69 protein-coding genes and 2 pseudogenes (2 of these 71 running past the window's edge) are annotated in these 55,047 nt (G+C 42.1%); 48 read left to right on the top strand and 23 right to left on the bottom strand.

Annotation, left to right across the window (positions count from 1 at the left end; translation table 11 throughout):
* From Q0Z55_RS02070 to Q0Z55_RS02080, 3 genes are all read right to left on the bottom strand, one after another.
* Positions 1–217: the beginning of a superoxide dismutase family protein gene (locus Q0Z55_RS02070; RefSeq protein WP_297423593.1), read on the bottom strand. The gene continues 341 nt to the left of window position 1, outside the view; only the first 217 of its 558 coding nucleotides appear in the window; its start codon is at positions 215–217; its stop codon lies off the left edge, out of view.
* A gap of 85 nt (positions 218–302) precedes the next feature.
* On the bottom strand, positions 303–1,421 hold the full coding sequence (locus Q0Z55_RS02075) for an AI-2E family transporter (RefSeq protein ID WP_297423596.1): 1,119 nt from the start codon (positions 1,419–1,421) through the stop codon (positions 303–305).
* A gap of 83 nt (positions 1,422–1,504) precedes the next feature.
* Positions 1,505–2,149 carry a ParA family protein gene (locus Q0Z55_RS02080; protein WP_297423599.1) on the bottom strand — a complete coding sequence of 215 codons (645 nt, stop codon included), beginning with the start codon at positions 2,147–2,149 and terminating at the stop codon, positions 1,505–1,507.
* Positions 2,150–2,471: 322 nt separating this feature from the next.
* Between Q0Z55_RS02080 and Q0Z55_RS02085 the strand changes: the two genes are divergently transcribed.
* A complete protein-coding gene (locus Q0Z55_RS02085; protein ID WP_297423602.1) occupies positions 2,472–3,035 on the top strand; it encodes a hypothetical protein in 564 nt (187 codons plus the stop codon).
* A gap of 15 nt (positions 3,036–3,050) precedes the next feature.
* A complete protein-coding gene (locus Q0Z55_RS02090; protein ID WP_297423605.1) occupies positions 3,051–3,455 on the top strand; it encodes a protease inhibitor I42 family protein in 405 nt (134 codons plus the stop codon).
* Positions 3,456–3,482: 27 nt separating this feature from the next.
* Here the strand turns inward: Q0Z55_RS02090 and Q0Z55_RS02095 are convergent, their stop codons facing one another.
* Complete coding sequence (locus tag Q0Z55_RS02095; RefSeq protein ID WP_297423607.1) at positions 3,483–3,815, bottom strand: HopJ type III effector protein; 333 nt, start codon at positions 3,813–3,815, stop codon at positions 3,483–3,485.
* Between the two features lie 76 nt (positions 3,816–3,891).
* On the opposite strand from Q0Z55_RS02095, the pseudogene crcB reads away from it, so the two are divergent.
* Positions 3,892–4,257: pseudogene (crcB, locus tag Q0Z55_RS02100) on the top strand (fluoride efflux transporter CrcB).
* A 53-nt stretch (positions 4,258–4,310) separates the two neighbouring features.
* On the opposite strand, the gene Q0Z55_RS02105 reads toward crcB, so the two are convergent.
* From Q0Z55_RS02105 to Q0Z55_RS02120, 4 genes are all read right to left on the bottom strand, one after another.
* Entirely contained in the window at positions 4,311–4,571 is a 261-nt protein-coding gene (locus Q0Z55_RS02105; protein ID WP_297423610.1) for a type B 50S ribosomal protein L31, read from the bottom strand.
* 87 nt (positions 4,572–4,658) lie between these two features.
* Positions 4,659–5,957 carry an AarF/ABC1/UbiB kinase family protein gene (locus Q0Z55_RS02110; RefSeq protein ID WP_297423612.1) on the bottom strand — a complete coding sequence of 433 codons (1,299 nt, stop codon included), beginning with the start codon at positions 5,955–5,957 and terminating at the stop codon, positions 4,659–4,661.
* Between the two features lie 190 nt (positions 5,958–6,147).
* On the bottom strand, positions 6,148–7,509 hold the full coding sequence (locus Q0Z55_RS02115) for an MATE family efflux transporter (RefSeq protein ID WP_297423615.1): 1,362 nt from the start codon (positions 7,507–7,509) through the stop codon (positions 6,148–6,150).
* 3 nt (positions 7,510–7,512) lie between these two features.
* On the bottom strand, positions 7,513–7,971 hold the full coding sequence (locus tag Q0Z55_RS02120) for a DMT family transporter (protein WP_297423618.1): 459 nt from the start codon (positions 7,969–7,971) through the stop codon (positions 7,513–7,515).
* A 125-nt stretch (positions 7,972–8,096) separates the two neighbouring features.
* Between Q0Z55_RS02120 and hemW the strand changes: the two genes are divergently transcribed.
* Positions 8,097–9,251: a radical SAM family heme chaperone HemW gene (hemW, locus tag Q0Z55_RS02125; protein WP_297423621.1), complete on the top strand. Its 1,155-nt coding sequence runs from the start codon at positions 8,097–8,099 to the stop codon at positions 9,249–9,251.
* 61 nt (positions 9,252–9,312) lie between these two features.
* On the opposite strand, the gene Q0Z55_RS02130 is transcribed toward hemW, so the two are convergent.
* The 4 genes from Q0Z55_RS02130 to ribA all read right to left on the bottom strand — a co-directional run bounded on the left by Q0Z55_RS02130 (position 9,313) and on the right by ribA (position 14,272).
* Positions 9,313–11,136 carry an acyl-CoA dehydrogenase C-terminal domain-containing protein gene (locus Q0Z55_RS02130; protein WP_297423624.1) on the bottom strand — a complete coding sequence of 608 codons (1,824 nt, stop codon included), beginning with the start codon at positions 11,134–11,136 and terminating at the stop codon, positions 9,313–9,315.
* 326 nt (positions 11,137–11,462) lie between these two features.
* On the bottom strand, positions 11,463–12,251 hold the full coding sequence (gene aroE / locus Q0Z55_RS02135) for a shikimate dehydrogenase (RefSeq protein WP_297423627.1): 789 nt from the start codon (positions 12,249–12,251) through the stop codon (positions 11,463–11,465).
* Positions 12,252–12,629: 378 nt separating this feature from the next.
* A complete protein-coding gene (gene hemF / locus Q0Z55_RS02140) occupies positions 12,630–13,571 on the bottom strand; it encodes an oxygen-dependent coproporphyrinogen oxidase (protein WP_297423630.1) in 942 nt (313 codons plus the stop codon).
* Between the two features lie 98 nt (positions 13,572–13,669).
* Positions 13,670–14,272, bottom strand: a complete 603-nt coding sequence (gene ribA, locus Q0Z55_RS02145) for a GTP cyclohydrolase II (RefSeq protein WP_297423633.1) — start codon at positions 14,270–14,272, stop codon at positions 13,670–13,672.
* A 298-nt stretch (positions 14,273–14,570) separates the two neighbouring features.
* On the opposite strand from ribA, the gene dxs reads away from it, so the two are divergent.
* The 8 genes from dxs (at position 14,571) to Q0Z55_RS02185 (ending at position 23,316) form a co-directional block, all read left to right on the top strand.
* Complete coding sequence (gene dxs, locus Q0Z55_RS02150) at positions 14,571–16,466, top strand: 1-deoxy-D-xylulose-5-phosphate synthase (protein WP_297423638.1); 1,896 nt, start codon at positions 14,571–14,573, stop codon at positions 16,464–16,466.
* A 115-nt stretch (positions 16,467–16,581) separates the two neighbouring features.
* On the top strand, positions 16,582–17,412 hold the full coding sequence (locus tag Q0Z55_RS02155; RefSeq protein ID WP_297423640.1) for an inositol monophosphatase family protein: 831 nt from the start codon (positions 16,582–16,584) through the stop codon (positions 17,410–17,412).
* Positions 17,413–17,861: 449 nt separating this feature from the next.
* Complete coding sequence (locus Q0Z55_RS02160; RefSeq protein WP_297423644.1) at positions 17,862–19,790, top strand: DEAD/DEAH box helicase; 1,929 nt, start codon at positions 17,862–17,864, stop codon at positions 19,788–19,790.
* 355 nt (positions 19,791–20,145) lie between these two features.
* Positions 20,146–20,961 (top strand): ABC transporter ATP-binding protein, encoded by an 816-nt coding sequence (locus Q0Z55_RS02165; protein WP_297423647.1) that lies wholly within the window; start codon positions 20,146–20,148, stop codon positions 20,959–20,961.
* Entirely contained in the window at positions 20,958–21,737 is a 780-nt protein-coding gene (gene mlaE, locus Q0Z55_RS02170; RefSeq protein WP_297423650.1) for a lipid asymmetry maintenance ABC transporter permease subunit MlaE, read from the top strand. The genes Q0Z55_RS02165 and mlaE overlap by 4 nt, the downstream gene beginning before the upstream one ends.
* Entirely contained in the window at positions 21,737–22,390 is a 654-nt protein-coding gene (locus tag Q0Z55_RS02175) for an outer membrane lipid asymmetry maintenance protein MlaD (protein ID WP_297423653.1), read from the top strand. Before mlaE ends, Q0Z55_RS02175 begins: the two co-directional genes overlap by 1 nt.
* A gap of 15 nt (positions 22,391–22,405) precedes the next feature.
* On the top strand, positions 22,406–23,032 hold the full coding sequence (locus tag Q0Z55_RS02180; RefSeq protein ID WP_297423657.1) for a phospholipid-binding protein MlaC: 627 nt from the start codon (positions 22,406–22,408) through the stop codon (positions 23,030–23,032).
* Positions 23,032–23,316, top strand: coding sequence for an STAS domain-containing protein (locus Q0Z55_RS02185; protein WP_297423660.1), 285 nt, complete (start codon positions 23,032–23,034; stop codon positions 23,314–23,316). The genes Q0Z55_RS02180 and Q0Z55_RS02185 overlap by 1 nt, the downstream gene beginning before the upstream one ends.
* Positions 23,317–23,362: 46 nt before the next feature.
* Here Q0Z55_RS02185 and Q0Z55_RS02190 read toward each other — a convergent pair whose 3' ends face one another.
* Positions 23,363–24,376 carry a magnesium and cobalt transport protein CorA gene (locus Q0Z55_RS02190; RefSeq protein ID WP_297423663.1) on the bottom strand — a complete coding sequence of 338 codons (1,014 nt, stop codon included), beginning with the start codon at positions 24,374–24,376 and terminating at the stop codon, positions 23,363–23,365.
* A gap of 152 nt (positions 24,377–24,528) precedes the next feature.
* Between Q0Z55_RS02190 and Q0Z55_RS02195 the strand changes: the two genes are divergently transcribed.
* Both Q0Z55_RS02195 and Q0Z55_RS02200 read left to right on the top strand, forming a co-directional pair.
* Entirely contained in the window at positions 24,529–25,125 is a 597-nt protein-coding gene (locus Q0Z55_RS02195; protein WP_297423792.1) for a TIGR00730 family Rossman fold protein, read from the top strand.
* Positions 25,122–25,520 (top strand): NUDIX domain-containing protein, encoded by a 399-nt coding sequence (locus Q0Z55_RS02200; RefSeq protein WP_297423665.1) that lies wholly within the window; start codon positions 25,122–25,124, stop codon positions 25,518–25,520. Before Q0Z55_RS02195 ends, Q0Z55_RS02200 begins: the two co-directional genes overlap by 4 nt.
* Here the strand turns inward: Q0Z55_RS02200 and Q0Z55_RS02205 are convergent.
* Complete coding sequence (locus tag Q0Z55_RS02205; protein ID WP_297423667.1) at positions 25,503–26,105, bottom strand: phosphoribosyltransferase family protein; 603 nt, start codon at positions 26,103–26,105, stop codon at positions 25,503–25,505. The genes Q0Z55_RS02200 and Q0Z55_RS02205 overlap by 18 nt on opposite strands.
* Positions 26,098–28,143, bottom strand: coding sequence for an ATP-dependent DNA helicase RecG (gene recG, locus Q0Z55_RS02210; protein ID WP_297423672.1), 2,046 nt, complete (start codon positions 28,141–28,143; stop codon positions 26,098–26,100). Before recG ends, Q0Z55_RS02205 begins: the two co-directional genes overlap by 8 nt.
* A 41-nt stretch (positions 28,144–28,184) precedes the next feature.
* Between recG and Q0Z55_RS02215 the strand changes: the two genes are divergently transcribed.
* Positions 28,185–28,994: an NAD-dependent epimerase/dehydratase family protein gene (locus Q0Z55_RS02215; protein ID WP_297423675.1), complete on the top strand. Its 810-nt coding sequence runs from the start codon at positions 28,185–28,187 to the stop codon at positions 28,992–28,994.
* Between the two features lie 11 nt (positions 28,995–29,005).
* Here Q0Z55_RS02215 and plsB read toward each other — a convergent pair whose 3' ends face one another.
* Positions 29,006–31,546, bottom strand: a complete 2,541-nt coding sequence (gene plsB / locus Q0Z55_RS02220) for a glycerol-3-phosphate 1-O-acyltransferase PlsB (RefSeq protein WP_297423678.1) — start codon at positions 31,544–31,546, stop codon at positions 29,006–29,008.
* 217 nt (positions 31,547–31,763) lie between these two features.
* Between plsB and Q0Z55_RS02225 the strand changes: the two genes are divergently transcribed.
* Positions 31,764–32,639, top strand: coding sequence for an acyl-CoA thioesterase II (locus tag Q0Z55_RS02225; protein ID WP_297423681.1), 876 nt, complete (start codon positions 31,764–31,766; stop codon positions 32,637–32,639).
* A gap of 171 nt (positions 32,640–32,810) precedes the next feature.
* On the top strand, positions 32,811–34,049 hold the full coding sequence (locus tag Q0Z55_RS02230; protein WP_297423686.1) for a dicarboxylate/amino acid:cation symporter: 1,239 nt from the start codon (positions 32,811–32,813) through the stop codon (positions 34,047–34,049).
* Positions 34,050–34,051: 2 nt separating this feature from the next.
* On the opposite strand, the gene Q0Z55_RS02235 is transcribed toward Q0Z55_RS02230, so the two are convergent.
* The 5 genes from Q0Z55_RS02235 to Q0Z55_RS02255 all read right to left on the bottom strand — a co-directional run bounded on the left by Q0Z55_RS02235 (position 34,052) and on the right by Q0Z55_RS02255 (position 38,390).
* The gene (locus Q0Z55_RS02235) at positions 34,052–34,597 is read right to left on the bottom strand and encodes a hemerythrin domain-containing protein (RefSeq protein WP_297423689.1); all 546 of its coding nucleotides are present in this window, start codon (positions 34,595–34,597) and stop codon (positions 34,052–34,054) included.
* 291 nt (positions 34,598–34,888) lie between these two features.
* Positions 34,889–35,734, bottom strand: coding sequence for a ribosome biogenesis GTP-binding protein YihA/YsxC (gene yihA, locus Q0Z55_RS02240; RefSeq protein WP_297423692.1), 846 nt, complete (start codon positions 35,732–35,734; stop codon positions 34,889–34,891).
* A gap of 62 nt (positions 35,735–35,796) precedes the next feature.
* The gene (locus tag Q0Z55_RS02245) at positions 35,797–36,237 is read right to left on the bottom strand and encodes an Rrf2 family transcriptional regulator (RefSeq protein WP_297423695.1); all 441 of its coding nucleotides are present in this window, start codon (positions 36,235–36,237) and stop codon (positions 35,797–35,799) included.
* A 67-nt stretch (positions 36,238–36,304) separates the two neighbouring features.
* Complete coding sequence (locus tag Q0Z55_RS02250) at positions 36,305–37,066, bottom strand: globin domain-containing protein (RefSeq protein ID WP_297423699.1); 762 nt, start codon at positions 37,064–37,066, stop codon at positions 36,305–36,307.
* A gap of 136 nt (positions 37,067–37,202) precedes the next feature.
* A complete protein-coding gene (locus Q0Z55_RS02255) occupies positions 37,203–38,390 on the bottom strand; it encodes a PLP-dependent transferase (protein ID WP_297423701.1) in 1,188 nt (395 codons plus the stop codon).
* Between the two features lie 163 nt (positions 38,391–38,553).
* On the opposite strand from Q0Z55_RS02255, the gene Q0Z55_RS02260 reads away from it, so the two are divergent.
* From Q0Z55_RS02260 to Q0Z55_RS02410, 31 genes and pseudogenes are all read left to right on the top strand, one after another.
* Complete coding sequence (locus tag Q0Z55_RS02260) at positions 38,554–39,291, top strand: type 1 glutamine amidotransferase (RefSeq protein WP_297423704.1); 738 nt, start codon at positions 38,554–38,556, stop codon at positions 39,289–39,291.
* A gap of 270 nt (positions 39,292–39,561) precedes the next feature.
* Positions 39,562–39,873: a 30S ribosomal protein S10 gene (gene rpsJ, locus Q0Z55_RS02265; RefSeq protein ID WP_000070912.1), complete on the top strand. Its 312-nt coding sequence runs from the start codon at positions 39,562–39,564 to the stop codon at positions 39,871–39,873.
* A 60-nt stretch (positions 39,874–39,933) separates the two neighbouring features.
* Positions 39,934–40,572, top strand: coding sequence for a 50S ribosomal protein L3 (rplC, locus tag Q0Z55_RS02270; RefSeq protein ID WP_297423710.1), 639 nt, complete (start codon positions 39,934–39,936; stop codon positions 40,570–40,572).
* Between the two features lie 11 nt (positions 40,573–40,583).
* Positions 40,584–41,186 (top strand): 50S ribosomal protein L4, encoded by a 603-nt coding sequence (rplD, locus tag Q0Z55_RS02275; protein ID WP_005094150.1) that lies wholly within the window; start codon positions 40,584–40,586, stop codon positions 41,184–41,186.
* Positions 41,183–41,503 (top strand): 50S ribosomal protein L23, encoded by a 321-nt coding sequence (gene rplW / locus Q0Z55_RS02280; RefSeq protein WP_297423715.1) that lies wholly within the window; start codon positions 41,183–41,185, stop codon positions 41,501–41,503. The genes rplD and rplW overlap by 4 nt, the downstream gene beginning before the upstream one ends.
* A gap of 11 nt (positions 41,504–41,514) precedes the next feature.
* A complete protein-coding gene (rplB, locus tag Q0Z55_RS02285) occupies positions 41,515–42,339 on the top strand; it encodes a 50S ribosomal protein L2 (RefSeq protein WP_122899905.1) in 825 nt (274 codons plus the stop codon).
* A 19-nt stretch (positions 42,340–42,358) separates the two neighbouring features.
* On the top strand, positions 42,359–42,634 hold the full coding sequence (gene rpsS / locus Q0Z55_RS02290; RefSeq protein WP_004281508.1) for a 30S ribosomal protein S19: 276 nt from the start codon (positions 42,359–42,361) through the stop codon (positions 42,632–42,634).
* A 9-nt stretch (positions 42,635–42,643) separates the two neighbouring features.
* Positions 42,644–42,973, top strand: a complete 330-nt coding sequence (gene rplV, locus Q0Z55_RS02295; protein ID WP_067762914.1) for a 50S ribosomal protein L22 — start codon at positions 42,644–42,646, stop codon at positions 42,971–42,973.
* A gap of 1 nt (position 42,974) precedes the next feature.
* Positions 42,975–43,752, top strand: a pseudogene (gene rpsC / locus Q0Z55_RS02300) (30S ribosomal protein S3).
* Positions 43,731–44,144, top strand: coding sequence for a 50S ribosomal protein L16 (rplP, locus tag Q0Z55_RS02305; protein ID WP_297423727.1), 414 nt, complete (start codon positions 43,731–43,733; stop codon positions 44,142–44,144). Before rpsC ends, rplP begins: the two are co-directional and overlap by 22 nt.
* Positions 44,144–44,341 (top strand): 50S ribosomal protein L29, encoded by a 198-nt coding sequence (gene rpmC, locus Q0Z55_RS02310; RefSeq protein ID WP_004650482.1) that lies wholly within the window; start codon positions 44,144–44,146, stop codon positions 44,339–44,341. The genes rplP and rpmC overlap by 1 nt, the downstream gene beginning before the upstream one ends.
* On the top strand, positions 44,338–44,595 hold the full coding sequence (rpsQ, locus tag Q0Z55_RS02315) for a 30S ribosomal protein S17 (protein ID WP_297423732.1): 258 nt from the start codon (positions 44,338–44,340) through the stop codon (positions 44,593–44,595). Before rpmC ends, rpsQ begins: the two co-directional genes overlap by 4 nt.
* 91 nt (positions 44,596–44,686) lie before the next feature.
* Complete coding sequence (gene rplN, locus Q0Z55_RS02320; RefSeq protein ID WP_005012978.1) at positions 44,687–45,055, top strand: 50S ribosomal protein L14; 369 nt, start codon at positions 44,687–44,689, stop codon at positions 45,053–45,055.
* 9 nt (positions 45,056–45,064) lie between these two features.
* Positions 45,065–45,382 (top strand): 50S ribosomal protein L24, encoded by a 318-nt coding sequence (gene rplX, locus Q0Z55_RS02325; protein ID WP_297423736.1) that lies wholly within the window; start codon positions 45,065–45,067, stop codon positions 45,380–45,382.
* A gap of 16 nt (positions 45,383–45,398) precedes the next feature.
* The gene (gene rplE, locus Q0Z55_RS02330; protein ID WP_216934566.1) at positions 45,399–45,935 is read left to right on the top strand and encodes a 50S ribosomal protein L5; all 537 of its coding nucleotides are present in this window, start codon (positions 45,399–45,401) and stop codon (positions 45,933–45,935) included.
* 9 nt (positions 45,936–45,944) lie between these two features.
* On the top strand, positions 45,945–46,250 hold the full coding sequence (gene rpsN / locus Q0Z55_RS02335; protein ID WP_087527386.1) for a 30S ribosomal protein S14: 306 nt from the start codon (positions 45,945–45,947) through the stop codon (positions 46,248–46,250).
* Positions 46,251–46,262: 12 nt separating this feature from the next.
* On the top strand, positions 46,263–46,658 hold the full coding sequence (gene rpsH / locus Q0Z55_RS02340) for a 30S ribosomal protein S8 (protein WP_297423744.1): 396 nt from the start codon (positions 46,263–46,265) through the stop codon (positions 46,656–46,658).
* A 13-nt stretch (positions 46,659–46,671) separates the two neighbouring features.
* On the top strand, positions 46,672–47,205 hold the full coding sequence (rplF, locus tag Q0Z55_RS02345; RefSeq protein WP_297423745.1) for a 50S ribosomal protein L6: 534 nt from the start codon (positions 46,672–46,674) through the stop codon (positions 47,203–47,205).
* Between the two features lie 14 nt (positions 47,206–47,219).
* Positions 47,220–47,570, top strand: coding sequence for a 50S ribosomal protein L18 (rplR, locus tag Q0Z55_RS02350; protein WP_004281497.1), 351 nt, complete (start codon positions 47,220–47,222; stop codon positions 47,568–47,570).
* Positions 47,571–47,572: 2 nt separating this feature from the next.
* Positions 47,573–48,070, top strand: coding sequence for a 30S ribosomal protein S5 (rpsE, locus tag Q0Z55_RS02355; RefSeq protein ID WP_297423748.1), 498 nt, complete (start codon positions 47,573–47,575; stop codon positions 48,068–48,070).
* A 5-nt stretch (positions 48,071–48,075) separates the two neighbouring features.
* Positions 48,076–48,252: a 50S ribosomal protein L30 gene (gene rpmD / locus Q0Z55_RS02360; protein ID WP_005094139.1), complete on the top strand. Its 177-nt coding sequence runs from the start codon at positions 48,076–48,078 to the stop codon at positions 48,250–48,252.
* Positions 48,253–48,255: 3 nt separating this feature from the next.
* Positions 48,256–48,696, top strand: a complete 441-nt coding sequence (gene rplO, locus Q0Z55_RS02365; RefSeq protein ID WP_297423751.1) for a 50S ribosomal protein L15 — start codon at positions 48,256–48,258, stop codon at positions 48,694–48,696.
* Between the two features lie 45 nt (positions 48,697–48,741).
* Positions 48,742–50,061 (top strand): preprotein translocase subunit SecY, encoded by a 1,320-nt coding sequence (gene secY, locus Q0Z55_RS02370; protein WP_297423793.1) that lies wholly within the window; start codon positions 48,742–48,744, stop codon positions 50,059–50,061.
* 20 nt (positions 50,062–50,081) lie between these two features.
* Positions 50,082–50,198, top strand: coding sequence for a 50S ribosomal protein L36 (gene rpmJ / locus Q0Z55_RS02375; protein WP_000867907.1), 117 nt, complete (start codon positions 50,082–50,084; stop codon positions 50,196–50,198).
* Between the two features lie 106 nt (positions 50,199–50,304).
* A complete protein-coding gene (gene rpsM / locus Q0Z55_RS02380; protein ID WP_122899928.1) occupies positions 50,305–50,661 on the top strand; it encodes a 30S ribosomal protein S13 in 357 nt (118 codons plus the stop codon).
* 19 nt (positions 50,662–50,680) lie between these two features.
* A complete protein-coding gene (gene rpsK, locus Q0Z55_RS02385; protein WP_001040166.1) occupies positions 50,681–51,067 on the top strand; it encodes a 30S ribosomal protein S11 in 387 nt (128 codons plus the stop codon).
* Between the two features lie 12 nt (positions 51,068–51,079).
* Positions 51,080–51,706, top strand: a complete 627-nt coding sequence (gene rpsD, locus Q0Z55_RS02390; protein WP_122899930.1) for a 30S ribosomal protein S4 — start codon at positions 51,080–51,082, stop codon at positions 51,704–51,706.
* A 17-nt stretch (positions 51,707–51,723) separates the two neighbouring features.
* Positions 51,724–52,731: a DNA-directed RNA polymerase subunit alpha gene (gene rpoA, locus Q0Z55_RS02395; RefSeq protein WP_034587449.1), complete on the top strand. Its 1,008-nt coding sequence runs from the start codon at positions 51,724–51,726 to the stop codon at positions 52,729–52,731.
* Positions 52,732–52,749: 18 nt separating this feature from the next.
* A complete protein-coding gene (rplQ, locus tag Q0Z55_RS02400; RefSeq protein ID WP_004691290.1) occupies positions 52,750–53,115 on the top strand; it encodes a 50S ribosomal protein L17 in 366 nt (121 codons plus the stop codon).
* Between the two features lie 227 nt (positions 53,116–53,342).
* Positions 53,343–53,597, top strand: a complete 255-nt coding sequence (locus tag Q0Z55_RS02405; RefSeq protein WP_297423759.1) for a succinate dehydrogenase assembly factor 2 — start codon at positions 53,343–53,345, stop codon at positions 53,595–53,597.
* Positions 53,590–53,967 carry a hypothetical protein gene (locus tag Q0Z55_RS02410; RefSeq protein ID WP_297423761.1) on the top strand — a complete coding sequence of 126 codons (378 nt, stop codon included), beginning with the start codon at positions 53,590–53,592 and terminating at the stop codon, positions 53,965–53,967. Before Q0Z55_RS02405 ends, Q0Z55_RS02410 begins: the two co-directional genes overlap by 8 nt.
* Here Q0Z55_RS02410 and Q0Z55_RS02415 read toward each other — a convergent pair.
* Together Q0Z55_RS02415 and Q0Z55_RS02420 are read right to left on the bottom strand one after the other, a co-directional pair.
* Complete coding sequence (locus tag Q0Z55_RS02415; RefSeq protein ID WP_297423763.1) at positions 53,954–54,829, bottom strand: DMT family transporter; 876 nt, start codon at positions 54,827–54,829, stop codon at positions 53,954–53,956. The two genes, Q0Z55_RS02410 and Q0Z55_RS02415, sit on opposite strands and share 14 nt — an antisense overlap.
* A gap of 43 nt (positions 54,830–54,872) precedes the next feature.
* A protein-coding gene (locus Q0Z55_RS02420) for a hypothetical protein (RefSeq protein ID WP_297423765.1) crosses the window boundary here: on the bottom strand, positions 54,873–55,047 show its 3' end. Its footprint extends 257 nt past the window's final position; the window shows 175 of its 432 coding nt (coding positions 258–432); its start codon lies beyond the right edge, outside the window; it ends in the stop codon at positions 54,873–54,875.

The raw sequence follows: 55,047 nt of genomic DNA on the forward strand, positions 1-55,047 counted from the left end.
AGCCAGTTAAATTGGTGCTAATGATTAAACCAGCCACACTGTCTTGAAACGTAATCGTACCGAGTTTTTGTCCAATCCCTTGCGCTGAAACTGCATTTACTTCAACTGTTTTTTGTGCTGTAGGTACAATTTGACCTTGTTCATTGGTGGTGGCACAACCTGTGGCAAAAATAGTGCTTAGTGCCGTGATGCTAAGAAGTTTAACGAATGATGACATAGAAGAATCCCTAAGCTTGTAATTATAAACAAGAATCATTTAAACAAAGTCGTAGTCTGAACTCAATGCCATAACTGTATAAGTTTTATTTTGATACAGATGAATCGACTGGCTCAGGTGCTTTGAGTTGCGGAAATGCAGCATCAGATTCTTGTGCTTCGTGCAACCATTCACGCCAAATAGCAAGCAGTACCGCTAAAATTACCGGACCAATAAATAAACCGACCATGCCAAAGCTGGCTAATCCCCCAAGCACGCCAAACATAATTAAAATAAATGGAATTTGGGTGGCTCCTGAAATCACCAAAGGACGAATCACATTGTCGGCAGTGCTTACCACACAAATGCCCCATGCTAAAACACCAATAGATTCAATGGTTTGTCCTTGGGAAAATAACCACAATGAAATTGCGCCATAGGCTACAGGAGGACCAAAAGGAATTAAAGCAAACACAAAAGTCACAAGGGTCAGTAGCATTGGATTAGGAACACCAGCGACAAAATAACTCAAGCCTGCCAATAAAGCCTGCGCAATTGCAGTGAGCCCCACACCATAAACCACAGCACGCGTGGTTTCTGAAATTGTGTCAAGATAATGATGCACACGCGGACCAATCACCATTTCAAGCGCACGACTGACTTGATTTAAAATGCTTTGACCATCGCGGTAGAAGAAAAATAAAGTTAACACTGCAAAGCACAGTTTGATTAAATTACGGGTAACTTCATTAAAGACCACTTTACCGTAATTTAAATGGCCTTGAATCCACAAAGACACAGATTGAATAATGCTATTGGGATCATGATTAAGTTCACGCAAAGTACGCGCAATCTCACTGCCCACAAAAGGTAAATTGGTAATAAAATCAGGAACTTTTACATGCCCTGAAAAAACTTGTTTTTGTAATTCATAATACAGGTTGCGCCCTTCGTGTTGCAGCATAAATAAAGCAAACAACACCGGTATACCCACCACCAAGACCACCAGTAAAATCATGACGGTAGCACTTAAGGTTGATTTTTCATTGCAAAAGGCTTTAATGCGACGATACAGTGGCCAAGTCATATAGGCAATAATAGCAGCCCACAATACCGGCACAATAAAGTATTTGAGCACGCTAAAGCTCAAAAACAACAAGAAGAAAAATAGCCCAAAGAGTAAGACTCTTTGTATTGTTGGCGCGTATTGATGCACTGATGTCACTGATTAATTAATGTGTCGTGAACCATCTTAACTGAAAAATCTATTGCAGCAAGTTAAAGCGTGTTGAGAAATCATTTTTAAATTTAAAACCAATTACTTGGATCTTCAACAATTGCATTTAATACCGGTTGCCATTGATCTTGCATACTTAAATACGTTTTTTGAGGTTTATCAAATATATTTAAGCCTTGTTGTGCCAGTTGTCCGTAAGCAGCACGCTCTGAAATCCAAGCCAGTGGTTGCTGACCGACTTTTTCAAAGAAGGCTTGAATCTCTTTATTACTGGCACTGTTGGCTTTAACGCGTGTGGCCAGCAAATGAATCTGCACTTTGCCTTTACGAATACGTTTAATATCTTGGATGTGCTTTAAGAAACGGCGTGTGCTATCGATATCAAAAAATGAGGGTTGTAGGGGCGTTAAAATCGCATCAGCTTCAGCAATCAGTTGTTCGGCATTGTCACCTGAGAGTGCGCCGGGTGCATCAACAATAAGATATTCTAGCTGTTTGGGTGCATGACCAAAATTTTTCTCAGATGTCCAGTCTACGCTTTGAATCGGATTGGCCTGCTCGGGACGTTGTTTGAGCCAATGTAAAGCGGATTTTTGCTTATCTGCATCTGCAAGTCCAACTTTATAGCCCTTTTGCGCCAATGCTGAGGCGAGACTAATCGCGGTTATGGTTTTGCCACAGCCACCTTTTTGATTTGCAATTAAAATAGTTTTCATGACCCTAGTGCTTTTATTCTGCTCAGCCCTAGCATAGCATTGTTTTATGACATCGCTATTATTTAGGACAAAAGTATAAATAAATCATTATGTCAGTGAAACATAAAATATTTTTGATGTAACTTGTATGTGCCAAAACAACCAAAAATTGAACAAATGCTAAGTATCTTAGACACTCATTTTTAAAAAGCCATGCTAAGGAGTAGATGAAAAAGCTACAAAAATATAGCAAAGCTAAGCAACTTGTTACCTATTCAAAATTGCAGTTTTGAATCAAAACATTAAGCTTAAATTTAAGTTTATACAGATAAAGAGCATTGCCATGAAAAGAGCCCTGCTTGCGGCAACCTGTGCTGCGTTGAGTATCTTTGGGGTTGTAATCAGCCATGCTTCAGCAGAGTACAATATTGCCAAAGGTTTACCGCCCGTTGTTGCCCATCAATCTATTGAGGTTTTACAGCCATTTGAAGGTGACTTTCGAATTTTAGGTTCAAAAATCTATCATGATGATGCACAAGCGAAATTTTCACCAATTGACTATGCGGTAAGTTGGGGGATGTTTGCTGAACCTGAAATTGCCCGCACCATTTCTGTCAATCAATATGACCGTTACTTAAATTGGAAAATGCCACAAGTTCCAGTACCGGTAGAGCAGGCCATGCAAATGGTGTCCAATATGCACATTGTGCCGGCTAATCCTGAGATTGCGCAAAAAATTAAACAAGTAAAACGAGGGGATCTCGTGCGTTTACAGGGCGAGTTGGTTGAAATCAAAGATCAAGATTTAGTCTGGCGTTCATCTTTAACGCCTACGGATATTGGTGATGGTGCATGTGAGGTTTTTCGTGTAAATTCAATTCAATGGATTGAAAAAGTCCACACTTAAATCTTTGGGGAAAATATGAAAAAAATTGCTTTGTTGTGTATGGCTAGCGCATTACTCACTGCTTGTGTGAGTACACCAAAACCCACAGAACTACCAAAAGGGACCTATAGTTATACAGTAGATACACCATGTGCGGAAAACCTAACTTTAAAAGTAGGCGAGAGCATTAGCGTACAGTTTTATGATAATAGCGGTTCAACTGGTTATTCGTGGAGCGTTGTAGGTGCCAAAAATTTTGATGTAACTAAAGCTTATGTTGCTATGTTACCAACTGACATGCCAGTTCCGGGTTCAGGACAAGACAAAACCTTTACGTTTACTGCTAAAGCAACCGGCACAGACCAAATTGCCATTCATCAGGGGCGTGGTTGGGAAGGTCAATCTCCTGCACGTTGGTCATGTAAGGTGACCATTCACTAAAACAAACCTCCCATTTGGGAGGTTTTTTTATTTAGCTTGTAAAGCTTGTCCTGAAAACTCAATGCCTTGCCAGCCATGCTGCATAAATTGCCGAATATTTTGATGGCTTGAGCCTGTCGGGTCTGCTAAAACTCCTACATAATGTTCAGCAAATAAGCTTAATGTTTGCTCGTGTTCTAATTGATGTAACTGTGCAAAGGAAAAAACTTTAGCACTGCCTTGATTTTCCCCAGCTTGGTTATATTGTGCACCGTTTCTAAAGGCGGTGGGGGTGTAGTGATAATGCTGGTCAATGTAAGCCAATACATCACTAAATTGAAAGGATGCTTGAGTTAAGCTTTGCAGTAAATCCTGTACCATCTGGGTCATCCTTAAAAAATAAACATTAATATAAAGTGCTTGAGTGTGAAGTAAAAGCATTTATGGTGAGAAAAAAATGACGTGGTTCTGGGTGGCATTAGGCGGTGCAATTGGCGCAAGTTTACGCTATGGCGCAGGTTTAGTCTTTTTCAAGTCACACAGCTTATTTCCATGGACAACATGGTGGATTAATATTTTAGGTTGTGGCTTAGCAGGGCTATTTTTTGCATTGAGTCAAAAATATCCAACTCTACAGCAAGAGGCACGCTTATTTTTTATGGTGGGCTGTTTAGGCGGTTTTACCACCTTTTCTAGTTTTGGTTTAGAAACTATTCAGTTGCTGAAATAGGGGCATTTTATGCTTGCCTTAAGCTACGTGGTGTCAAGTGTACTGGTTGGCTTGAGTTTGCTTGCATTGTTAATGTATATGCTACAGCGTTAAAAAAAGGGTCTAATACAAGATTAGACCCATGCCAGCCACAGCATAAAATGATATTAATCTGACTTTTTACGCCCAAAACGCGCAAAGCGTTTATTAAAGCTTGCCACACGACCTTCGTTGCTGGTTTGACGTTGCTCACCGGTATAAAAGGGATGCGAAGCGCTTGAAATATCTAAGCTAATGTAAGGATAACTCTGACCTTGGTATTCACGTGTAGTGGCACTTTTTAATGTACTACCAATCACAAAATACACATCAGCATTGGTGTCATGAAATAAAACTTGTTGATATTCAGGATGGATATTTTCACGCATCTCGCAATTCCTTGTCTTTAGATATGTTATAACATAACATAAAAGTTTAAAAAGTAAACCCAAAGCTTAAGGCTTTGGGTGATAAAGTTAGCTGCGTGGTGGTACTAATTCATCTAAAACATCATTTAAATTATCATGCACTTTTAGATTAATTAAATTCCAATATTGTCCTGAAATCGTCCGATTCACCATTAAGGTTTCAGGTGAAGGCTTAAATAAATCCCAATATTTTAGCGAAGGTTTGACCAGTTCCATCGCATCATGGTGTGAACTATTGGCAGCAAAATCATAATGTGTGAGCAATGGACGGGTAAAAATTTCCACCCATGCGCGGTATAAATCCTGCGGAAATTTCCCTTTTTCTGAGATTGAATTTAAACGCAATAAGTAATCTTCCATACTGGAAAAGTCTTCAGCACGTGCTGCATGAATTAAAGCTTTAAAATTCTCTACCACTTCTGTTGATAAGCTTTTGACACCGCCATAGTCATAAATAAGTACGCTGCCATCTTCACGAAAAGCAAAGTTGCCCGGATGAGGGTCACAATGGAAACGTTTTAAATAGAAAATTTCTTGTCCAATCGCACGTAATAAACGACGCCCCAATTGGTTACGTGTGTCTTGTGACCATGTACGCGCTGTTTCAATGCCGTGCCCTTGCTCAAAACTTAAAGTTAAAACGTGGCGTGACGAATACTCGCTATACACTTGTGGAATCACCACTTTAGGGTCAAGTGCTTGATGGAAGGTACGTGCGACCTGTAGATTTTGTGCTTCAATTTGGTAGTTAAGTTCGTTATCTAGGCTGTCTTGAATTTCTTGAAACAGGCGATCTTGTAATTTACGCTCAATTTTAAGTACACCCATTAGGCGTAAAGCCAAGCGCACTTGTTTTAAATCACTGGCACAGGCTTCTTCAACACCCGGATACTGTACTTTGACCACCACCTGCTCACCACTGTTTAAAGTGGCGCGATGCACTTGCCCAATGGAGGCTGCTGCAAATGGGGTTTGATCAAAATCGGCAAATAAAATGCTTAACGGCTTGCCTAGCTCTTTTTCAACTTGTTGCTGAATTTGCGCAAAAGGCATTGGTGGCGCTTGGCGTTGTAATTTAGCAATCGCTTTAGAGACTTCAGGGGGAAAAACGTCTTTATATTGTGAGGCGATTTGTCCGACCTTCATTACTGCACCTTTCATTTCACCTAAGGTTTCAGCAATTTGTAGCCCAATGTCTTGAAACATTTTACTGCGTGCGGCATTTTTCTGTTCTTCGTCTGCGGTTAAATTACGCAGTGAATTGGAAACGGTTTTTGTCGCAATACTTGCCGTCATGCTTGCAAGTTTCATAAAACGACGACCAGGCGTAGTTGCCGGTTTTGCCATGCCTAAATCCTCAAGAAAAAGTCGAGCTCATGCATGATCATAGGCGACAAATGCATATCTGCCTACTTTAAATTGTTAAAGGATTGTACAAATCATTCGCTTGATGTGCTAAGTCTTAAAACAGTGACAAGCGTTATGGCATATTGAAAATAACTTAAAAAAAGCGAAGGTGTCAGCTTCGCTTTTTACGTCAGATGCTTAAACTTAAACGTTTGTTATTCATGTATAAACGCATCAATAATAAAATACAGGCTACGGTTAAACCGACAATCAAACCAACCCAAACCCCAGGTGCACCCATACTGGTAAAGCGTGATAAGTAAATGCCTACAGGGAAAGCCACCACCCAATAGGCAATCATGGTGATCCACATCGGGCCTTTGGTATCTTGCATACCCCGTAGGCAACCGGCTGCGCTAATTTGCCATGCATCCATAATTTGATAAGCAATCGCAAACCAAATTAAATACATAGCCACTTCTGCCACCATTACATCTTGGGTATAGACTGCCACAATTTCAGGGCGTAATAACCACATAAATAGCATAGTGGTTAAAGCCAATCCTGTGGCTGTGATCAAGCCTAGTTTTTGCACTTTGCGCATGGCAACGTAGTTTTTTTCACCATAATAGGTCCCTACACGAATGGTCAGTGCCAAGGCTAAAGACATGGGGATCATAAACAATTGTGAAGTCACGGAAATGGCAATTTGATGTGCAGCGACAATGGTTTCACCTAAAGGGCTTAAAATAATGGCAGCCGTACTAAAAATACTCACTTCAAAGAAAATGGCTAAACCAATCGGTAGCCCGAGTTTTAAAATACGTTTAATCCAGTAGCTGTCGAGCTTTTCAAAGTGACTAAAAATTGAAGTGGCTTTATAGATCTTGGCTTTTTGAATATAGCCTAATAAAGCAAAGAACATTAACCATTGCAAAATTGCAGTAGCAAAACCACAGCCGGCGCTGCCCAAAGCAGGGATTGGGCCTAAACCATGCATAAACACATAGTTGAGTGGCACAAGTGCCACTAAAGCCAACAGACTAATTACAGTCACAGGACGTGGAAAGCCAAGTGCTTCAGAGTAGCCACGTAAAGCTGCATACATGGTCACCGCAGGCATACCAAAGCCAATAGCATGCAAAAACAAACTTGCTTTAGGCAACAGATTGTCGGGAACACCCAACACAGGCAATAATAGTGGCATCAGTTGTAGCAATAAACCAGCAATCACGCCAAGAATCAGCGCCACCCATAACGATTGGCGCACGATGGTGGCAATTTTCTCTGGGGTGCGTGCACCATTGGCTTCAGCAACCAAGGGCGTGGTAGCAATCATAATGCCACTAAACAGCAACATGATTGGAATCCATAAACCCACCCCCACAGCAATGGCGGCAAGGTCAACCGCAGAGAGTTGACCGGCCATAATGGTATCAATCAGACCAAAACCTGCTTGAGCAAATTGTGTGATTAAAATAGGCAGCATTAAATGCATGAGCTTCTTAATTTCAAAGCTCGTAGACGTCACTTGGGGCACACTTGTACTCATCATCTAGCGTTGTAGGGTGAGTAGTACACCAACAAATATGACCACGCCACCCAATAAACGTTGCCAATGGATTGGATTTTTTTCGGCACCTAGCCCGCCAAAATGATCAAACAGCATAGAGGTGAGGATTTGCCCAAAAATCACTAAGCCGGAAAATGTTAATAAGCCTAGTTTAGGCGCAGTATAGATGCTTAAACTAATTGCATAAACCCCCAACAAGCCAGCACACCATGCATACCAAGGCAATTGGGAAAACTGTTGCAGTGAAGGCCATGCTTGTTTTTGGAGCACCACTAAAACAGCAAGAATCAGTGTGCCGAAGCTAAACGATATTAAAGCGGCTTGTAAGGGGGAGCCTATACTTTGGCTGACTTGAGCGTTAATGGCTGTTTGTAAAGTCATTGCAGTGCCAATTAAAAACACCAAAGGCAACAAGGCAAGCAATTGCACAGAAAAATTCATCGGTTTAATCCATTTCTTTTTATTGGCTTTTTTACTCTACGCGAAAAGTGTGTGGCTTTTCGTCAGTGTCTTGCTATAGACATGTTAAAATAACGCTCTTGTTTTTCTTGTTTTGAGCTTTTGCCTTGGTCAATTTAAATCCGCAATCTGTACCGTTGTCGTTATATATCCATATGCCATGGTGTGTGCGTAAGTGCCCATATTGCGACTTTAATTCGCATGCGGTGCCCGATGGCAAACTGTCTTTAGATTTAGAACAACAATATTTACATGCTTTGGTTGCAGACTTTAAAACCCAGTTACATTTTGCTCAAGGGCGTCACATTCATAGTGTTTTTATTGGTGGGGGAACACCGTCTTTAATTTCCGCGCAAGGCTATATGTGGCTATTTACGCAATTAAAAAGCTTGCTGTCATTTGAAGATGATTGTGAAATCACTTTAGAAGCCAATCCCGGTACGCTTGAACATGAGCCATTTAAAGATTATTTAGAGGCCGGTATTAGCCGTTTATCGCTCGGTGTACAAAGTTTTAATAGTGAACAGTTAAGTAAACTTGGGCGTATTCATAGTAATGATGATGCCATATTGGCGATTCGGCATGCCAAACAGGCTGGTTTTACACGGCTCAATGTTGACTTAATGCATGGTTTACCCGAGCAAAGCTTAAGTGAAGCCTTGCTTGACTTACAGCTTGCAGTAGAAAATGGTGCAACGCATATTTCATGGTATCAATTGACCATTGAGCCCAATACAGTATTTTTCCGCACCCAACCGATTTTACCGCAAGATGAAGTCTTAGAAGATATTCAAGCCGCAGGCGAGGAATATTTAAAAGCACAAGGCTTTATTAATTATGAAGTGTCGGCATGGCGTAAAGAATTGCCATCGGCACATAACCTCAACTATTGGCAATTTGGTGATTACCTTGCCATTGGTGCAGGCGCACACGGTAAAGTCACGCAAGCCGATGGTGTCTATCGTTTTCAAAAAACCCGTCTTCCCAAAGATTACTTGGCCAAAATACCTGCCGAACATGTACAGTACAAACGCATTGAACAGGATGAATTACCGTTTGAGTTTATGATGAATGCTTTACGCTTAAATCAGGGTGTAGAGGCACGGCTGTATCAAGAACGTACGGGTTTAGATTTAAAGACTTTACAACCTATTCTGAGCGGATTGCGTGAGCGACAACTGATGGTGTCCGATCCAGATCGGTTGGCATGTACAGAAAAAGGACATATCTTCTTAAATTCGGTACTAGAAGAATTTTTATAAGTTATAAGAGGTATAAAAAAGCCCAACATTAGCTTGGGCTTTTTTTAAGGTTTATAAGCAATTAGTAATCAAAACTAAAATGTTCGGCATTTAGTGCCAGCATACTACGTGGTGTGTGTACCATGGCTTCGGCATGACCTTGGGCACGGGGTAATAAGCGTTCAAAATAAAAATCAGCCACTTTAATTTTGGCTTTGTAAAACTCAATACTTTCAGGGCCTTGATTTGCACCAATTTTCTCTGATGCAACCGCAGCTTGTTGTGCCCAAAAATAGGCCATCATGACGTAGCCTGAGAACATTAAAAAGTCGGTAGAGGCAGAGGACACCATATCGCGGTCTTTACGTGCCGCCATGATCACTCGTAAAGTGAGGGTGTTCCATTGTGCGCATAGCTTGGTTAATTCCCAAGCAAAGCCACGCATGTATTTGTTACGGGCATGATTACTACAGAATCTTAAAATTTCTGAGGTGTAATCGCGAATGACTTTACCGCGTGAGCCTAAAATGACTTTACGTCCTAGTAAATCAAGCGCTTGTACGCCTGTGGTACCTTCATACAACATGGCAATGCGTGCATCACGTACAATTTGTTCCATGCCCCATTCTTTGATATAGCCATGACCACCAAACACCTGCATGCCTAAATTAGCTGCTTCGTGCCCCAATTCAGTTAAAAAACCTTTTAAAATTGGGGTGTAAAATCCAAGTTGATCATCATATTGTTTAAATGCAGTGTTATCACCACGCTCTAGCGCATCTTGCATATTGTCAGAAATCTGCGCGGCATAATAAATCATGGCGCGACCACCTTCGGCAATCGCCTTTTGCGTGAGTAACATACGACGTACGTCGGCATGGTAAATAATTGGATCGGCAACTTTTTCAGGCGCTTTTTTACCTGATAAGGCACGCATAGATAAACGCTCCTTGGCATAAGGCAAGGCATTTTGAAAAGACAGCTCGGCATGGGCAATGCCTTGAATGGCGGTGCCAATACGCGCCGTGTTCATAAAGGTAAACATGGCATGTAAGCCCTTATGTGGCTCGCCAATTAAGTAGCCTGTGGCATTGTCAAAATTAAGCACCGCAGTGGCAGAGGCACGAATCCCCATTTTATGTTCAATCGAACCACAGCTCACCTGATTACGCTCGGCAATACTCCCATCAGCATGGCTTAAAAATTTAGGCACAATAAACAGCGAGATACCTTTAGTTCCCTCGGGCGCATCTGGTAAACGTGCCAAGACAATATGGATAATATTTTCAGTCAGATCATGTTCACCTGCGGAAATAAAGATTTTGGTACCGCTAATATTATAATTGCCATCCTGGCGTGGTTCGGCTTTGGTTTTCACCTGGCCTAAGTCAGTTCCACATTGTGGTTCAGTCAAACACATGGTACCTGACCATTCGCCAGTGACTAATTTTGGCATATACGTGTCTTTTTGGCTGACTGTACCATATTGCATAATAGTGTTCATACAGCCAATACTTAAGCCCGGATACATCTGAAATGACCAATTGGCTGTTCCCATCATCTCAGATTTAATTAAATTGAGCGAAGGGGGTAAGTTTTGCCCGCCATATTGTTCAGGATAAGATAAACCTTGCCAGCCGCCTTGCACCAATTGTGCATAAGCTTCTTTATAACCTTTTGGTGTGGTTACTGTACCATTGTCAAAATGGCAGCCTTCGGCATCACCACTTTGATAAAGCGGAAACAACACATTTTCACAAAAATCAGCCGCACCCTCTAAAATCATATCAACGGTTTCAGGATCAGCTGCCGCTCCATGAGTTAATTTTTGATAATGTTTTGGATAATCAAATACTTCATTCATTAAGAAGCGCATATCACGAAGAGGAGCTTTATAGCTTGGCATAGTTGTAATCCTAATTTTAAAAATCGTTATAAGAGGTGCCGATATTTTGATTATTGCTGCACAGGTCAAGCTTGCATGTTACCTAAAGCAGATTTCATTTTAATACTGTGGTTATGCTACTGAAAAAATGAAATTTACCTCCTGAGCGTATAAGGTGAAACGTTAATATATAAATAACATATTAAATTTAATCATAAAAAAACATAGCAAAATATTGTGAGAATGTGTGTGCAAATAAAACACATTTTTTATAAATGTTTAAGCTATGTTCACTTTGTTTGTCTATAAAAAAGAGCCTCTTTGGACTCTTTTTTTACATGAAAATTTTATAAAAAGTCTTTTAATTCTGGGCGTACACCATGCCAAATATAAAATGCTTCAATGGCTTGTCCCACCAACATACCAAAACCATCTGTGTTGGCTACACCACGTGCTTGGGCTTGGTCTAAAAAGCTAGAAGCTTTGCCATAAGCCATTTCATAGGCAGCTTTAAATTGTAGTGATTCAGGCAAAAGCAATGCATCACCGCTTAAACTTGCAGAAGTGGCATTAATGATTAAGTCAAACTCACCGCTTAACTGGTCTAAACCAATCGCCGACAATTGAGCGCTTGGCACGTTGTTTTGTAAATCAGCCACCAATTGCTCAGCGCGAGCAAGGGTACGATTGGCAATCACAATGTGTTGTGCACCGGCCTGCACCAAGGGGTAAATCACGCCACGCGTGGCACCACCTGCACCTAAAATTAAAATACGGCTGTCTGTTAAGTTCCAGTTGAGGGCTTGAATGGCAGCCACCAAACCTTGACCGTCGGTATTGTCGCCGTGCAATACACCGTCTTGCATCCATAAGGTATTTACAGCTTTGGCGATTTTCGCGCGCTCAGTTAATTGTGTACAGGCTGCAAAGGCTTGCTCTTTAAAGGGGACGGTGACATTCATGCCTACGCCGCCCTCTGCAAAAAAAGCCTGCATACTGGCTAAAAAACCATCCAGTGGTGCTAAGCGTTTATGGTATTCAAGCGTAATGCCCATTTTTTTGGCAAAAGCATGATGCAGTTCAGGCGAGCGTGATTGTTCAATAGGGTTTCCAATCACAGCAAATTGTTTGCTCATAAAGGCAATTCCGTGTGCACAACAGTGTGGCCACTATACGGTAAAATGCTTAAGGGTTACAAATGTCGTTCACCACATCAAACAGGCAAATCGTTGCCAGTAAAAACAAAGCTAAAGCTGTTAAGGCACTCACGCTTATAGAGAGGCTATCAAACAGGTTGTTTTCGTAATGAAATGTGGTAAAAAAAGAAACAGATAATAAAGAAATTAACAGCGTAAACCACAGCAATTTATGCTGAGAGAATGAAGCAAGCATGCGGCAAGCCTAAGGCAACAGGTAACAATGCTTTAGCTTAACGGTTTTTATCGGCTCTATGTGAAATAGGTTGTAATTAAATATGTGAAAAAAAGGCTATCACACAGATAGCCTTACACAGATTAGTTGAGCTCATGTAACCAATCACGCGGCTTAAGGTAGTAATCGGTGAGACGTTTTTCAGGTGAACCTTCTTCCCACTCCGGACGATATGACCAACCGGTTAATGGCGGCAGACTGACTAAAATGGATTCAATACGGCCACCAGTTTGTAAACCAAACAAGGTGCCACGGTCATAGACCAAGTTATATTCTACATAACGGCCACGGCGATAAAGCTGAAAATCACGTTGTGCTGGGCTATAAGGCTTGTCTTGATTACGCTCAAAAATTGGCAAAATGGCACTTAAGTAACCATTACCCACTGCCTGCATATAGCTAAAGCAGGTTTCAAAATCCCATTGATTTAAGTCATCAAAAAATAAACCACCCACACCACGTTGTTCATCACGGTGCTTTAAATAAAAATAATCATCACACCATTGTTTATGTTTTGGATAAATCTCTTCGCCAAACGGAGCACACAAATCATGCGCAGTTTGATGCCAAGACAACACATCCTCATCATTGGGATAAAATGGCGTTAAGTCAAAACCACCGCCAAACCACCAAATCGGTTCTTGACCCTCAGGCTCGGCCACAAATAGACGCACATTAGCATGCGAGGTCGGCACATGCGGATTTTTAGGATGAATCACCAGTGATACACCCATTGCTTGGGCTTTAGCGCCGGCAATTTGCGGATGACGTTCGGTGGCAGAAGCAGGCAATTTAGAAATATTAATGTGAGAAAACATCACACCGCCTTTTTCAATCACAGTGCCATTTTGTAGGACACGTGAACGACCACCGCCACCTTCAGGGCGTTGCCAATCATCAATTTCAAATGTAGCGCGACCGCCACCTTGTTGTTCTTGTTGTTCTAAGGCCGCACAAATACGGGCTTGTAAATCTAGGAGAAATTCGCGAACGCGTTGGATATCAGCCGAAGTTGGGTGCTGCATAAGTGACGCCTCAGTAAACGATAAGATACACCATCATCAAAGCATAAAACCTTAAATAAAGTAAGGGATTTTGAATTAAAAATCCCATTATGCTTCACTTAAAAATCATCTGTGTCATACAGATGTGACATACGTTCGTGCTTCGTTTTTAAATATTGCTCATTAAATGGATTTAAACCCACTGTTAATGGTACACGACCCACGACATCAATGCCTTGCTCTGTTAAAGCTTGTATCTTGAGTGGATTGTTGGTGATGAGTTTGACCTGTTTGACCTGCAAATGCTCAAGCATGATGTTACACATCTCATAAGTACGTGCATCGGCTGGCAAATTTAGCATTAAATTGGCATCAACTGTATCGTGGCCTTGATCTTGTAAGGCATAAGCGCGAATTTTATTGGTGAGTCCAATACCACGACCTTCTTGGCGTAAATATAAAATTACGCCTTGTCCTGCTTCATGAATTAAACGCTGCGTGGCTTGTAGTTGTGGGCCACAATCACATTTGAGTGAAGCAAAAGCATCCCCAGTTAAGCATTCTGAATGCACGCGTACTAACACTGGTTCGTTTGGTGGCAGTTCTAACCCTTTAGACAATGCCACATGCTCTTCGCCAGTGTCAGGATCTTGAAAAACACTAATCTTAAACTCACCAAAGGCGGTGGGCAGTCGAGATGTTGCGACAAATTGAATTGGCACTGCAAAACCCGTAAAACAAAAAAATTGACTAAAGTATAGCTTAATGGTTGGACATTAGTAGAATTGCAATGTGGAATTCACACAGAAGATTTTCTTTTTTGTATAAAGCACACGATAATGGTTGATAAATAGTGAGATTATTCAGGATAATCTCAACTACCATGCCCGCGAGAGATTTGTTTTAAAACGCCATCGCTAAAAATGTGGCTGATTTAAGGTGCTATCATTCGACGATATGTTCGAGTAACCCATTTGACCTAGCGATAGATTTGCCAGGCTTTAGAAGGCTTTGCCACATATGTTGTATACAGAAATTCCAACTCATCGCCCTGTAACTTCGTTGCTCGATACGATCGATCATCCTGAGCAATTGCGTACTCTTGACCGTAGCCAACTCAAACAAGTGGCGGATGAGTTGCGTCATTATATTTTGTATGCAGCAGGTCAAAGTGGTGGACATTTTGGCGCAAATTTAGGTGTCATTGAATTAACTGTAGCCTTGCACTACTGTTTTAACACCCCGCATGATCGTTTGATTTGGGATGTCGGTCATCAAGCCTATCCACATAAAGTTTTAACGGGTCGCCGTGAACAGCTTGTTACTATTCGCTCTAAAGATGGTTTAGCGGCATTTCCTGCACGGGAAGAATCTGAGTTTGATACGTTTGGGGTGGGGCATTCCTCGACTGCTATTTCAGCGGGGCTTGGTATGGCCTTAGCCAGTCGTTATCAAAACATTGCCCGTGAAGTGGTTGCAATTATTGGTGATGGTGCAATGACCGCAGGCATGGCCTTTGAAGCCATGAACGATGCTGTGGCGCATCAAGCTGATTTAATGGTGGTACTCAATGACAACGATATGTCGATCTCGTGTAGTACTGGTGGTTTTGCTAAACATTTAGCGGCAATTTGGGCACGCGGTGAGTCAGTCAATATTAGCCAAGATGGACAAGCCTACGTGCAACCACATCCAGAATGGCTGTATAACTCACGCTTACATGAAGCAGCCACAGACGCTGCCGATAACTTATTTAAAGCGATTGGATTTGATTATTTTGGTCCTTTTGATGGGCATGATGTGGAACAACTTAGCCATGTGTTTGCAGCATTAAAAAAGCGCAAAGGCCCTCGTTTAATACATGTTTATACCAAAAAAGGCAAGGGCTTTGCGCCTGCTGAAGTTGAGCAAATTAAATATCATGCCATTAACAAAATTAATGCGGCTACAGCACCTACCACAGCGCCTAAATATTCCGATGTATTTGGTCAGTGGTTAATAGATCAAGCAGCACAAGATTCACGATTACTTGCCATTACCCCCGCCATGTGTGAAGGTTCGGGCATGGTTAAATTTGCCCAAGCATATCCACAGCGTTTCTTTGATGTGGCGATTGCTGAACAACATGCGGTGACATTAGCAGCAGGCATGGCGTGCGAAGGTTTAAAACCTGTGGTTGCGATTTATTCGACTTTCTTACAACGTGGTTATGATCAGTTGGTGCATGATGTTGCCTTGCAAAATCTAGATGTGACCTTTGCCATTGATCGTGCAGGTTTAGTGGGCGAAGATGGTCCAACCCATGCAGGTGCCTATGATTATGCCTACATGCGCACCATTCCAAATATGGTCATTATGGCACCAAAAGATGAAAATGAATGTCGTCAAATGTTGCATACTGCCTATATGTATCAAGGTCCTGCAGCGGTACGTTATCCGCGCGGTCAGGGCGTTGGAGTGAACATTGAAGCTGAATTTAAGCCTTTGCCATTGGGTCAAGCTGAAATTGTGCTCAGCTTAAATAGCACTGCAAAACAACAGATTAGCATTTTAGCCTTTGGTAGTCGTGTTACGGCAGCTATAAGTGCAGCAGAGAAATTTGCCGCTCAAAAAGATCTAGGCGTACGTGTGGTCAATATGCGCTTTGTGAAACCATTAGATACAAAAATGCTCGATCAACTTGCCTTAGATACTGCATTATTTGTGACGGTCGAAGAACATGCAGTCATGGCAGGCGCAGGCAGTAGTGTCAGTGAGTATTTTGCACAAGCACAAATTGTTAAACCAATCATTCATTTAGGCTTAGCCGATGAGTTTATGCCGCAGGCCACCCATGCGCAAATGCTTGCAGCAGCAGGTTTAGATGAGCATGGTATTTATGAAGCTATGCATACTGCTTGGGCAAAACTCAGCTAGTTCATTTTTAGTTAAACATTAATTTTTTGCCAAAAAGCCACAATCTTTGCTAAGATAATGTGGCTTTTATGCATTATTCTTTAATCGTCTTCAATATATTGTAGTAGGGTGTTCAATGGAACCTATGGTGGTGATGGCTGCGCGTGCGGCTCAATTAGTTGGTCAAGAACTTTTAAAAGCGCATCAAAATCGTCATAAGCTTGATCTACAAGTGGAAGAAAAAGGCATTGATGGTCCGGTAACGCGTGTTGACCGTTATTTAGAACAGTTGACCATTGATACGCTGCGTAAAAGTTATAAAAACCACAGCTTCTTAGGTGAAGAGTTTGGTTATCAAGAAGGTAAAGGCTCAGACGCTGAATGGTGTTGGGTGATTGATCCACTGGATGGCACACTTAACTTCATCAATGGTGTACCTCATTTTTGTATTTCTATTGCCGTTCAACACAAAGGTGTAACGCAACACGGTGTGATTTACGATCCTGTGAAAGACGAATTATTCTCTGCAAGTCGTGGTCGTGGCGCAATGCTCAATCAACGTCGTATTCGCGTGAATGTTAAAGATAATCTTGCCAACACTTTCTTATCTGTAGGCCATGCTTACCGTGCGAAACGTAACGGTGAAGTTGTGTCTTATGCTAAAAATCACTTTGCTGCCTTACTCAATGTATCAGAAGCAGGTGCACAATTCCGTCGTACAGGTTCAGCAGCACTAGATTTAGCGTATGTGGCTGCAGGTCGTTTTGATGGTTACTTTGAACTTGGTTTAAAACCATGGGACATCGCAGCAGGCGAATTGATTGTTAAAGAAGCCGGCGGTACTGTGGTAGATGCGCGTGGTGGTTCAGAATCAATGGAAAATGGTCAAGTGATAGCATGTTCAATGAAAATGCTTAAACCACTGATGCAAGCTGTTGTTCCAGCGTGGGGCGAAGCGGCTAAATAAGCTCAAGCGTATTGCAATATATAGATTTTAATAAAGCCCTCAGATTGAGGGCTTTATTTTACAAAAAAATAACAATTAAAATTATGATATAAATCAATTACTTGTTTAATATAAATTAGATTTAAGTTAAATAGCAATCAAATAACATGACTTTTTAAAGAACTCTGCTATAATCTTGCGACGCACTTAATTTTCTGTTCGTTACCTGAACATTTCTCTTCTATATTGTGTATGCGCGTTCGGTCCAAAGAGAGGACGATATCTCGCGCCCCAATCGCTAAAGCGATTCTTTCAGGTTATGCCGTACTACAAGCGTGCGTTATCACATCGTCGTTACTCGGATCGCCGCTGATTCTCATATTTGTCAGCGATTATTGCTGTACCGCTTTTTGTCGATGTCCATCTGACTTTATTTTAATGGAGCACCCAAACTTCGGGTGAAACACTCTATGAGCAAAACTTTTGCTGATTTTCCTTTACATGAATCTTTACAACAAGCGATTCAAGCTTTAGGTTTTACTTCACCGACTCCAGTACAGGAACAATCGATTCCTGCAGCGTTAGAAGGTAAAGACCTACTTGTATCTAGCCAAACAGGTTCAGGTAAAACTGCAGCGTTTTTACTCCCAACGTTAAATGCTTTAGCATCTGAAGATGCATTCGTTCCATTTAAAGAACGTATGAAGGCAATTACTCAGCCTACAATTTTAGTGATTTCACCAACACGTGAATTAGCGCAACAGGTTAGCCAAGACGCGATTGCGTTTGTACGTCACATGAAAGGTGTTCGTATTGCTGCCATCATGGGCGGTATGCCTTTTGGTAAACAAATTCAACAGTTAAAAGGCGCGCAAGTTGTTGTTGCAACTCCGGGTCGTTTAATTGACTTAGTGAATCGTCGTCAAATTAAACTTGATAAAGTTGAATCATTAATCGTCGACGAAGCAGACCGTATGCTTGACCTTGGTTTCTCTGAAGATTTAGAAGCCATTGGTGAATATGCTGCTAACCGTAAGCAAACGCTGATGTTCTCTGCAACATTTGCACCGCGCATCATTACACTTGCAGAACGCATGATGAATGATCCGCAACGTATTGCGATCGAAACGGGTCACTCTACGAACACAGACATCACACAAACACTTCATTGGACTGATGGTTTTGAGCATAAGAAAAAATTGCTTACACATTGGTTAAATGCAGAAGACGTTGATCAAGCTGTTGTATTTGCTTCAACTCAAGAAGATACCGATATGCTTGCTGAAGAGCTTGCAGAAGCAGGTCTTTCAGTTGTCGCACTTCACGGTGCAATGCCACAGACTGTTCGTAACCGTCGTTTACGCAGCATCCGTGAAGGTCGTGCAAAAATTTTAGTTGCAACTGACGTTGCAGCGCGTGGTCTTGACGTACCAACCATTTCTCACGTAATTAACTTTGGTCTTCCAATGAAGAACGAAGATTATGTTCACCGTATCGGTCGTACAGGTCGTGCAGGTCGTACAGGTAAAGCCATTACACTTGCAACTTACCGCGAGCGTGGCAAGATTCGTGCATTAGAAGACTTCTTAGAAGCACGTTTAGACGTGACTGAAATTGAAGGTCTTGAGCCATCTCCACCACCTGCACGCGGTAGTCGTGATGGCGGCGGTCGTGGTCGTGATGGTGGTCGCGGTGGTCGTGATGGCGGTCGTGGTCGTGGCGGTTTTGGCGGTCGTGATGGCGGTGGTCGTGCACGCTTTGAAGGCGAGTCTAACTTTAAACGTCGTGAAGGCGGTGATGATCGTCCTAAACGTGATTTTGGTGATCGTCCACAACGTTCATTTGATGACCGTCCAAAGCGTGATTTTGGCGATCGTCCTGCTCCACGTCGTGAAGGCGGTTTTGGTGATCGTCCACAACGTTCATTTGATGACCGTCCAAAGCGTGATTTCGGTGATCGTCCACAACGTTCATTTGATGACCGTCCAAAGCGTGATTTCGGTGATCGTCCAGCGCCACGTCGTGAAGGCGGTTTCGGTGATCGTCCACAACGTTCGTTTGGTGATGCACCACGTTCAGCAGATGACAACCGTGGCAACCGTGTAGATTACAAACCGGCACGTGAAAATGGTTATAACGACCGTCCAAAACGTGACTTTGGTGATCGTCCTGCTCCACGTCGTGAAGGTGGCTTCGGTGACCGTCCACAACGTTCATTTGGTGATGATCGTCCTAAGCGTACTTTTGGTGGCGAAGATCGTCCACAACGTTCATTTGGTGATGATCGTCCTAAGCGTACTTTTGGTGGCGAAGATCGTCCACGTCGTAGCTTTGATGATAAACCACGTGGCGAGCGCACATTTGGCGAAGACCGTCCACGTCGCAAATTTAACGACTAATTGTTAAATTTAGCTTAAAAAGACCGATGCTTGCATCGGTCTTTTTTTATGCTAAAAATATTGATATTTTACTTTTAAAATGTATACTCACTGCACAATTTGATGTTAAAAGCCAACTTGTATAACAGATTTTCTGATGTCTTCTGATAAAGTCGAGGTAAATGACGATGCTGCCCTATCTAGGAGGTGTTTTAGTATTGTGTAATGTAGCTGTACTGATCTACCATTCTTATATCTAATTTGACTTTATGATGGTCTGACATTTATACAACACTGCGTTCTATATTTATTCTCCTAAAAACTGACTAATCCTTTATAGTATGTCTGCTGAAAAAATGCAGGAATACACAGCAGTATGAATAATACAGTATCCCAAGCGAATGCTTTTATTGAAGTCAATAACTTAAGCTTTCGGCGCGGTGATCGAATCATTTATGACAATATCAGCTTAACTATTCGTCGCGGACACATTACCGCGATCATGGGGCCATCAGGCACAGGTAAAACCACGTTATTACGTTTGATTGGTGGGCAACTTGTTCCCGATCAAGGCCAAGTGCTGCTTGATGGGCAAGACATGAGTAAAATGTCACGTCAACAATTATTTCAAGCACGTTCACGTATGGGCATGTTGTTTCAAAGTGGGGCTTTGTTTACGGATATGTCGGTTTATGAAAACGTGGCATTTCCAATTCGTGCGCATACCAAGCTACCTGAACATTTAATTGCTGAACTCGTCGCCTTGAAATTAGAATCGGTGGGTTTACGTGGTACCGAGCAGTTTATGCCAGCTGAGTTATCCGGTGGTATGAATAGACGTGTAGCATTGGCTCGTGCCATTGCGCTTGATCCTGAACTGATTATGTATGATGAGCCATTTGCTGGACAAGATCCGATTGTCATGGGTGTATTGACGCGTCTGATTCGCTCGCTACGTGATGCTTTAGATTTAACCACCATTATTGTTTCGCATGATGTGGCAGAAACCCTTTCGATTGCAGACTACATTTATGTGGTTGCCGAAGGTAAAGTTCAAGGTGAGGGTACACCTGAGCAACTCAAACAACATCCTTCTGCTTTTGTACAACAATTTTTAAATGGTTCAGTTGAAGGACCAGTCGATTATCAATTTAGTCATCAGCCTTACTTAACCGCTGAGGGTCAAGCATGAACGCAATTGCCTTACTTGGCCGTCGTGTCATAGAACGGATACGTGGCATTGGGGTTGCCAGTATCATGTTGCTACAAATTTTATGTTCGATGCCAACATGGCTTGGGGTCAAATTATTCTTGTACCAAATGTACCGTGTGGGATTTTTATCGCTATTAATTATTGCGGTATCGGGTCTATTTATTGGTTTGGTTTTAGGTTTACAAGGCTATTCAATTTTAGTCAATGTGGGTTCAGAATCCATGTTGGGCACCATGGTGTCATTAACTTTGCTACGTGAACTGGCACCTGTGGTGGCAGCCTTACTTTTTGCAGGACGTGCAGGTTCAGCATTAACAGCCGAAATTGGTTTGATGAAAGCCACCGAACAGCTCTCAAGTATGGAGATGATCGGGGTTGATCCACTTAAACGCATTGTCTCACCACGTCTTTGGGCTGGGATTGTGAGCTTACCAATGCTTTCTGTGATTTTTGCCGCGATTGGCATTATGGGTGGCAAGCTCGTTGGCGTTGATTTTTTAGGTGTAGATGAAGGCTCTTTTTGGAGCGGTATGCAAAGCACAGTGCGTTTTTATGAAGATATTTTTCAAGGCACGTTAATCAAGAGTTTTGTGTTTGCCATTGTGTGTACTTGGATTGCGGTATATCAAGGCTATGCTTGTGAGCCAACCTCAGAAGGGATTGCCACATCCACCACACGCACTGTGGTGTATTCGTCTTTATGTGTATTAGGTTTTGATTTTGTGTTGACTGCGGTCATGTTTGGAGGTGTGTAATGCAATCACGTGCAAGTGAACTGGCCGTTGGGGTATTTGTTATTATTTTTGCAGTGGCGATGTTTTTCTTGGCCATGAAAGTCAGTGGTTTAAGCGGCAGTAATTTATCTGATCGTTACAGCATGCAAGCTGAGTTTGACAATGTAAATGGTTTAAAACCGCGCGCTAAAGTCACCATGAGTGGGGTCACCATTGGTCGTGTAACCGACATTACTTTAGATCCAATGACGCGTTTAGCCACAGTGCATTTTGATTTAGATGGTACGTTGACTTCGTTTAACCAAGCACAATTAAAACTCGTACAGGAAAACGCTTTAGAAGAGCTTAAATACAGTACAGACTATACAGATGCAAGCCCTGATCAACAAAAAGCAATGCAAAATGAACTGATTGCGAACATGAAGTCCATCACCAGTATTGATGAGGATGCTTATATTATGGTCGCAACCAATGGCCTATTGGGTGAAAAATACTTAAAAGTCATTCCGGGTGGTGGTCTTAATTACATTCCACGTGGTGGCAGTATTATTAATACCCAAGGCACCATGGACCTTGAAGATTTAATTAGTAAATTTATTACCGGTGGCACAAAAACTACCGATAGCGATAGCAGCAACCAAAACGATGCTGAAGCCTCATTTGTTGCTGAATAAGCCTAGGAGAAATCGATGAAAACTTTAATCAAACAAACGCTAACTGCAAGTGTTTTAGCCACATTACTTGCAGGTACAGCTTTTGCAGCACCAACGCAAACACCGCCTGATTTTATTAAGCAAGTTGCCGATAATTTGATTAAGCGTGTGCAAGCCGATCAAAGCAAATTGCAAAACAACCCAGCTTTGGTCAAAACGATTGTGCGTCAACATTTAGACCCATATATTGATTCACAAGCTTTTGTACGTACTGTAATGGGAACTTATGTGCAACAAAGTAGCGCTGCACAACGTGCTCAGTTTGAAAAGAATTTCCGTGAAACTTTAATTGAAAATTACGGTTCTGCTTTTGCAAAATACAGTAATCAAACCTACACCATGCGTCCTTATAAAGCTGCGCCTAATGTTAAAAATCCAGTGGTGACCATTGAGTTTAATAACAAAGGTGAAAAAATTCCGGTGGCTTTCCAATTGGTTGATAAAGGTAACCAATGGAAAATCCGCAATATTAATGTCTCAGGGATTGATTTAGGTTTGCAGTTCCGTAATCAATTTGCAGCCAACGTAAAACGTAATGGCAACAACTTGGATAAAGCGATTGCGACTTTTAAACCAGATGCAGACTCAGCGGTTAAAAAATAATGCTGAGCATTAAAGATCAAGTATTATGGGTCAGTGGCAAGATTGATTTTGAAAATGCCGAACAGTATTACCAACACGGTTTAAAACTGATTCAAGCTCAGCCTTTACCTTTGGCGGTGAATTTGTCTGAGCTTGAGCAGGGTAGTACTTTGGCATTGGCGGTGTTAATACGTTGGCTACGCCAAACACCCAATGCACAAGGTTTACACTTTCAAGCTGTGCCACAAAAAATGTTGAAGATTATTCAAGCCTGTCATTTACAACATGACTTAATCCTAATTTAAAAAAAGCACCTTCGGGTGCTTTTTTATGCTGACTTTAAAATGAAAGTTAAATCCATTTCTTCCAACGGAAATAAATCAGTGGTCCAATAAAAAATGCCACAATAATTAAACTCACCACAATAAAACTGGTGGTACCTTTGGCAAACGGTAACACATCGGTATTCATGCCATAGACGCTAGCAACCAGCATCGGTGGAGCAAGCATACTGGGTAAAATCGAGAAGCGACGAATGGTGTCATTTTGTTCGGTGTTAATGAAGCCTGAAGTGGTATCAAGTAAAAAGCGCACTTTTTGGAATAAAAAGGCGTCATGTTCAACCAGTGAGCGCACATCTTCACTCAGTTCTCGAATATCGGCATCATAAATATGACTGCCTAAGGCGCGTGGACGAGCTAAAAAAGTCAACACACGGCGTAAGTCAATTAAACATAATTGTGCTTTACCCAACATATCTTCTAATTGTGCTAAACGGGTAATCATGTCATCTAAATCAAGGATTTGCTCACGATGACGGTTATTGAGCACTTCGGTTGAATATTTTTCTAAATCTTTATGCACGTCTTCTAAAATATCGGCGAGTTCATCAAGTTTGGCTTCTAATAAACCCAACAGTACCCAAGTGGGGTCTTTATAATCAATATCATAATCATTACGACGCGCGCGGGCACGAAAGGCACGAAACGCCACCAACTTTTCACCACGCAAAGTAAACAAACGGTCTTTATGTAAAATAAAGGCCACAGTTTGTACGGTCGATAAAATACCGGATTGATCATCTGGTTCACCATCGACTTGATAGTTCTTGTTCTTGGTTAAAAAATAGGTACTGATATGTAAAATACCATCATCATCACGGTAAAAACGCGCACTGGAGGAAATATCTTCTAAGGATTTAAGGGTGGGTAGATTCTGCCCATAAGCATCTAAAATCCATTGTTGTTCTTCTTGTGAAGGCGCAATTAAATCCACCCAAACCAAATCGGGTTGCAAATCAAAATCGCCATTAATGGTTGCATCTTCTAAACTACCGCGCTCTGTGGCATAAAAGGCTTCAAGCATTATTCTTTTCCTTTGCGCAGTATGTGTAAAACGGATGAATGTATTTTAGACAAGGATATGCATAAAACACAGCGATGACGGTGACTTTTTTGCAAAAACTGCGTGAAGTTTACCCATCAAATATGACAAAAGTTCAATAAGGGGACAATATGATTCAATCGATTGCCGTTTTTTGTGGTTCTGCCTTAGGCACAGCGCAAATTTATGTAGAACAGGCTCAAAGCGTAGGACGTTGCATTGCTGAACAAGGCACAACGTTAGTCTATGGCGGTGGACGCTCAGGTTTAATGGGCGTCGTGGCAGACAGTGCTTTACAGGCAGGCGGAAAAGTCATTGGGGTGATTCCTGAAGCATTGGTTGATCGTGAATTGGCTCACCCAAACTTAAGCGAGTTACATATCGTAAAAAACATGCACCAACGTAAAACCTTAATGGCAGATTTATCCGAAGCTTTTTTGGCGATGCCGGGTGGAGCTGGGACTTTAGAAGAAATTTTTGAACAATGGACATGGGCACAGTTAGGCATTCACCAAAAAGCCATTGGCTTCTTAAATGTGGCAGGTTTTTATGATGACTTACTTAAATTTATTGCGCTCACCACAGATCAAGGTTTTACCCAACAACGTTTTAACCAAGCACTGATTAGCGCCGAGCATATTGAGGAGATTTTAGCTGCATTTAACCATTATCAAGCACCAATGCCAAAATGGGGTGCCAATGACCAACAAGGGCTAATTAAACCTATATGAAAACCATTACTGTAGCAGCCGCAATTATTTTAAATGCACAGCAAGAACTGCTCTTGGTGCGTAAAAAGAATACCACCTGCTTTATGCAAGTCGGCGGCAAACTTGAAGCCAATGAAGCACCTGATGTGACAATTTTGCGGGAAATTAAAGAAGAAATTGGCAGCGATGCAACAATTGAGTCCTTCTTGGGGCGCTTTGAAACCCAAACTGCCAATGAGCCAGATCATCAATTGGTGTCTTATGTTTATCATGTGACTTTGGCACAAACACCTAAGATTGCCGCAGAAATTGCTGAGATGAAATGGATAAAGCTCGATGATCAACAAACCCACATTGCGCCTTTGACCCAAGATGTGGTGATTCCTTGGGTTAAGCAATTACTTAGCCACTGCTAAACACGCTGCACGAATGTGAGTACAACCGAGTTGTTCAAGTTGATCCGCTAAAGCCCGAATGGAACTGCCAGTAGTGACTACATCATCCACAATCAGTACTCGTTTAAATCTTAACGATTGCTGAGGCGCAAGATAAAATTGACTGTCGATATTGATTAAGCGCTCTTGGCGAGTCAAGCCTTTTTGTGAATGCTCAGCATGTCGTAGCACAGGTTGCCAAATCGGGGCTTTGAGCTTGTGGCTTAAGCTTTGAGCAATCAAGACACTTTGGTTAAAACCGCGTTCGGCAAGTTTAGGCAAAGATAAAGGCATGGGTACAATGGCTTGCACCCCGACGTATTTAAGTTCTGCCAATATGCCACTCAATAAGGTTTGATAGTGCAATTGCTGCTGATATTTAAACTGCTGAATAATCCGATCTAAAGGATAGTCATATTGACACGCTGCCCAAATTTGCATTTCTTGGCGCAGCACTTCTTGCTTAAACCAAGGCAAACTGCGCCAACAGTCTAAGCATACTCCCGCTTTGCTGCGTGGACTTGTGTCACATAGTTGGCAAAGTCTTAAACTGGTTAAATTAAACATAGGCATAGCGTGGGGCTTGTGGCAGCCAACGTTGCAATAAGCCATCCACATGATCAGGGTAATGGGCTAAGATTTGCTGTGCCACATAATGTGCCTGATGTAACAGATGATCATCACGTTCAAGTTTAGCCACCCTAAAACCCAAATCTCCAGTTTGTTTGGTGCCAAGGATTTCTCCCGGACCACGAATTTCCAAGTCTTTTTCTGCAATGACAAAGCCGTCGTTACTCTCGCGTAAAATTCTTAAACGTTCTTGTCCATTTTGCGACAACGGGTGTTTATACAATAATGCACAAAAACTTGCTTGTGCGCCACGTCCCACCCGACCACGTAACTGATGCAATTGTGACAAACCTAAACGCTCGGCATTTTCTATTACCATTAAAGATGCATTCGGGACGTTTACCCCCACCTCAATCACTGTGGTGGCAACGAGAAGTTGAATCACGTTGTCTTTAAAGTCTTGCATCACGCTTTGTTTTTGCTCAGCTTTCATTTTGCCATGCACTAAACCCACTTTAAGCTCAGGATAACGTTGCTGAATATCCAAAAATGTTGCTTCAGCAGCTTGTGCATCTAGGGTTTCTGATTGCTCGACCAAAGTACATACCCAATAGGCTTGTTTACCTTGCATGCAGTTGCTGACAATACGATCTAAAACTTCATGACGACGCTCTAATGGCACAGTCACGGTTTGAATAGGAGTACGCCCCGGAGGAAGCTCATCAATTATTGAGGTATCTAAATCGCCATAAGCCGACATGGCAAGGGTGCGTGGAATAGGCGTTGCTGTCATCACCAATTGATGCGGTGTCATGCCTTGGATGCCTTTATTGCGTAAAGCCAAACGTTGATCAACCCCAAAACGATGTTGTTCATCAATGATCACCAAGCCTAATTTAGCAAATTGCACACTGTCTTGAAACAAAGCATGCGTACCAATCACTAAGTTGGCTGAGCCATCTTGTACCGCTTGTTCGGCATGTTGGCGTGCTTTGCCTTTTTGCTTACCTGATAGCCAAGTGACCTGCATAGCTAAAGGCTCAAACCATGCTTTAAAGTTTAAATAGTGTTGCTCGGCAAGAATTTCAGTGGGCGCCATAAGGGCAACTTGCCAACCTTCTTCTAAGGCATGACAAGCTGCTACTGCTGCAACCAGGGTTTTCCCTGCACCCACATCGCCTTGTACCAAACGTAGCATGGGTTTATTGAGTTTTAAATCGTGGATAATGTCTTGAGAAACCCGTTTTTGTGCCCCCGTCATCTCAAAGGGCATTGCACCCAGCAGTTGTTGCGCTAATTTTTGACTCGGCTTAAAACTAGGTGCTTGGATTTGCTGAATATAGGCGCGCCGTGTCAGTAAACTTAATTGGTGTGCCACCAACTCTTCAAAGATTAAACGTTGTAAGGCAGGGTGTGAGCCTTGTGCCAATTGCAGCATATTGGCATCGCTTGGTGGCTGATGTAGATAATACAGGGCTTGCTTTAACGCATAGCCATTACTAAATTTTGTAGGTAACAGTTCAGCTAAGTCATCAGCATGCAAAGCTAAGGCTTTTTCTACAAAGCTGCGAATTTTGGCTTGGGTTAGCCCATCCGTACTGGGGTAAATCGCGGTGAGTTGAGTCTTAGGGAGCGGAGTATGGGCTTGGACCAGTTCAATTTCAGGATGATAAAGTTCTAAACCGCGGGCACCAACGCGCACCTCACCAAACACGCGTAAGCGGTTGCCCACTTGCGCACGATCCGTTAGGGCTTTGTAGATATGATAAAAACGTAAGGTGACTTTGCCAAAATCATCTTGCATCAATACCGCCATAGATTTGCGTTTGCCTGCCGGAAAATCCACCCCATGTACCACACCTTCAAGCAAATAACTGCGACCAACCTGTAATTGGTTCATGGCAATGATCGTGCTACGATCTTCATAGTCACGCGGTAAATGAAACAGCAGATCATCACTACTCAAAATATGTAATTTTTCAAGTAATGCCGCTGCGGCCTGACCAACGCCGGGCAATTGATGAATGGCAGTCATGTCCCCTCAACATAAATTTTCGCGCAAGTCGGTACGACATTATGCATATTGTATTTATAGGTTACGGTAAAACATCTGAGCGAGTGGCTCAACAGTTATTTACACAACATCAAATCAGCAGTGTCAGTTTAAGCGATAAACACGATGGTTTGAGCACACATTATGTTCAAGATGTGCATGGTTTAGATTTAAGCCATCTTGCGCCGATTGATATAGCCTATGTCTTACTTAGTCCTAAACAGAGCAGTATTGAAGGCTATCAGCATACTTATTTAGATTCAGTTGCACCGATTGTAAAAGCCTTAAAACAGCATCCCATTCAACGAGTGATTGTGCTGTCATCTACGCGGGTCTATGGCGAAGATCAAGGGCAATATATTGCTGATCAGTCAGTAATTCAGCCAAATGACCGCCAAGGTGAATTACTGTATGACATGGAGCAGCGTTGGCAAGCCGCTTATCCTAATCAATGTATTATTGTGCGTCCAACTGGTATTTATGGTATATCCGTGGCACGTATGCTCAAACTTGCGCATAGTACGCTTAATTATCCTAAACTGCATTACAGTAACCGTATTCATATTAATGATTTAGCAAGATTTTTAGCAGATTTACTTCATGTGAAACATCCGCAAAAATCTTATATTGTTTCCAATAGTCAGCCTGTGCCGTTACATAAAATCATTCAATGGTTTCAACAACAATTGGACTTGCCTGAATTGGTTTTAGATAGTCAACTTTTATCTGGAAAAAGGATTTATGCCACTCATTTACACGATATGGGATTTAAATTAAGCCATCCTGATTGTTTTGTGGACTATGCAAACTTATTAAAACAGCCCCTTGAATAAGGGGCAATGTTTTATTGAGATGTTTTTCTTTTACGCAGCAAGCGGCGTTTGGAGGCTTGATCTGCAGCAAGCGCATCTAGTGCTTGTTGGAGTTCTTCGTCACTAAATGTGGTCAGATGCTGCAACATATGTAAGGTAGAGTCATCTAGCACCAAATGTGCATATTTCGCCACATCGCTGAGTTTGGCATCATATAAAATTGCACCACCCTCTAAGCGGATATAACCTTGTTGGGTCAGTTCTTTAATGAAACTTTGGAACAGTGACTTATCAAAAAATTCGGGTGAATTAAACTCATACAGCACCGACAAACGCTGCCCAATTAAGTAACTGAGTTCTTCGACCTGACGCGCCGAGATATTGCCTGAACCACGTTGGGTAATTAGCGCTAAAGTCAGATAATAGCGCTCTAAACTTTGCATGACGGGAGCCGCTAAAATTTTTAATTGGGTGTGCTGTTCACTATTTGGGGCAGGTGAGATGAGATCATCACCTTCAGATATGATCAGACCCATGTCAATTAAAGCATCGCTATATGCTGTAATCATGTCTTTAAGTTCATGGCTTTGCCATTTTAAAAATAACTCTGCTTTTAAAAATGGATACAGCAAACGAATCACTGTGCCTAAATCTTGGCGTTTAATCTGTCCATTGTGTTCTACCAACGCGGCAATTAAGGAGGGCAGGGTCAAGGCATGCAAAATGTTATTGCGGAAATAGGTCAGTAATACCGCTTGACGATCTTCAAGGGCAATAATATCGCCTAAGATATGCGGAATACGTTGAATCATTTTAAGTTTTAAGCCATAAGCAATGATTTCTTGCCCTGATAACGCAGTGATTTGCATACCTTGATCATATGGTAGTTGTTGCAACAAACGGCGGTAAGTATCGAGCTGCTCAATACACAAACTTTCATCTAGGCTGTGTTTATTGCTGGCCAATAAAATCAATGCCAGTAAAGACACTGGATTAATCACCACAGCACGGTTAATATTTTTTAAAATCTCTTGTGCAGATTGATCAATCGCTTGGGAGACAGCTTCAGGAATTGGGTCATCATTGTTAATGATTTGTACATCAGCAGCGCCATGTTGTTTTAACATATCATCTAAAAATACCGGTTCGCCAAAATTGACATAAACTTTGCCAAAAATCCGTTCGATTTTACGTAAGGCCAGTACAATGCCTTTAATCGATTCAGCTTCTTTGGGTTGACCTTGCATTTCCCCTACATAGGTTGACCCTTCCATAAGTCGTTCATAACCAATATAAGTCGGCAAAAAAACAATCGGTTTGGCTTTACCACGTAAATGTCCATGTACAGTCATGGCCAGCATACCAGTTTTAGGCGGCAGCAAGCGCCCAGTCCGTGAACGTCCACCTTCAATAAAGTATTCAAGCGGTGCATTACGTGACAAAATACTGTACAGATATTCTTTAAACACCGAGGTATATAAGCCATTACCGCGAAAACTACGTCGAATAAAGAACGCGCCACCACCACGTAACAATTGCCCCACAAAAGGTAAATTTAAGTTATCGCCTGCGGCAATATGCGGTACACGTAAACCGCGCTTAAAAATCACATAGGACAATAATAAATAGTCGATATGACTACGATGACAGGGCGTATACACCACTTCATAGTCTTTGACCAAGTCACGTACAGTACTAAAATTGTGTACTTCCACCCCATCGTAAAGCTGTGTCCATAATTGGGTCAGGGCTTGTTCGGCAAAACGTACAGTTGGATAGGAATAATCAGAAATAATTTCTTTTAAATAGCCTAAAGCGCGTTGTTCAGCTTGGTGTAGGCTGACTTTACCGCGATTACTTTCACGGCGAATGGCTTCTTGAATGGCATCTGATTGCATTAAGCTATGCATCACATTGCGGCGATCAGAGAGATCTGGGCCCAGTACCACTTTGCGCTCGGCATCTAAAAAATTATTCAGATGATTCACAATAAAGGTGACTGGCGATAAATTAGGATGCTTGACCTGCGCCTGTTGCATGAGGCCACGTAAAGACTCAGGCGGATGAAATTCTAAAAAGGTCTCCCGAGCATGCAAACCAATATTAATCAGTTGTTTCATGCGACTTGGTGGTGCCCAGTTGTCGGTAAACAATAGTTTGAGCCATGAATCTTCGTTTTCAGGCGCACGTCCCCATAACACAGTGACTGGTATCAGTTGAACATCTAAATTGGGTTCACGTGTTAATACATCAATCAGGCGGTTTAAACGTGGCGGCAGCCGATAACTGTTGGCGTGTGGAGCATCGTCAGGATGGTGTTGTAAAAAAACAACCGAGGTCTTTTCATTTAAATCACCCAGCAGCAATGGATTAAGTGCTGGTTTAAGTTTTAAGCGCCGTGTTTCGGCATCTAACAATAAAGCATTACTGCGTGAATAGTTTTGCAGTACGTAGCAGGTCAGGGCAGTAGTTGGCGGTTTTGGTACATCGCCTAAGACTTGTGGTTTGACCACTAAATCTAAGAATTTACTCGACATTTGTCGGTATAATTGACCAAATCCACGCTTGGACATATCTGCTCCTTTGGGCTTAATTTTTTTAGGATGCACACTAAATTTGTTGTTTGTTTGATCAATATAACCAATTTTTTGTGGTTGAGAAGCATAAAAAGCATCAGCTAAACAAAAAATGCATCGCAACAACATTTAAGTAGGCGTAAAGAGGCTTATCTTTTTTTAAATTCGGTTTATGCTAGCTTTCCTTGTTGGAATTACACGAGCAGAGCTTGACATGAATGCATTGACCCAAGAATTGGTAGAATTATTGAGTCTTGAAAAACTCGAAGAAAATATTTTTCGTGGCCAAAGCCGTAACTTGGTTGGTAAACGTGTTTTTGGTGGACAAGTGCTGGGTCAGGCCTTACGTGCGGCCTCTTATACCACCGATCGTCCTGCACATTCTTTACATGCCTACTTCTTGTTTGCTGGTGATGTGAATGCACCGATTATTTACCATGTCGATCGTATTCGTGATGGCAAAAGTTTTATTAGTCGCCAAGTACGTGCCATTCAGCATGGGCGTACGATTTTTATGTGTATGGTGTCGTTTAGTCATCCTGAAGAAGGCTTAAATTATCAAACCGATGCACCCGATTATCCTGCGGTAGACAGTTTAAAATCTGAACAACAACTCAAACAAGGCTTTATTGAATTTGTACCTGAAAATGTACGTGCCAGCTTTATGCGTGAACGCCATATCGAGATTCGTCCTGCGGTAGATGTCGGCAATATTTTTTATCCACAGCCTGAAGCACCTGTATATGCTCACTATTTACGTACCCATGACAAACTTACTCAAGATGTAGACTCGGTGGCACTGCATCAAGCCATTGCTGCGTTTTATTCAGACTTTACCCTAATGACCACGGCGCTACGTCCGCATGGTTTAAGCTATTTATCACCAAGTTTACAATGTGCCAGTATTGACCATGCCATGTATTTCCATAAGCCATTTCGTGCTGATGAATGGATGCTTTATGATATGGAAGCGACCATTAGCAGCAATTCACGAGGCTTAAACTTTGGACGAATGTGGCAAAATGGTGAGTTGGTGTGTAGCACCACCCAAGAAGGTTTAATTCGTTTACGTGAAATTGAAACCCAATAAAATTAAGCCGCAGTATGCGGTTTTTTTTAGCCATGTTTGACAAAAGCTATGCTTAATATGCCCAGCATGCTTGATCAAAATACAGCACGGTACAATGACAAAAAAAGATTCGTAATTGCCCAATGCTCGTGGCATAGTGCCTTTAAATCATAAGGCTTTATAGATGAAATCATGAGCTTAAATACTCAAATTTTAGTGGCGGCGATTTTAGGATTAGGCTTTGGTTATCTGCTTAATCTATTTCCAGATGGCGCCTTTTTTAATGCCTCAATTTATAGCATTGGCATTGCCAGCAGTATTTTTATTGGTTTGCTAAAAATGCTGTTAATCCCGTTAATTTTTAGCTCCATTGTGGTTGGCGTTTCTAATTTACAAGCAGGTGGGCAGTTTGGGCGGGTATGGAAAATCACCGTCATGTGCTGTGTTACCACCACCACTTTAGCTTTGGCACTTGGTTTGGCTGCTGCACATTTATTTGACGTGGGCAAAGGCGTTGATATTGCCATGTTTCAAGAAGCGATGAGCCAACACCAAAGCCCCGACACTTTAACCGCCAGCTCATTTATTACCAACTTTATTCAAAATACTTTAATCAATCCATTTAAAGCCTTTAGCGATGGCAATGTTTTAGCTGTGGTTTTATTTGCACTGTTTGTAGGCATTGCTTTGGTGAAAGGCGGAGAGCGTTTTCATGCAGTACGCAGTTTAAGCCAACAATTTTTTGACATGATGATGATGATGATTGCTTGGGTCATGAAATTGGCACCGTTGGGGATTTTTGCGTTATTGGCAAAATTAGTGGCAACCGAAGACATCAGTGTATTAAGTCGTTTAGCTGAATTTGCTGTGGTGGTCACAGGCACCACTATTTTCCATGGTGTGGTGGTCTTGCCCTTATTGCTTTGGATTTTTGGCAAAATGGATCCAATTACTTTTTTCAAAGGCACCAAAACAGCACTCATTACAGCATTTGCCACCAGTTCAAGCTCGGCGACCATGCCATTATCTTTAAAATGTGCACAAGAAAATTTAGGTGTTCGCGCGCAAACAGCAGGTTTTGTGATTCCGATTGGCACACAGTTAAATATGGATGGCACGGCACTTTATGAAGCGGCTGCTGCACTCTTTATTGCCAATTTAATGGGTTTAGATTTAAGCCTTGGGCAACAATTAATTGTGTGTTTAACCGCCATGATTGCCTCACTCGGTGCACCGGGTATTCCAAGTGCAGGTATGGTGACCATGATTATGGTATTGCAATCGGTGGGCTTACCTGCCGAGGCCATTGCGATTTTACTGCCTATTGACCGCCTATTAGATACAGTACGTACTGTGGTCAATGTTCAAGGGGATATGATGATTAGTGTAGTGGTCGATCACCACACTAAAGCACCTGAGATTAAAGTCTAAGCTTAAGGTCGGTACAGGGTATATAAATGATGTTCTTCTGCATGAATACGCTGTGCCAACACTTCGCCTACTGCATTATATTCATGGTTAAATTCACAAATATTATCAGCATCAATCACTTGGCTTTGCCATTTTTTAATAAAACGTACCACCGCAGCTGAAATTGCATTCATGTCTTTACGATAGCCTTTAATCATCTCTAACTGCTCTTTTTGATCTAAAAAAGACTGTTCCAAATAACAATAAAAATGCACGTTTTCCTGCATCAAATGTAAATTAAACTTACTTTTTAGTTCTTCTAAAGCAGGGGAGATATATTCATAGTTTTCTTGCTGAATAAAGCTTGCAATAGCACCATAAAGTTCGACTAACTCCACATGATCATGCTTGAGATTCAAAATCAGATCATCTGAATAACTGATTTTACTGTCAATAAACTCATTAGTTTCTAAACGTTGTTCCCCACTTTGAACTGTTTCATAGCTTTGCGGCTGTGTTTGAGCTGACTTAAATAAATTTTGTAAAAATTGAATGATGATTTTTAACATGAGTATCCATTCTATTTGATATTTTTTGCCAACATATCTTTAAAAAAAATACTTGTCTAATGTTTTTTTATTGAACGATTTAAATATTTATTTTTTATACTTAATATTTATTATTTTTTAATAAAAATCAATAACTTAATATATTAAATCTGATTGATTTTATCGGGATTTTGAAGATTTGATACTTAAGTTTCACACTTAACTATTTATGTGAACCAGATTGATATTTAGATATAAAATGCCAAATAAAAAAGCCACAGACCAAGCTGTGGCTTTTATGCATAGATCCACTTAATTTGAGTTAGGTTTGGCTAACTCATCATCAAGATCGACGACTAAATCGACATCATCGCCTTCAACAAATTCAATATCATCACTTGATGCTTCAGGAATTTCACTTAAATCAATGTTATTTTGCTGCTCTAAAGTAAAGTTTAAACGACCTGCCATCACACTGGCTAACTCTTCTAAACCTTGTTTGTTCATTGAAGAAAATAACTGAATAGAAAAATCCAATTTCATCTTACGCAATTGGGCTTTAACTTCTTGCAACGCTTTAGACGCAGGACCACGGTTGAGTTTATCTGATTTAGTTAATAAGACATGTACAAATAAACGACGTGAATACGCCCATTCAAGCATCATCACATCAAAGTGTTGTAATGGATGACGAATGTCCATGAGTAACACTAAGCCTTGTAAGCTTTTACGATGAATCAGGTAGTTTTCTAACTCTTTTTGCCACACAATTTTCATGGCTTCAGGTACAGCTGCATAGCCATAACCGGGTAAATCCACCAAACGTTGGTCTGGGTTACCTAAGCTAAAAAAGTTAATCATCTGGGTACGACCCGGACGTTTTGAGGCACGTGCCAATTGCTTTTGGTTGGTTAAAGCATTAATGGCGCTTGATTTACCTGCGTTAGAACGACCAGCAAATGCCACCTCATAGCCTGTATCTTCAACACATAAATTTAGCTTTGGCGCGCTCATTAAAAATTCAGCTTTGCGAAGCCAGTTTAGTGAGCGTACAGCATATTCAGTAATTGCAGAATCAACTTTTTTCTCATAAGTGATCTTTTGCTTTGGCGCAGTTGCCGTTTTACTGTTACGTGATTTTCCTCGGTGCTGATGCATAACCCAACTTCAAACTTAATTTACCAAGGGGCATTATAAAGGAAGTCGCTCAGGCAAGCGACTTAAACATTCAAGATCTCAATAGCAAGCGGATTTTTGCCATCTAAGGTTGGGCTTAATGCTTGTGCAAAGGTGTATTGATTGAGGCTTTGATAAAACTCAAATAAAGCCCGTTGTAGCATGCCTTTTAAGCCACAGTTTGGCAGCAATACACAGGCATTCGGTTGATAGCAATCCACAATTGGTGCATCGCCTTGTAGGGTTTGTACCATAACACCCAGAGGGAGCTGTAATACATTTGGATCTAAACGAATACCACCGCCTTTACCACGTGTGGTGATTAGCCAGTGTTGTTTTGCTAAAAAATGCACCACTTTAATCAGGTGATTTTCAGAGACCTTTAACTGCGTTGCAATTTCAGCAATGGTATAGGGCACATCACGCTCAGGCGCAACGTACATCAAGACACGTAATGCATAATCTGTAAATTTATTCAGCTGCATCGCAAAAAAAACTAGGGTCGGAACCCTAGTTTAACCTCAAAATATAATAAAAAGAATGTGTTTTAGATCACACTGTCATCGGGGCAGATAGCTCAAGCACATCACCCACATCATAATGCTGCGCTAAAATTGCTGCTACAGAATATGGACTTGGTTCAGCAACACATTCAACCAAGAATTGATAACTATTTTCTGTGCTTGCACTGAGTTTAAATTGTTGCGGTTGTAGCAATTCTTGTTCAGGCACACTCACACGTACCGAAATTGGGGTGTTGGCTTGAGCACTTAAGATGGCTTGTCCATCTTGTGCAGTCACGCTAAACAAATATGCGCTGCCTGATCTTTCAATTGCACTAATTTTAAACGCGCGCCAACCGGTCCAGCCGCCATGTTGTGAAGCTAAAGTTTGATATTTGTTCTTTTCCATCGAAATCATCAGATCGGCAAGTTGCATATAAGCGGCTTGCCATGCTGCGATCAAATCAGAATCCATCGCTACATCAAGCACTTCACTAATAGAATGCAATAAATTCTCGCCTACAATGGCATATTGTTCTGGTTGAATATCTAAGCTGACATGTTTAGTGGTGATGTGCTCTAAGGCTTTTGCCAATACGCTTGGGTTTTCAATGTGTTCAGCATAAGCCAATACAGCAGCAGCCAAAGCCCGCGGCTGACGCTCATTATTTTGATGCTCTAAATTAAAAGTGTTTTTTAATTCAGGATGATTATTCAACATACGCTGATAAAAATAACGGGTCAGGGCGACACCATTTTCACGTAAAACAGGAACGGTTGCTTTTACAAGTTCAATATGTTTTGGTGTCATCTAAGCGCTCGCTTAAAATAGATTTTAAAAGATGTATTTAAAATATATCTTTTAATTTTATTTAGCAATTAAAATCCATAAAAAAATATGGGATAGTTGAACCATTCCATATTATGCGGCTGTGCTCAGTATAAAATTAGTCAAGAATGCCTAATGCTTGTTGAATATCTTGAATTAAATCTTGAGTGTCTTCTAAGCCAATACAAAAGCGTACCAAAATCCCTGACTGTAAATGTGTGTGTTCAAGGCTACGCATGTGTTGCAGTTCGTACAGCATCACCAAACTTAGCGGACCGCCCCAACTAAAGCCCAGCTTAAACAGTTGCAGCGCATCACAAAACTCACGAATATCTTGCAGTGAATATTTTGCATCAAAGATAACACTGACTAAACCTGCGCTATGCTGCTCTTGGCATACGGTTTGCCAATATGGATGACTGATATTGTCAGGGTCGGCAGGGTGCAGGACTTGGCTAAATTGCGCTTGCTGTTTAAGCCAGTCAAGGAGTTTTAGCGCACTATGACTTTGCGCCTCATAACGTAATTGCATTGAAGCCAAACTACGTTGTACTTGTGCCACGTCATCACCTGAAACACTAATACCTTGTAAGGCATGCATACGGAACAATTGATGATGTAAAGCTTTATCGCGGGTGACAACCGAGCCCATTAAAATATCACCACCGCCACTTGGATATTTGGTCAGTGCATGTACTGTTAAATCTACACTTAAATGTGCATCGCTAAAATCAAAAGCATTAAAAGCCAGTCCTGCGCCCCATGTATTATCCAACGCTGTCAAAATGTTCTGCGCTTGAGCTTTTTTGACTAAAGCAACCAAGTCAGGAAATTCTAAAGTCACTGAACCTGCTGCTTCAAACCAGAGTAATTTGGCTTTTTCACTGGGTTGAAAGCTGTGTACATCGAGCGGATTATATACTTTGACACAGATGCCATAGCGCGTTTGTAGGTTGCGTAAATGCTCCATGTTGGGTCCATAAATATTATCGGCTACCCAAACTTCATCGCCATGGCTTAAAAAACACGAATTGACCAGATTAATGGCCGACAAACCACTTGGCGCAAGCAAACAGTATTCACCGCCTTCAAGTTGTGCAATTTGATCGGCTAAATTAAAGGTGGTGGGTGTGCCATGTGTGCCATAGCTGTAGTCATAGTCATCGCTCCAATGGCGATTAAATAAAGCATCGGTGTTGTTAAAGATGATAGTCGATGCCCGATACACAGCAGGTTGCACAGTGTGAATGGACTGAGGGGCCTTTCGTGGTGCATGAATCAATTGGGTTTGGCGATTTTTTTTCACAGCAGCGCTCAAAATAAGTTCATTTTAACCCTTAAGCTTAAGAGAAAGTCATTGATCGTGCTAGGGAAGTTCAACAATTGTTAGAAATCTGACGAAATGGGGCAAGTTGGCGCTATTTTTGCAAAAGTTTAAGCAAACAAATAACAATAGGTGAATAAAGCGCATGAAGTCGCAGTTAAAAGTACATTATTTTCAACATATTGCAGGAGAAGGTTTTGGCAGTTGCTATGAATATTTAAAACAAAAAAATGCCAAAATTACTGCAACAGAATTTTTTGCCCTCCCCGTAGAACAGGCTCTAGATTTAGAAGCCTTACCTGATGTCAATGAAGTGGATTTGCTGATCATTATGGGCGGCAGTATGAGTGTAAACGATGAAGCCAATTATCCATGGTTAAAGATAGAAAAACGTTGGTTGAGACGTTATTTGGCACTGGGTAAACCTGCCATTGGCTTATGTTTAGGTGGTCAATTGATTGCCAACGCGTTAGGTGCTGCGGTAAGTCGCAGTCAACAACAAGAGCTAGGTTGGAGCACCATTCGCAAAGTTCAAAGCGTGCCGCAAGATTGTTTTCAACTGCCTGAACAATTTAATTTATTGCAATGGCACACCGAAAGCTTTGAAATTCCAAAAGGTGCTGTGCATTTGGCTGAAAATGAAGCATGTCGTAATCAAATGTATCAAATTGGCAATAATGTTTTGGGCTTTCAATCACATCCTGAGATTACCCCACAGGTTTTAGAATTATTTTTAGAAAATAGTGAAGAATTATCAATTTTCTCAGGCAATTATGTCCAAGATGTAAATACGTTGATTAAATCATCAAAAAATAAATTTCTTCAAGGAAATCAAATATTAAACCAAGCAATTGACTATGTTTTAAGAAAGACGGCCTACTAAGTGGACTTTAAACCATTGATTAACAAAATATACCAAAAAACCATATAAAAGCCTAAAAATGGATTTGCTTATGCATTAAACAATAGCTATAATGGGCGACCCTTCAATAGGAAGGAGGTTAACTACGAATAAAGTAGTTAACTATCGTTACAGTCGTGGCATCGATCACGACCTTAGTGATAATTCACTGCTCTTGACACTTGCCTTATATTAGTGGGGTGAGATGCGTCAAGAGTGATTCTTTATATATTTGGCTTGGAGTTTACTGGTATGTCTAACCAGAGAATTCGTATCCGTCTTAAGTCTTTTGATCACCGTCTAATTGATCAATCTGCTCAAGAGATCGTAGAAACAGCAAAACGTACTGGCGCACAAGTTTGCGGTCCAATTCCAATGCCTACACGCATTGAACGTTTCAACGTTTTAACATCACCACACGTTAACAAAGATGCGCGTGACCAATACGAGATCCGCACTTACAAACGTTTGATCGACATCGTTCAACCTACAGACAAAACTGTAGATGCATTGATGAAGTTAGATCTTGCAGCTGGTGTTGATGTTCAGATCGCATTGGGTTAAGGCTTTCGGTTAATTAACGTTTCCAAGTTAATTAAGCCGCTTTTTTAGAGGTTTATGCACATGGCTATTGGTTTAGTCGGTCGCAAGTGCGGTATGACGCGTATCTTCACAGATGCTGGCGTTTCTGTACCTGTAACAGTGATTGAGGTTGATCCTAACCGCATCACTCAAATCAAAACGCTTGAAACTGATGGTTATCAAGCGATTCAAATCACTACTGGTGAACGTCGCGAATCTCGCGTAACTAACGCTCAGAAAGGTCACTTCGCTAAAGCGGGTGTTGCTGCTGGTCGTCTAGTTCAAGAATTCCGCGTTTCAGAAGCTGAGCTTGAAGGTCGTGAAGTAGGTGGTACGCTTACTGTTGAATTGTTCCAAGTAGGTCAAGTTGTTGACGTAACTGGTACATCTAAAGGTAAAGGTTTCCAAGGTGGTGTTAAGCGTTGGAACTTCCGTACACAAGATGCTACACACGGTAACTCTGTATCTCACCGTGTTTTAGGTTCTACTGGTCAAAACCAGACACCTGGTCGCGTATTCAAAGGCAAAAAAATGGCTGGCCATTTAGGTGCTGAATGCGTAACTACACAGGGTCTTGAAATCGTTGCTATCGACGTTGAACGTTCAGTTCTTGTTGTTAAAGGCGCGGTTCCTGGTGCTACCGGTGGTGACGTGACTGTACGTCCTACGATCAAGGCCTGAGGGGAAATATTGTGAATTTAAATACTGTTTCTGGCTCAGCGGTTGAATTATCTGAAGTTGCTTTCGGTCGTGAATTTAACGAAGCACTTGTACACCAAGTTGTTACAGCTTACTTAGCTGGTGGTCGTCAAGGTTCGAAAGCTCAGAAATCACGTGCTGACGTTTCTGGCGGTGGTCGTAAGCCATTCCGTCAAAAAGGTACTGGCCGTGCGCGTGCTGGTTCTATTCGTAGCCCAATCTGGGTTGGCGGTGGTAAAACATTTGCTGCACGTCCACAAGACTGGTCTCAAAAAGTAAACCGTAAAATGTACCGCGGTGCTATGCAATGCATCATGGCTGAGCTTGTTCGTCAAGATCGCCTAATCTTAGTTGACGAGTTTGCTGTTGCTGCTCCAAAAACTAAAGAATTGCTTGCAAAACTTAACGACTTAAATGCAACTCGTGCATTAATCGTTACAGATGCTGTTGATGAGAACTTGTATCTAGCTGCTCGTAACATTCCACACGTTGATGTGGTTGATGCTGCTGCTATTGATCCAGTTAGCTTGATTGCGTTCGATAAAGTTGTTATGTCTGTAGCTGCTGCTAAGAAAATTGAGGTAGAACTCGGATGAACAACGAACGTATCTATCAAGTCCTACAAGGACCTGTATTCTCAGAAAAAGCTCAAGTTTTAGGCGAAACTGCTGGTGTTCAAGTGTTTAAAGTTGCGTTAAACGCAAACAAACTTGAAATCAAAAAAGCAGTTGAGCAATTGTTTGGTGTTGAAGTGTTAAAAGTTAACACTACAATCACTAAAGGTAAGACTAAACGCTTTGGTAAAACTATCGGACGTCGTTCTGATGTTAAAAAAGCATACGTCACCCTGAAAGCTGGCCAAGATGTAGAAATGGCTGACTTGGGCGATACCGCTGAAAGCACAGCGGAATAAGGACGAGAATTATGCCTATTCAAAAATGTAAGCCAACGTCTCCAGGACGTCGCTTTGTAGAGAAAGTCGTTCACGACCATCTTCACAAAGGTGCACCATACGCTCCATTAGTAGAAGCTAAAAAGCGTACTGGCGGCCGTAATAACAACGGTCACATCACGACTCGTCACGTTGGTGGCGGTCACAAGCAGCACTACCGTCTAGTTGACTTTAAACGTAACAAAGATGGTATTCCTGCAACTGTAGAGCGTATCGAATACGATCCTAACCGTACTGCACACATTGCACTTGTATTGTATGCTGACGGTGAACGTCGTTATATCATCGCTCCTAAAGGCCTTCGCGCTGGCGATAAAGTACAATCTGGTAACGATGCTCCAATTCGTCCAGGTAACTGCTTACCGCTTCGCAACATGCCTATCGGTTCTACTCTTCACAACATCGAACTTAAAATCGGTAAAGGCGCGCAATTAGCTCGTTCTGCTGGTACTTCAGTTCAGTTGTTGGGTCGTGACGGTTCTTACGCAATTGTTCGTCTACGTTCAGGCGAAATGCGTAAAATTCACGTTGAATGCCGCGCTGTGTTAGGTGAAGTATCTAACTCAGAAAGCAACCTTCGCTCACTAGGTAAAGCTGGTGCATCACGCTGGCGTGGTGTTCGTCCTACCGTTCGTGGTATGGCGATGAACCCAGTTGATCACCCGCACGGTGGTGGTGAAGGGCGTAATAAAGGTATTCAACCTGTAAGCCCATGGGGTCAAAAAGCTAAAGGGTACAAAACACGTACCAACAAGCGTACGACTAAGATGATCATTCGCGACCGTCGCGTTAAGTAACAAGTAAAGGAATCTGACAATGCCTCGTTCTCTGAAAAAAGGCCCATTCGTCGATGCGCACTTGTTCGCTAAGGTTGAAGCGGCTATCGCGGCTAATAACCGTAAGCCGATCAAAACTTGGTCGCGTCGTTCGATGATCCTACCGGATTTTGTTGGTTTAACAATTTCTGTACACAATGGCCGTAACCACGTTCCTGTGATCGTTTCTGAACACATGGTTGGTCACAAGCTTGGTGAATTTGCACCAACTCGTACCTATCGCGGTCACGGTGTTGACAAGAAATCTAAACGTTAAGGTGCTATGATGGAAGTTACTGCTAAATTACGCGGTGCCGCTATCTCGGCACAAAAAACTCGTTTGGTTGCAGACCTCATTCGCGGCAAATCTGTTGCGCATGCTTTAAACATCTTAAACTTCAGCAACAAAAAAGCTGCAGTTTTAGTTAAAAAAGCATTGGAATCTGCGATTGCAAACGCTGAACATAATAACAGTTTGGATGTAGACGATCTTAAAGTTTCTACGATCTACGTTGATGAAGGCACTAGCCTTAAACGTATTTTGCCACGTGCTAAAGGCCGTGCAGATCGTATTACTAAGCGTACTTGTCACATCACCGTTAAGGTAGGGGTTTGATATGGGTCAGAAGGTTCATCCAATCGGTATCCGCCTAGGTGTTGTGAAACGTCATAACGCTAACTGGTATGCGAGTCCGAAACAATACGCTGAATACTTGCTTAAAGATTTGCAAGTTCGTGAGTTTTTGAATAAAAAACTTAAGAATGCAATGATCAGCAATATTCTTATCGAACGTCCTACTGGCGCTGCTAAAATTACAATTAGCACTGCTCGTCCTGGTATCGTAATCGGTAAAAAAGGCGAAGACATTGAGAAATTACAACGCGAATTAACAGCCATTATGGGTGTTCCTGCGCAAGTAAGCATCAACGAAATCGATCGTCCTGACTTAGACGCGCGTCTAGTTGCTGAAGGTATTGCTTCACAATTAGAAAAACGTGTGATGTTCCGTCGTGCTATGAAGCGTGCGGTTCAAAACTCTATGCGTGCTGGTGCTAAAGGTATCAAAGTTGAAGTTTCAGGCCGTTTAGGTGGTGCTGAGATCGCTCGTACAGAATGGTATCGTGAAGGTCGTGTACCTTTGCATACGCTTCGTGCGGACATCGACTACTCTTCAGTACGTGCTGAGACTACTTACGGTACGATTGGTGTTAAAGTTTGGGTATTCCGCGGTGAGATCCTAGGTGGCATGAAACAAGTCATGAACCCTGCTCCTGCTGAAGAACGTCCAGCTAAACGCGGTCGCGGTCGTGGTGAAGGTCAAGAGCGTCGTGGTCGCCGCAATGATCGTTCTGCTGAAAAAGGAGAATAATCCATGTTGCAACCTAAACGTATGAAATTCCGTAAGGTGCAAAAAGGCCGTAATACTGGTCTTGCTCACCGCGGTAGCTCAGTATCATTTGGTACTATTGCGCTTAAATCACTTGAACGTGGTCGTATGACTGCGCGTCAAATTGAAGCTGCTCGTCGTACAATCAGCCGTCGTATTAAACGTGGTGGTAAGATCTTTATCCGTGTTTTCCCAGACAAACCAATTACTAATAAACCATTAGAAGTTCGTATGGGTAAAGGTAAAGGTTCTGTGGAATACTGGGTTTGTGAAATCAAACCAGGTAAAGTCTTGTACGAAATTGATGGTGTAAACGAAGAATTAGCGCGCGAAGCATTTGTACTTGCTGCTGCTAAACTTCCGTTTAAAACCACTATCGTGACTCGGACGGTAATGTAATGAAAACTAAAGATCTACGTGAAAAGTCGGTAGAAGAGTTGACAGCTTTGCTTGATGAGCAACAGCTTAACCAATTCCGTCTTCGTATGGCGAAAGCAACTGGTCAATTGGGTAAATCGCACGAAGTTGCGTTAACTCGTAAAACTATTGCTCGTATTAAGACCCTCCTTACCGAAAAACAGGGGAACGGACAATGAGTGAGCAAACAGTTCGCACGTTAACAGGCAAAGTAGTAAGCGACAAGATGGAAAAATCTATCGTTGTGCTTATCGAACGCCGCGTTCAACACCCGTTGTATGGCAAATCAATCCGCCGTTCAACAAAATTACACGCTCATGATGAGAACAACACAGCTAAAACTGGCGACGTTGTAACCATTAAAGAATGCCGCCCAATGTCTAAAACTAAGTCATGGACTTTAGTTGAAGTTATTGAAGCAGCAGCTGAGTAATTAACGTTCTTGTTGCATCATCGGTCGATTTCGAGTACTCTTTGAGCCTTTCGAAATTCTGACCGATGTTGCTCGGTTTTGGAGTAGGGCAATGATTCAAACCGAAAGTATGCTCGACGTAGCAGACAACAGTGGTGCTCGCCGCGTACAATGTATCAAAGTACTTGGTGGTTCACATCGTCGTTATGCTTCTGTTGGCGACATCATTAAAGTTACTGTAAAAGAAGCAATTCCACGCGCACGTGTTAAAAAAGGTGACGTGATGAATGCTGTAGTTGTACGTACAAAATTCGGTATCCGTCGTGCAGACGGTTCTGTGATTCGTTTCGACGATAACGCAGCTGTTATTTTGAACAACAACAAAGCGCCGATTGCGACTCGTATTTTCGGACCAGTGACTCGTGAACTTCGTACTGAACAGTTCATGAAAATTATTTCATTGGCTCCTGAAGTTCTATAAGAGGCACTCATGGCTAAGATTAAAAAAGGCGATCAAGTAATTGTGATCGCAGGTAAAGAAAAAGGCAAACAGGGAACTGTATTGTCTGTTTCAAACGATCGCGTTCTTGTTGAAGGCTTGAACCTGGTTAAGAAGCATCAAAAGCCGAATCGTGCAACAGGTGCTGAAGGCGCTGTAGTTACACAAGAAGCTTCGCTTCATATCTCAAACGTGGCAATTTTTAATGCTGCAACCCAAAAGGCTGACCGTGTTGGTTACCAAGTAGTAGAAGGCGTGAAGACTCGCGTATTCAAATCTACTGGTGAATCAGTGGCGGTAGCGAAGTAATAGGTTGAATTAGGCTATGGCCAGACTTAAAACACGTTACAACGAAGAACTTAAAGCTCAGTTACTTGAGACTTTAGGTGTTAAAAATGTGATGGAAATTCCACGCATTACTAAAATCACGATCAACATGGGTGTTGGCGCAGCTGCTGCTGACAAAAAACTCCTTGATGGTGCTTTAGCGGATATGCAAGCAATTGCTGGTCAAAAGCCAGTGCTTACATTAGCGCGTAAATCAATCGCTGGTTTCAAAATCCGTGATGGTTGGCCGATCGGTTGTAAAGTTACTTTACGCGGCGAACGCATGTACGAATTCTTAGACCGTTTGATCTCTATCGCGATCCCTCGTATCCGTGACTTCCGTGGTTTCTCAGCGAAATCATTTGACGGTCGTGGTAACTACTCGATGGGTCTTAAGGAACAGATCATGTTCCCTGAAATCGATTTTGATAAGATTGATCGTATTCGTGGTATGGACATTACCATCACTACGACTGCTCGCACCGATGACGAAGGCCGTGCGCTTATGCGTGCATTCGGCTTCCCGTTCAAATAAGAGGTCGATATGGCTAAGAAGAGTATGATTAATCGCGAATTGAAACGCGAAGCTACTGTTGCTAAATACGCTGCGAAACGTGCTGAATTAAAAGCAATTATCGCAAACGTAAATGCATCAGACGAAGAACGTTTCGAAGCGATGATGAAATTTCAAGCATTACCACGTAATGCATCTCCAGTTCGCCTACGTAACCGTTGTGGTTTAACTGGTCGTCCGCATGGTTATTTCCGTAAGTTCGGTTTAAGCCGTAACAAACTACGTGATACCGTAATGCAAGGTGATGTACCTGGCGTTGTTAAGGCAAGCTGGTAAGGAGCACTATAAATGAGTATGCAAGATACCGTTGCCGACATGTTAACACGTGTTCGTAACGCGCAAATGGCTAAGAAACAAACTGTTTCTATGCCAAACTCTAAGTTAAAAGTTGCGATTGCAAACGTTCTTGTACAAGAAGGTTACATCGCTGACGTAGCGGTTGCTGATGCCGAAGGCAAAGCAACGCTTACTTTGACTTTAAAATATTTCGAAGGCAAACCAGTTATCGAAACTGTGAAGCGCGTAAGCCGTCCAGGTCTACGTCAATATCGCGGTAAAGATGCACTTCCTAGCGTTAAGCAAGGTTTAGGTATTGCAATTGTTTCTACAAGCAAAGGCATCATGACTGATCGCGCTGCACGTGCTGCGGGCATCGGTGGTGAAGTTATTGCTTTTGTTTCTTAATAGGTGATTCCTCATGTCTCGTGTGGCTAAAGCCCCAGTAGCTGTACCTAACGGTGTAACAGTTACTCAGAACGGCCGGCAGGTCGAAGTGAAAGGCACTAAAGGTACATTGTCTTTCAACCTGCATGCGCTGGTCGAGCTAAAACAGGAAGACGGTATTTTAGCTATTGCTCCAAAAGCGGATTCTAAAGACGCTTGGATGCAAGCTGGTACTGCTCGCGCTGTGCTTAATAACCTTGTAAAAGGTGTTAGCGAAGGTTTCGAACGCAAGTTACAACTGATTGGTGTTGGTTATAAAGCTGCGGTTAAAGGTAATGTAATTAACCTTAACCTTGGTTTCTCTCACCCGATCGATTACAACCTTCCTGAAGGTGTAACTGCTGAAACTCCTACAGCAACTGAAATCGTACTGAAATCAGCTGACAAAGCTGCACTAGGTCAAGTTGCTGCAGATATCCGTGGTTACCGTCCACCAGAGCCGTATAAAGGTAAAGGTGTTCGTTATTCTGATGAAGTTGTACTTCGTAAAGAAGCTAAGAAGAAATAAGGCGCGAGGTTCTTATGAACGAAAAGAAACAATCCCGTTTGCGTCGTGCGAAAAGCACACGCTTGCACATCCGTGCGTTGGGTGCGACTCGTTTGTGTGTAAACCGCACTCCGCGTCACATCTATGCTCAAGTTATCTCAGCAGATGGTGGCAAAGTATTAGCGCAAGCTTCTACTTTAGACGCTACTCTACGTGCTGGTACAACTGGTAACGTTGAAGCGGCTCAAAAAGTTGGTGCTTTAATTGCAGAGCGTGCGAAAGCAGCTGGCGTAACTAAAGTTGCATTTGACCGTTCTGGTTTCAAATATCATGGTCGTATCAAAGCCTTGGCTGATGCTGCTCGTGAAAACGGCTTGGAGTTCTAATCATGGCTAAAGTTGAACAAAACGAAGGTCTTGTTGAAAAGCTGGTTGCCGTTGATCGTGTAGCCAAAGTTGTTAAGGGTGGTCGTATCTTCTCTTTCACAGCATTAACTGTTGTGGGTGATGGTAATGGTCGCGTAGGTTTTGGTCGTGGTAAAGCACGTGAAGTTCCAGCTGCTATTTCTAAAGCACTTGAAGCTGCTCGTCGTAACATGATTACAGTTGACCTTGTTAACGGTACTGTACAACACCCTATTCATGCTCGTCACGGTGCAAGCCGCGTTTACATGCAGCCTGCTTCTGAAGGTACTGGTGTAATTGCTGGTGGCGCGATGCGTGCTGTTTTAGAAGCTGTTGGCGTACACAACGTGTTGACAAAATGCTATGGTTCTACTAACGCTGCTAACGTAGTAAACGCAACTTTCAACGGTTTGCGTGATATGACTTCTCCTGAGAAAGTCGCTGCGAAACGTGGTCTTTCAGTAGAACAAATTCAAGGGTAATAATCATGAAAACGATTAAAGTTACCCAGACTAAATCTGCATCGCATCGCTTGAAAAATCACAAGCTTAGCCTTCAAGGTTTAGGTCTGCGTCGTATTGGTCATACTGTAGAAGTGCAAGATACGCCTTCTAACCGTGGTATGATCAACCAAGTATACTATATGGTTAGTGTAGAGGAATAAGCCATGACTCTGCGTTTAAATACAATTGCACCTGCAGAAGGTGCTAAACGTGAAAGCGTTCGTCTAGGCCGTGGTATCGGTTCTGGTATGGGTAAGACTGGTGGCCGTGGTGTCAAAGGTCAAAACTCACGTAAGAGCGGTGGTACTCGTCCAGGTTTCGAAGGCGGTCAAACAGCGTTATATCGTCGTTTGCCTAAATTCGGCTTCACTAGCCAACAGGCATTGAAAACAGCTGAAGTACGTTTATCTGAGCTTAACAAAGTTGAAGGCGATATTATTTCTCTTGAAACTTTAAAAGCTGCAAACGTTGTACGTAAAGATATGTTACGTGCTCGTATCGTACTTTCTGGTGAAATTACTCGCGCATTCACTGTTCAAGGTGTTGCATTGACTAAAGGCGCTAAAGCTGCTGTTGAAGCTGCTGGCGGTAAAGTCGAGGAGTAATCTCCAGTGTCTATGACTCCTAGTTCTACAGGTCATGTTAACATGATGAAAGGTCAACCGTTTCACGTCAAATATCGTGAAATTATTCGCCGAATGATGTTTCTCATTGGTGCGTTGTTGGTCTTTCGACTAGGAGCGCATATTCCGGTACCGGGTATCGACAATGCTGCCCTTGAGAATTTATTTAATGCAAACTCAGGTACAATCCTGGGTTTGTTTAATATGTTTTCAGGTGGTGCATTAGAGAGAATGTCTATTCTTGCTCTTGGGATCATGCCATACATTTCTGCCTCGATTATCGTGCAGTTGATGTCAACCGTGGTTCCATCGCTCGAAGCTTTGAAAAAAGAAGGCGAGCAGGGTAAGCGTAAAATTAACCAATATACGCGACAAGGTACATTGTTCCTTGCTTTAGTGCAGTCGATTGGTATGTGTGCAGGTCTGCTTAGTCAAGGGATTACCTTAACGTCAGGACTTGCTTTTTACATTCCAGCCGTGACTTCATTGGTAGCAGGTACCATGTTCTTGATGTGGTTAGGTGAGCAGATCACTGAACGCGGGGTAGGTAATGGTATTTCCATGATTATCTTTGCGGGTATTGTTGCAGGTTTGCCGAACTTGGTGATGCAATCATTTAGTTCAATTGATAGTGGACAATCAAGTTTGATTGGCTTAGCGATCTTCGCTCTGTTATCATTGGCAGTATTGGCAGCAATTGTGTTTATTGAGAAGGCGCAGCGTCGCATTCCAGTAAACTATGCTCAAAAACAACAAGGTCGTCGTGTATTTGCTGCACAGCAGACACATTTGCCGTTAAAAATTAATATGGCAGGTGTTATTCCGGCAATTTTTGCCAGCTCATTGCTTTTGTTCCCCGCGAGCTTAGGTCAGTGGGTCGGTAGTGCCGATCCTGATGCAGGGTTAATTCAGCGTAGCCTACAAGATTTGGCACTCGTGTTGTCGCCTGGACAGCCGTTATATTTGGTGCTCTTTGGTGCGTTAATTATCTTCTTCTGTTATTTCTATACGGCGCTTGTATTTAGCCCTAAAGAAGTGTCAGAGAATCTTAAACGCAGCGGAGCTTATGTGCCCGGTATACGCCCAGGTGAGCAAACTGCTCGTTACTTAGATCACATTCTCAATCGTTTGACTTTTATTGGCGCGATCTACATCACTGTGGTGTGTCTAATGCCAATGGTATTGCAAAGTTCATTTGGAATTCCATTTAGCTTAGGTGGCACATCGTTACTGATTGTGGTTGTTGTGGTGATGGACTTTATGGCTCAGCTGCAAGCTCATCTCACCTCGCATCAATACGATAATCAAACATTAATGAGAAAAACGACTGCTCATCCTCAGGGATAAGCGCACTTAGAGGTTTCATCATGAAAGTACAAGCTTCTGTAAAGAAAATTTGTGGTAGCTGTAAAGTTATCCGTCGTAATGGGGTTATCCGCGTAATTTGTAGCGCAGAACCTCGTCATAAGCAGCGTCAAGGTTAATCTGATCAAGACCTGTTGATTTCAGTAGGCTAATTAGGTTATTATCCGCCCCTCAAGATTTTTGTGGGGCGGTTGATTATCTCTACTGCCTTTTTGGAGAAAGTGAATGGCTCGTATTGCCGGTGTAAACATTCCGGATAACAAGCATGCTGTTATCTCCCTTACGTATATCTTTGGTATCGGTCGCCACACTGCTAAGCAAATCTTAGCTGCTGTTGGTATCGAAACTACTACCAAGATTCGTGAGTTGGACGATGCTCAGCTTGATGCGATTCGTGCAGAAGTTGCTAAGGTTCCTACCGAAGGTGACTTACGTCGCGAAATTTCCATGAACATTAAACGTTTAATGGATTTAGGCTGCTACCGTGGTCTTCGTCATCGTCGTAGCTTGCCTGTCCGCGGTCAACGCACAAAAACTAACGCACGTACCCGTAAAGGTCCGCGCAAACCGATTAAAAAGTAAGATTTCTGGAAGCTAAAAGATGGCTAAAGATACTCGCACACGCAAGAAGGTCACTCGTACCGTCTCTGAAGGTGTTGCACACATTCACGCGTCTTTTAATAACACCATTGTAACGATTACCGATCGTCAAGGTAATGCATTGGCTTGGGCCACTTCAGGTGGACAAGGCTTCCGTGGATCACGTAAATCAACTCCGTTCGCTGCTCAGGTAGCTGCTGAAGTTGCTGGTAAAGCAGCTTTAGACTACGGTTTGAAAAACTTGGACGTCCTTGTAAAAGGTCCTGGTCCAGGTCGTGAATCTGCGGTTCGTGCATTAGGCGCAGTGGGTTATAAGATTAACAGCATTACCGATGTGACACCAATTCCTCACAACGGTTGCCGTCCACCTAAAAAACGTCGCGTGTAAGGAGAAACATTCATGGCTCGTTATATTGGTCCAAAATGCAAACTCTCTCGCCGCGAAGGGACAGACCTGCAATTAAAATCTGGCGTTAAACCGTTTGACGTTAAGACTAAAAAACATGCTAAAGCTCCAGGCCAACACGGCGGAGCTCGTGGTAGCAAACAATCTGAGTACTCACTACAATTACGTGAAAAACAAAAAGTACGTCGTATGTACGGTGTTTTAGAACGTCAATTTAGTAACTACTACAAAGAAGCAGCTCGTGTTAAAGGCGCAACTGGCGAGAACTTGTTAAAGTTACTTGAAAGCCGTCTTGATAACGTTGTTTATCGCATGGGTTTTGGTTCTACACGTGCAGAAGCTCGTCAGTTAGTATCTCACCGTTCAATCACTTTAAATGGCCGTCGCGTTAACATCGCGTCTATCCAAGTTAAAGCTGGTGACGTGATTGCAGTTCACGAAGGCGCTAAACAACAATTACGTATTAAAAACGCAATTGAATTAGCTGCACAACGTGGTACAGCTTCATGGATCGAAGTAGATCATTCGAAACTTGAAGGTACATTCAAAGCTGCTCCAGATCGTTCTGATTTACCTGCTGAAATCAACGAAAGCTTGATTGTAGAATTGTATTCTAAATAATCCTTGAGGTGGCAATAATGACGCGTACTGCAAATGAGTTTCTAACTCCGCAAGCGATCAAGGTCGAAGCGGCAAGCGGGACCTCGGCAAAAGTTATTCTAGAACCCTTAGAGCGTGGCTTTGGTCACACTCTGGGCAATGCTTTACGTCGCATCCTTCTTTCTTCTTTACCTGGCGCAGCTGTGGTTGAAGTAGAGATTGAAGGGGTTGAGCACGAGTACAGTACTTTGGAAGGCTTGCAGCAGGACATCGTCGAGCTCTTGCTGAACCTAAAAGGATTGTCTATTAAGCTGTTCGATCAAAATGAAGCTTATTTAACATTAGAAAAACAAGGGCCAGGCGACGTAACTGCGGCTGACCTTCGTTTACCTCATAATGTTGAAGTGGTTAACCCTGAGCATTTGATCGGCACGTTAAGTGCTACAGGCAATCTTAAGATGCGCCTGAAAGTTGCTCAAGGTCGTGGTTATGAGACTTCTGACTCACGCTTCCCAGAGGGTGAAACTCGCCCTGTAGGTCGCTTACAGTTAGATGCGTCTTATAGCCCAATCAAACGTGTGTCTTATACAGTTGAAAATGCTCGTGTAGAACAACGTACAGACCTTGATAAACTGATCATTGATCTTGAAACAAATGGTACTGTTGATCCTGAAGAAGCAATTCGTAAGGCAGCAACGATCTTGCAACAACAAATCGCGATTTTTGTTGACCTGCAAAAAGATCAAGCACCAGTTGCTCAAGAACCTCGCGAAGAAGTTGATCCAATCTTGCTTCGTCCAGTAGATGATCTAGAGCTTACTGTTCGTTCTGCTAACTGTTTGAAGGCAGAAAACATTTACTACATTGGTGATCTTGTTCAGCGCACTGAGGTGGAGCTTCTCAAAACTCCTAACCTTGGTAAAAAGTCGCTTACTGAGATCAAAGATGTTCTGGCATCGAAAGGCTTACAGCTCGGCATGCGTTTAGAGAACTGGCCACCGGCTAGCCTCCGCATGGACGACCGTTTCGCTTATCGTAGCCGTTAATTAAGTAGGACTATCACCATGCGTCATCGTAATAGTGGTGTGAAATTAGGCCGTACAAGCAGTCATCGTAAAGCGATGTTCCAAAACATGGCTAATTCTTTGTTCGAGCACGAGTTAATCAAAACGACTGTGCCTAAAGCAAAAGAGTTACGTCGTGTAGCTGAGCCTTTAATCACTTTAGCTAAAAACGATACTGTTGCAAACCGCCGTTTAGCGTTTGCTCGTACTCGTTCAGCAGCAACTGTTGGTAAATTATTTACCGTTCTTGGCCCTCGTTACAAAGAACGTAACGGCGGTTATCTACGTGTTCTTAAAGCGGGCTTCCGTGCAGGTGATGCTGCACCGATGGCTTACGTTGAACTAGTAGATCGCGAAGTTAAATAATTTCGTAAGAACTGTTCAGTTGTTCTAAAAAAGACCGGTGTTTCACCGGTCTTTTTTATTGCCCAAAATTTGATATGAATTTTTTTTGTGAGTTCTATAGGTTTTAGTTTGATTAAATTGCTTGCCTGTTTTCGGCTTTAAGCTGCAAGACTTTGGCATCGTAAGCTACGCCATTCAGGCTTAAAATCGGGTACACTTAAATCAGATAATTACTCTTGGGAAATAGCATGCAAGATATGAGTTTAGAAGAACGTAAAGTGATTTACCGTGCCCGTCGTGGTTTAAAAGAAATTGATGTTTATTTTGACCCATATGTGAAGAACCACTACTTACAAGCAGATGCTGAAGAAAGAGCCACATTTGCCGAATTAGTGGAACAAGAAGATCCAGATTTACTTGATTGGTTTATGGAAGTATCTGAGCCGCCACGTCCAGAAATGCGCGCTTTAATTAATAAACTGAAAGATTACGTACATGGCTAAAACTTGCTTGCAACTGAAACGTAGCTTGATAGGTTACGTGGTACAGTTGTGCTTGGCAGGTGCTGTAATCACTATATGCGCGATAACGCTATCAGGGTGGCTTACTTTGCTTGCCACCTTGGTGATGATCATAAGCTATCTACATTTTTTTTATCAAGATCGCGTGGTGCAGCTTGAATATCTTGCCGATGGGCAATGGACATTGCTGACACAAAAGCAAAACATAAAAACCGCTACCATTCAAAAAATCATTGATCATGGTATGTATGTGGTGATCTTTTTTGTAAAACAGCCGCCCTTAGTAATTTGGTCTGATCAACTTGCAGCAGCTGATTGGAAGCGTGTAAAGGTGCTAGCTAAGCTGTATTAGCACTTTTTTTAAATAATGGACTACACATTAAAATTGCCACCAAAATAAATCCAAAGCCAACTAAACTTAAAGTATCAGGCAGTTCTTGCCAAAACCAATAGCCCCAAATACCGGCAAAAATAATCGCAATATAGTTTACAGGTCCGATTTGACCTACTGGTGCTAACTTATAGGCATTGGATAAAAATAACTGACTGATATTGGCCAGTAATCCTACACTGATTAATAAACCCAGTTCAGCCAAGGTATAAGGTCGCCATAGCCAAAACATGGGAACCATAGACACTAAACTGCCAATCAAACAAAAATAAAACACAATCCGCTCAGGTGGTTCAGTGGCTGTTAAAGCACGTACCGTCACAAAAGCCATGGCCGCTAAAAAACTTGCAGCTAAGCCAATGCCGGACATCACATTAAATAAGCCCTGATCGGGTTTAGCCACGCATAACACACCAAGCAAACCAATAACCGCGGCACACAGCATACTGCTCGTTATTTTTTCTTTTAAAAATAACCACGCAATCAAAGGAATAAAAATGGGCGATGAATAGGTAAACACCATGGCATTAGAGAGCTTGAGATGGGCGATGGCATAAAAAAAGCCATACATGGCGGTTAAACCTGCTAAAGAGCGCCAAGTGTGCATCCAAATTTTATCGGTTTTAAAAAAGCTAGTGCCTTTATTTAAAATTAAGGGTAGAAAAATAAACAAGCCAATAAAATTACGAAAAAACACAATCGTGGCATTGTCTACGCTATGCGATGCGTAACGAATACACACGCCCATCAACGAAAATAAAAATGCCGCGATGGTCAGCCAACAAATAGCTTTAAATAAAGGCGAGCTGATCACTGGAGGCATTACACAAGCACCATCATGGCTAATCTAACAGTGTAACGTATCATCAAGATGGGTTTACAGATTGTTGATCATTGAGTTGTTGTTCGAGCAATTCAATTTGCTGCTGTTTAAGGCGAATTAATTCATCTGCGCTAAGGTTTTGCTGCTGTAGCATCTTTTCTTGTTGCTGCAATTGCTGTTGAATATCGTCTTGTTTGGCAATTTCTTCTTTGATTAAA

The organism is uncultured Acinetobacter sp. (assembly GCF_947626835.1).
GTDB lineage: Bacteria > Pseudomonadota > Gammaproteobacteria > Pseudomonadales > Moraxellaceae > Acinetobacter.

Bases quoted from the DNA above. Each gene is read 5' to 3' on its own strand.
- Q0Z55_RS02080 (WP_297423599.1), bottom strand. From the start codon at position 2,149: ATGAAAACTATTTTAATTGCAAATCAAAAAGGTGGCTGTGGCAAAACC.
- Q0Z55_RS02085 (WP_297423602.1), top strand. From the start codon at position 2,472: ATGAAAAGAGCCCTGCTTGCGGCAACCTGTGCTGCGTTGAGTATCTTT.
- Q0Z55_RS02090 (WP_297423605.1), top strand. From the start codon at position 3,051: ATGAAAAAAATTGCTTTGTTGTGTATGGCTAGCGCATTACTCACTGCT.
- Q0Z55_RS02095 (WP_297423607.1), bottom strand. From the start codon at position 3,815: ATGGTACAGGATTTACTGCAAAGCTTAACTCAAGCATCCTTTCAATTT.
- Q0Z55_RS02105 (WP_297423610.1), bottom strand. From the start codon at position 4,571: ATGCGTGAAAATATCCATCCTGAATATCAACAAGTTTTATTTCATGAC.
- Q0Z55_RS02110 (WP_297423612.1), bottom strand. From the start codon at position 5,957: ATGGCAAAACCGGCAACTACGCCTGGTCGTCGTTTTATGAAACTTGCA.
- Q0Z55_RS02115 (WP_297423615.1), bottom strand. From the start codon at position 7,509: ATGAGTACAAGTGTGCCCCAAGTGACGTCTACGAGCTTTGAAATTAAG.
- Q0Z55_RS02120 (WP_297423618.1), bottom strand. From the start codon at position 7,971: ATGAATTTTTCTGTGCAATTGCTTGCCTTGTTGCCTTTGGTGTTTTTA.
- Q0Z55_RS02130 (WP_297423624.1), bottom strand. From the start codon at position 11,136: ATGCCAAGCTATAAAGCTCCTCTTCGTGATATGCGCTTCTTAATGAAT.
- aroE (WP_297423627.1), bottom strand. From the start codon at position 12,251: ATGAGCAAACAATTTGCTGTGATTGGAAACCCTATTGAACAATCACGC.
- hemF (WP_297423630.1), bottom strand. From the start codon at position 13,571: ATGCAGCACCCAACTTCGGCTGATATCCAACGCGTTCGCGAATTTCTC.
- dxs (WP_297423638.1), top strand. From the start codon at position 14,571: ATGTTGTATACAGAAATTCCAACTCATCGCCCTGTAACTTCGTTGCTC.
- Q0Z55_RS02155 (WP_297423640.1), top strand. From the start codon at position 16,582: ATGGAACCTATGGTGGTGATGGCTGCGCGTGCGGCTCAATTAGTTGGT.
- Q0Z55_RS02160 (WP_297423644.1), top strand. From the start codon at position 17,862: ATGAGCAAAACTTTTGCTGATTTTCCTTTACATGAATCTTTACAACAA.
- Q0Z55_RS02165 (WP_297423647.1), top strand. From the start codon at position 20,146: ATGAATAATACAGTATCCCAAGCGAATGCTTTTATTGAAGTCAATAAC.
- mlaE (WP_297423650.1), top strand. From the start codon at position 20,958: ATGAACGCAATTGCCTTACTTGGCCGTCGTGTCATAGAACGGATACGT.
- Q0Z55_RS02175 (WP_297423653.1), top strand. From the start codon at position 21,737: ATGCAATCACGTGCAAGTGAACTGGCCGTTGGGGTATTTGTTATTATT.
- Q0Z55_RS02180 (WP_297423657.1), top strand. From the start codon at position 22,406: ATGAAAACTTTAATCAAACAAACGCTAACTGCAAGTGTTTTAGCCACA.
- Q0Z55_RS02185 (WP_297423660.1), top strand. From the start codon at position 23,032: ATGCTGAGCATTAAAGATCAAGTATTATGGGTCAGTGGCAAGATTGAT.
- Q0Z55_RS02190 (WP_297423663.1), bottom strand. From the start codon at position 24,376: ATGCTTGAAGCCTTTTATGCCACAGAGCGCGGTAGTTTAGAAGATGCA.
- Q0Z55_RS02200 (WP_297423665.1), top strand. From the start codon at position 25,122: ATGAAAACCATTACTGTAGCAGCCGCAATTATTTTAAATGCACAGCAA.
- Q0Z55_RS02205 (WP_297423667.1), bottom strand. From the start codon at position 26,105: ATGTTTAATTTAACCAGTTTAAGACTTTGCCAACTATGTGACACAAGT.
- recG (WP_297423672.1), bottom strand. From the start codon at position 28,143: ATGACTGCCATTCATCAATTGCCCGGCGTTGGTCAGGCCGCAGCGGCA.
- Q0Z55_RS02215 (WP_297423675.1), top strand. From the start codon at position 28,185: ATGCATATTGTATTTATAGGTTACGGTAAAACATCTGAGCGAGTGGCT.
- plsB (WP_297423678.1), bottom strand. From the start codon at position 31,546: ATGTCCAAGCGTGGATTTGGTCAATTATACCGACAAATGTCGAGTAAA.
- Q0Z55_RS02225 (WP_297423681.1), top strand. From the start codon at position 31,764: ATGAATGCATTGACCCAAGAATTGGTAGAATTATTGAGTCTTGAAAAA.
- Q0Z55_RS02230 (WP_297423686.1), top strand. From the start codon at position 32,811: ATGAGCTTAAATACTCAAATTTTAGTGGCGGCGATTTTAGGATTAGGC.
- Q0Z55_RS02235 (WP_297423689.1), bottom strand. From the start codon at position 34,597: ATGTTAAAAATCATCATTCAATTTTTACAAAATTTATTTAAGTCAGCT.
- yihA (WP_297423692.1), bottom strand. From the start codon at position 35,734: ATGCATCAGCACCGAGGAAAATCACGTAACAGTAAAACGGCAACTGCG.
- Q0Z55_RS02245 (WP_297423695.1), bottom strand. From the start codon at position 36,237: ATGCAGCTGAATAAATTTACAGATTATGCATTACGTGTCTTGATGTAC.
- Q0Z55_RS02250 (WP_297423699.1), bottom strand. From the start codon at position 37,066: ATGACACCAAAACATATTGAACTTGTAAAAGCAACCGTTCCTGTTTTA.
- Q0Z55_RS02260 (WP_297423704.1), top strand. From the start codon at position 38,554: ATGAAGTCGCAGTTAAAAGTACATTATTTTCAACATATTGCAGGAGAA.
- rpsJ (WP_000070912.1), top strand. From the start codon at position 39,562: ATGTCTAACCAGAGAATTCGTATCCGTCTTAAGTCTTTTGATCACCGT.
- rplC (WP_297423710.1), top strand. From the start codon at position 39,934: ATGGCTATTGGTTTAGTCGGTCGCAAGTGCGGTATGACGCGTATCTTC.
- rplW (WP_297423715.1), top strand. From the start codon at position 41,183: ATGAACAACGAACGTATCTATCAAGTCCTACAAGGACCTGTATTCTCA.
- rplB (WP_122899905.1), top strand. From the start codon at position 41,515: ATGCCTATTCAAAAATGTAAGCCAACGTCTCCAGGACGTCGCTTTGTA.
- rpsS (WP_004281508.1), top strand. From the start codon at position 42,359: ATGCCTCGTTCTCTGAAAAAAGGCCCATTCGTCGATGCGCACTTGTTC.
- rplV (WP_067762914.1), top strand. From the start codon at position 42,644: ATGGAAGTTACTGCTAAATTACGCGGTGCCGCTATCTCGGCACAAAAA.
- rplP (WP_297423727.1), top strand. From the start codon at position 43,731: ATGTTGCAACCTAAACGTATGAAATTCCGTAAGGTGCAAAAAGGCCGT.
- rpmC (WP_004650482.1), top strand. From the start codon at position 44,144: ATGAAAACTAAAGATCTACGTGAAAAGTCGGTAGAAGAGTTGACAGCT.
- rpsQ (WP_297423732.1), top strand. From the start codon at position 44,338: ATGAGTGAGCAAACAGTTCGCACGTTAACAGGCAAAGTAGTAAGCGAC.
- rplN (WP_005012978.1), top strand. From the start codon at position 44,687: ATGATTCAAACCGAAAGTATGCTCGACGTAGCAGACAACAGTGGTGCT.
- rplX (WP_297423736.1), top strand. From the start codon at position 45,065: ATGGCTAAGATTAAAAAAGGCGATCAAGTAATTGTGATCGCAGGTAAA.
- rplE (WP_216934566.1), top strand. From the start codon at position 45,399: ATGGCCAGACTTAAAACACGTTACAACGAAGAACTTAAAGCTCAGTTA.
- rpsN (WP_087527386.1), top strand. From the start codon at position 45,945: ATGGCTAAGAAGAGTATGATTAATCGCGAATTGAAACGCGAAGCTACT.
- rpsH (WP_297423744.1), top strand. From the start codon at position 46,263: ATGAGTATGCAAGATACCGTTGCCGACATGTTAACACGTGTTCGTAAC.
- rplF (WP_297423745.1), top strand. From the start codon at position 46,672: ATGTCTCGTGTGGCTAAAGCCCCAGTAGCTGTACCTAACGGTGTAACA.
- rplR (WP_004281497.1), top strand. From the start codon at position 47,220: ATGAACGAAAAGAAACAATCCCGTTTGCGTCGTGCGAAAAGCACACGC.
- rpsE (WP_297423748.1), top strand. From the start codon at position 47,573: ATGGCTAAAGTTGAACAAAACGAAGGTCTTGTTGAAAAGCTGGTTGCC.
- rpmD (WP_005094139.1), top strand. From the start codon at position 48,076: ATGAAAACGATTAAAGTTACCCAGACTAAATCTGCATCGCATCGCTTG.
- rplO (WP_297423751.1), top strand. From the start codon at position 48,256: ATGACTCTGCGTTTAAATACAATTGCACCTGCAGAAGGTGCTAAACGT.
- secY (WP_297423793.1), top strand. From the start codon at position 48,742: ATGAAAGGTCAACCGTTTCACGTCAAATATCGTGAAATTATTCGCCGA.
- rpmJ (WP_000867907.1), top strand. From the start codon at position 50,082: ATGAAAGTACAAGCTTCTGTAAAGAAAATTTGTGGTAGCTGTAAAGTT.
- rpsM (WP_122899928.1), top strand. From the start codon at position 50,305: ATGGCTCGTATTGCCGGTGTAAACATTCCGGATAACAAGCATGCTGTT.
- rpsK (WP_001040166.1), top strand. From the start codon at position 50,681: ATGGCTAAAGATACTCGCACACGCAAGAAGGTCACTCGTACCGTCTCT.
- rpsD (WP_122899930.1), top strand. From the start codon at position 51,080: ATGGCTCGTTATATTGGTCCAAAATGCAAACTCTCTCGCCGCGAAGGG.
- rpoA (WP_034587449.1), top strand. From the start codon at position 51,724: ATGACGCGTACTGCAAATGAGTTTCTAACTCCGCAAGCGATCAAGGTC.
- rplQ (WP_004691290.1), top strand. From the start codon at position 52,750: ATGCGTCATCGTAATAGTGGTGTGAAATTAGGCCGTACAAGCAGTCAT.
- Q0Z55_RS02405 (WP_297423759.1), top strand. From the start codon at position 53,343: ATGCAAGATATGAGTTTAGAAGAACGTAAAGTGATTTACCGTGCCCGT.
- Q0Z55_RS02410 (WP_297423761.1), top strand. From the start codon at position 53,590: ATGGCTAAAACTTGCTTGCAACTGAAACGTAGCTTGATAGGTTACGTG.
- Q0Z55_RS02415 (WP_297423763.1), bottom strand. From the start codon at position 54,829: ATGCCTCCAGTGATCAGCTCGCCTTTATTTAAAGCTATTTGTTGGCTG.